This window comes from Acinetobacter sp. YH01009 (genome assembly GCF_013420765.1).
Taxonomy (GTDB): domain Bacteria; phylum Pseudomonadota; class Gammaproteobacteria; order Pseudomonadales; family Moraxellaceae; genus Acinetobacter; species Acinetobacter amyesii.
In genome coordinates, this window is the sequence record NZ_VOYE01000002.1 from 403,700 (window position 1) to 461,370 (window position 57,671).

Annotated in this window: 50 protein-coding genes, 2 tRNA genes and 2 pseudogenes (2 of these 54 running past the window's edge); 25 read left to right on the top strand and 29 right to left on the bottom strand. The window is 42.1% G+C overall.

What is annotated here, in order from left to right:
• Positions 1-54, top strand: partial view of a helix-turn-helix domain-containing protein gene (locus FTT76_RS04710; protein WP_180050672.1) — the final stretch only. 306 nt of this gene lie to the left of the window's left edge; only the last 54 of its 360 coding nucleotides appear in the window; its start codon lies off the left edge, out of view; it ends in the stop codon at positions 52-54.
• A gap of 347 nt (positions 55-401) precedes the next feature.
• On the opposite strand, the gene FTT76_RS04715 is transcribed toward FTT76_RS04710, so the two are convergent.
• The 3 genes from FTT76_RS04715 to FTT76_RS04725 are packed head-to-tail and all read right to left on the bottom strand — an operon-like array spanning position 402 to position 2,438.
• Complete coding sequence (locus tag FTT76_RS04715) at positions 402-794, bottom strand: hypothetical protein (protein WP_168378990.1); 393 nt, start codon at positions 792-794, stop codon at positions 402-404.
• A 39-nt stretch (positions 795-833) separates the two neighbouring features.
• Positions 834-1,460: a DUF1294 domain-containing protein gene (locus FTT76_RS04720; protein WP_180022370.1), complete on the bottom strand. Its 627-nt coding sequence runs from the start codon at positions 1,458-1,460 to the stop codon at positions 834-836.
• A gap of 27 nt (positions 1,461-1,487) precedes the next feature.
• Positions 1,488-2,438, bottom strand: a complete 951-nt coding sequence (locus FTT76_RS04725; RefSeq protein WP_180050669.1) for a homoserine kinase — start codon at positions 2,436-2,438, stop codon at positions 1,488-1,490.
• Positions 2,439-2,548: 110 nt separating this feature from the next.
• Between FTT76_RS04725 and hisF the strand changes: the two genes are divergently transcribed.
• Complete coding sequence (gene hisF / locus FTT76_RS04730) at positions 2,549-3,310, top strand: imidazole glycerol phosphate synthase subunit HisF (RefSeq protein ID WP_306674445.1); 762 nt, start codon at positions 2,549-2,551, stop codon at positions 3,308-3,310.
• 374 nt (positions 3,311-3,684) lie between these two features.
• Here hisF and FTT76_RS04735 read toward each other — a convergent pair whose 3' ends face one another.
• A complete protein-coding gene (locus FTT76_RS04735) occupies positions 3,685-4,305 on the bottom strand; it encodes a hypothetical protein (protein ID WP_180050665.1) in 621 nt (206 codons plus the stop codon).
• Between the two features lie 111 nt (positions 4,306-4,416).
• Here FTT76_RS04735 and FTT76_RS04740 point away from each other — a divergent pair, with 111 nt between their 5' ends.
• Together FTT76_RS04740 and aqpZ are read left to right on the top strand one after the other, a co-directional pair.
• Positions 4,417-5,427, top strand: a complete 1,011-nt coding sequence (locus tag FTT76_RS04740; RefSeq protein WP_180050661.1) for an AraC family transcriptional regulator — start codon at positions 4,417-4,419, stop codon at positions 5,425-5,427.
• A gap of 73 nt (positions 5,428-5,500) precedes the next feature.
• A pseudogene (gene aqpZ, locus FTT76_RS04745) lies at positions 5,501-6,188 on the top strand (aquaporin Z).
• A gap of 99 nt (positions 6,189-6,287) precedes the next feature.
• Here aqpZ and FTT76_RS04750 read toward each other — a convergent pair.
• Both FTT76_RS04750 and FTT76_RS04755 read right to left on the bottom strand, forming a co-directional pair.
• Positions 6,288-6,536, bottom strand: coding sequence for a hypothetical protein (locus tag FTT76_RS04750; RefSeq protein ID WP_180002780.1), 249 nt, complete (start codon positions 6,534-6,536; stop codon positions 6,288-6,290).
• 117 nt (positions 6,537-6,653) lie between these two features.
• The gene (locus FTT76_RS04755) at positions 6,654-7,742 is read right to left on the bottom strand and encodes a DNA/RNA non-specific endonuclease (protein ID WP_180063005.1); all 1,089 of its coding nucleotides are present in this window, start codon (positions 7,740-7,742) and stop codon (positions 6,654-6,656) included.
• A gap of 263 nt (positions 7,743-8,005) precedes the next feature.
• Here FTT76_RS04755 and FTT76_RS04760 point away from each other — a divergent pair, with 263 nt between their 5' ends.
• The gene (locus FTT76_RS04760; RefSeq protein ID WP_180190101.1) at positions 8,006-8,722 is read left to right on the top strand and encodes a hypothetical protein; all 717 of its coding nucleotides are present in this window, start codon (positions 8,006-8,008) and stop codon (positions 8,720-8,722) included.
• Between the two features lie 202 nt (positions 8,723-8,924).
• On the opposite strand, the gene FTT76_RS04765 is transcribed toward FTT76_RS04760, so the two are convergent.
• Entirely contained in the window at positions 8,925-10,805 is a 1,881-nt protein-coding gene (locus FTT76_RS04765) for a potassium transporter Kup (RefSeq protein WP_180108833.1), read from the bottom strand.
• Positions 10,806-10,927: 122 nt separating this feature from the next.
• Here FTT76_RS04765 and FTT76_RS04770 point away from each other — a divergent pair.
• The 3 genes from FTT76_RS04770 to FTT76_RS04780 all read left to right on the top strand — a co-directional run bounded on the left by FTT76_RS04770 (position 10,928) and on the right by FTT76_RS04780 (position 11,940).
• Positions 10,928-11,018: transfer RNA gene (locus FTT76_RS04770), tRNA-Ser, on the top strand.
• Positions 11,019-11,446: 428 nt separating this feature from the next.
• Positions 11,447-11,674 carry a hypothetical protein gene (locus FTT76_RS04775; protein WP_078190515.1) on the top strand — a complete coding sequence of 76 codons (228 nt, stop codon included), beginning with the start codon at positions 11,447-11,449 and terminating at the stop codon, positions 11,672-11,674.
• Positions 11,675-11,864: 190 nt separating this feature from the next.
• Positions 11,865-11,940 (top strand) — tRNA-Thr (locus FTT76_RS04780).
• Positions 11,941-11,991: 51 nt separating this feature from the next.
• On the opposite strand, the gene FTT76_RS04785 is transcribed toward FTT76_RS04780, so the two are convergent.
• The 3 genes from FTT76_RS04785 to FTT76_RS04795 all read right to left on the bottom strand — a co-directional run bounded on the left by FTT76_RS04785 (position 11,992) and on the right by FTT76_RS04795 (position 15,428).
• Entirely contained in the window at positions 11,992-12,819 is an 828-nt protein-coding gene (locus tag FTT76_RS04785; RefSeq protein WP_180190102.1) for a cyclopropane-fatty-acyl-phospholipid synthase family protein, read from the bottom strand.
• Between the two features lies 1 nt (position 12,820).
• Entirely contained in the window at positions 12,821-14,119 is a 1,299-nt protein-coding gene (locus tag FTT76_RS04790; protein ID WP_180002759.1) for an FAD-dependent oxidoreductase, read from the bottom strand.
• Positions 14,120-14,549: 430 nt separating this feature from the next.
• Entirely contained in the window at positions 14,550-15,428 is an 879-nt protein-coding gene (locus tag FTT76_RS04795) for a pirin family protein (RefSeq protein ID WP_180190103.1), read from the bottom strand.
• Positions 15,429-15,750: 322 nt separating this feature from the next.
• Between FTT76_RS04795 and ycaC the strand changes: the two genes are divergently transcribed.
• Both ycaC and FTT76_RS04805 read left to right on the top strand, forming a co-directional pair.
• Positions 15,751-16,383, top strand: coding sequence for an isochorismate family cysteine hydrolase YcaC (gene ycaC / locus FTT76_RS04800; RefSeq protein ID WP_180025950.1), 633 nt, complete (start codon positions 15,751-15,753; stop codon positions 16,381-16,383).
• A gap of 106 nt (positions 16,384-16,489) precedes the next feature.
• Positions 16,490-17,413 carry a LysR substrate-binding domain-containing protein gene (locus tag FTT76_RS04805; protein WP_180025914.1) on the top strand — a complete coding sequence of 308 codons (924 nt, stop codon included), beginning with the start codon at positions 16,490-16,492 and terminating at the stop codon, positions 17,411-17,413.
• 67 nt (positions 17,414-17,480) lie between these two features.
• On the opposite strand, the gene ahpC is transcribed toward FTT76_RS04805, so the two are convergent.
• Entirely contained in the window at positions 17,481-18,044 is a 564-nt protein-coding gene (ahpC, locus tag FTT76_RS04810) for an alkyl hydroperoxide reductase subunit C (protein ID WP_180025913.1), read from the bottom strand.
• Between the two features lie 162 nt (positions 18,045-18,206).
• Complete coding sequence (locus FTT76_RS04815) at positions 18,207-18,845, bottom strand: TetR/AcrR family transcriptional regulator (protein WP_180190104.1); 639 nt, start codon at positions 18,843-18,845, stop codon at positions 18,207-18,209.
• 133 nt (positions 18,846-18,978) lie between these two features.
• On the opposite strand from FTT76_RS04815, the gene FTT76_RS04820 reads away from it, so the two are divergent.
• Positions 18,979-19,443: a hotdog fold domain-containing protein gene (locus tag FTT76_RS04820; protein WP_180054205.1), complete on the top strand. Its 465-nt coding sequence runs from the start codon at positions 18,979-18,981 to the stop codon at positions 19,441-19,443.
• Positions 19,444-19,566: 123 nt separating this feature from the next.
• Here the strand turns inward: FTT76_RS04820 and ssb are convergent, their stop codons facing one another.
• The 3 genes from ssb to FTT76_RS04835 all read right to left on the bottom strand — a co-directional run bounded on the left by ssb (position 19,567) and on the right by FTT76_RS04835 (position 22,811).
• Positions 19,567-20,154: a single-stranded DNA-binding protein gene (ssb, locus tag FTT76_RS04825; protein WP_078193176.1), complete on the bottom strand. Its 588-nt coding sequence runs from the start codon at positions 20,152-20,154 to the stop codon at positions 19,567-19,569.
• 51 nt (positions 20,155-20,205) lie between these two features.
• Positions 20,206-21,570, bottom strand: a complete 1,365-nt coding sequence (locus tag FTT76_RS04830) for an MFS transporter (RefSeq protein WP_180190105.1) — start codon at positions 21,568-21,570, stop codon at positions 20,206-20,208.
• A 155-nt stretch (positions 21,571-21,725) separates the two neighbouring features.
• Entirely contained in the window at positions 21,726-22,811 is a 1,086-nt protein-coding gene (locus FTT76_RS04835) for a DUF475 domain-containing protein (protein WP_180010617.1), read from the bottom strand.
• 207 nt (positions 22,812-23,018) lie between these two features.
• Here FTT76_RS04835 and tenA point away from each other — a divergent pair, with 207 nt between their 5' ends.
• Entirely contained in the window at positions 23,019-23,684 is a 666-nt protein-coding gene (gene tenA / locus FTT76_RS04840; protein WP_180190106.1) for a thiaminase II, read from the top strand.
• A gap of 111 nt (positions 23,685-23,795) precedes the next feature.
• Here the strand turns inward: tenA and FTT76_RS04845 are convergent, their stop codons facing one another.
• The 3 genes from FTT76_RS04845 to FTT76_RS04855 all read right to left on the bottom strand — a co-directional run bounded on the left by FTT76_RS04845 (position 23,796) and on the right by FTT76_RS04855 (position 25,463).
• Entirely contained in the window at positions 23,796-24,518 is a 723-nt protein-coding gene (locus tag FTT76_RS04845; RefSeq protein ID WP_180190107.1) for a hypothetical protein, read from the bottom strand.
• A gap of 188 nt (positions 24,519-24,706) precedes the next feature.
• Positions 24,707-25,045: a GlpM family protein gene (locus FTT76_RS04850; protein ID WP_180008824.1), complete on the bottom strand. Its 339-nt coding sequence runs from the start codon at positions 25,043-25,045 to the stop codon at positions 24,707-24,709.
• A 64-nt stretch (positions 25,046-25,109) separates the two neighbouring features.
• Complete coding sequence (locus FTT76_RS04855) at positions 25,110-25,463, bottom strand: DUF1304 domain-containing protein (RefSeq protein ID WP_180063075.1); 354 nt, start codon at positions 25,461-25,463, stop codon at positions 25,110-25,112.
• Between the two features lie 253 nt (positions 25,464-25,716).
• On the opposite strand from FTT76_RS04855, the gene uvrA reads away from it, so the two are divergent.
• Positions 25,717-28,548 (top strand): excinuclease ABC subunit UvrA, encoded by a 2,832-nt coding sequence (uvrA, locus tag FTT76_RS04860; protein WP_180190108.1) that lies wholly within the window; start codon positions 25,717-25,719, stop codon positions 28,546-28,548.
• Between the two features lie 1,536 nt (positions 28,549-30,084).
• Here uvrA and blaOXA read toward each other — a convergent pair.
• Positions 30,085-30,936, bottom strand: a complete 852-nt coding sequence (blaOXA, locus tag FTT76_RS04865; protein WP_373686529.1) for a class D beta-lactamase — start codon at positions 30,934-30,936, stop codon at positions 30,085-30,087.
• A gap of 202 nt (positions 30,937-31,138) precedes the next feature.
• On the opposite strand from blaOXA, the gene FTT76_RS04870 reads away from it, so the two are divergent.
• On the top strand, positions 31,139-31,948 hold the full coding sequence (locus FTT76_RS04870; protein ID WP_180190109.1) for a toxin-antitoxin system YwqK family antitoxin: 810 nt from the start codon (positions 31,139-31,141) through the stop codon (positions 31,946-31,948).
• Between the two features lie 41 nt (positions 31,949-31,989).
• Here FTT76_RS04870 and FTT76_RS04875 read toward each other — a convergent pair whose 3' ends face one another.
• The gene (locus FTT76_RS04875) at positions 31,990-33,696 is read right to left on the bottom strand and encodes a GGDEF domain-containing protein (protein ID WP_180190110.1); all 1,707 of its coding nucleotides are present in this window, start codon (positions 33,694-33,696) and stop codon (positions 31,990-31,992) included.
• 368 nt (positions 33,697-34,064) lie between these two features.
• Between FTT76_RS04875 and FTT76_RS04880 the strand changes: the two genes are divergently transcribed.
• Positions 34,065-34,265, top strand: coding sequence for a hypothetical protein (locus FTT76_RS04880; protein ID WP_180190111.1), 201 nt, complete (start codon positions 34,065-34,067; stop codon positions 34,263-34,265).
• A 528-nt stretch (positions 34,266-34,793) separates the two neighbouring features.
• Positions 34,794-35,696, top strand: a complete 903-nt coding sequence (omp33-36, locus tag FTT76_RS04885; protein ID WP_180190112.1) for a porin Omp33-36 — start codon at positions 34,794-34,796, stop codon at positions 35,694-35,696.
• 58 nt (positions 35,697-35,754) lie between these two features.
• Here omp33-36 and FTT76_RS04890 read toward each other — a convergent pair whose 3' ends face one another.
• A complete protein-coding gene (locus FTT76_RS04890) occupies positions 35,755-36,450 on the bottom strand; it encodes an ion channel (protein ID WP_180008803.1) in 696 nt (231 codons plus the stop codon).
• A gap of 251 nt (positions 36,451-36,701) precedes the next feature.
• Here FTT76_RS04890 and FTT76_RS04895 point away from each other — a divergent pair, with 251 nt between their 5' ends.
• Positions 36,702-37,076, top strand: coding sequence for a hypothetical protein (locus FTT76_RS04895; protein WP_180008801.1), 375 nt, complete (start codon positions 36,702-36,704; stop codon positions 37,074-37,076).
• 88 nt (positions 37,077-37,164) lie between these two features.
• Here the strand turns inward: FTT76_RS04895 and FTT76_RS04900 are convergent, their stop codons facing one another.
• Together FTT76_RS04900 and FTT76_RS04905 are read right to left on the bottom strand one after the other, a co-directional pair.
• Entirely contained in the window at positions 37,165-38,880 is a 1,716-nt protein-coding gene (locus FTT76_RS04900; RefSeq protein ID WP_180108842.1) for a cation acetate symporter, read from the bottom strand.
• Position 38,881: 1 nt separating this feature from the next.
• Positions 38,882-39,214 carry a DUF485 domain-containing protein gene (locus FTT76_RS04905; RefSeq protein WP_078190540.1) on the bottom strand — a complete coding sequence of 111 codons (333 nt, stop codon included), beginning with the start codon at positions 39,212-39,214 and terminating at the stop codon, positions 38,882-38,884.
• Positions 39,215-39,395: 181 nt separating this feature from the next.
• On the opposite strand from FTT76_RS04905, the gene FTT76_RS04910 reads away from it, so the two are divergent.
• On the top strand, positions 39,396-42,884 hold the full coding sequence (locus FTT76_RS04910) for a PAS domain-containing hybrid sensor histidine kinase/response regulator (protein ID WP_180190113.1): 3,489 nt from the start codon (positions 39,396-39,398) through the stop codon (positions 42,882-42,884).
• 429 nt (positions 42,885-43,313) lie between these two features.
• On the top strand, positions 43,314-44,081 hold the full coding sequence (locus FTT76_RS04915; protein WP_180190114.1) for a hypothetical protein: 768 nt from the start codon (positions 43,314-43,316) through the stop codon (positions 44,079-44,081).
• A gap of 169 nt (positions 44,082-44,250) precedes the next feature.
• Here FTT76_RS04915 and FTT76_RS04920 read toward each other — a convergent pair whose 3' ends face one another.
• Complete coding sequence (locus FTT76_RS04920; RefSeq protein WP_078190543.1) at positions 44,251-44,901, bottom strand: response regulator transcription factor; 651 nt, start codon at positions 44,899-44,901, stop codon at positions 44,251-44,253.
• 374 nt (positions 44,902-45,275) lie between these two features.
• On the opposite strand from FTT76_RS04920, the gene msuE reads away from it, so the two are divergent.
• The 4 genes and pseudogenes from msuE to FTT76_RS04940 all read left to right on the top strand — a co-directional run bounded on the left by msuE (position 45,276) and on the right by FTT76_RS04940 (position 49,807).
• Entirely contained in the window at positions 45,276-46,007 is a 732-nt protein-coding gene (gene msuE, locus FTT76_RS04925) for an FMN reductase (RefSeq protein WP_078190544.1), read from the top strand.
• A gap of 39 nt (positions 46,008-46,046) precedes the next feature.
• A pseudogene (gene sfnG, locus FTT76_RS04930) lies at positions 46,047-47,153 on the top strand (dimethylsulfone monooxygenase SfnG).
• Positions 47,154-47,648: 495 nt separating this feature from the next.
• The gene (locus FTT76_RS04935) at positions 47,649-49,067 is read left to right on the top strand and encodes a deoxyribodipyrimidine photo-lyase (protein WP_180190115.1); all 1,419 of its coding nucleotides are present in this window, start codon (positions 47,649-47,651) and stop codon (positions 49,065-49,067) included.
• A gap of 125 nt (positions 49,068-49,192) precedes the next feature.
• Positions 49,193-49,807 carry a riboflavin synthase subunit alpha gene (locus FTT76_RS04940; RefSeq protein WP_180190116.1) on the top strand — a complete coding sequence of 205 codons (615 nt, stop codon included), beginning with the start codon at positions 49,193-49,195 and terminating at the stop codon, positions 49,805-49,807.
• Positions 49,808-49,878: 71 nt separating this feature from the next.
• Here FTT76_RS04940 and FTT76_RS04945 read toward each other — a convergent pair whose 3' ends face one another.
• Entirely contained in the window at positions 49,879-51,057 is a 1,179-nt protein-coding gene (locus FTT76_RS04945) for an acyl-CoA dehydrogenase family protein (protein WP_180190117.1), read from the bottom strand.
• A 304-nt stretch (positions 51,058-51,361) separates the two neighbouring features.
• Positions 51,362-53,305, bottom strand: coding sequence for an acetate--CoA ligase (gene acs / locus FTT76_RS04950; RefSeq protein ID WP_078190549.1), 1,944 nt, complete (start codon positions 53,303-53,305; stop codon positions 51,362-51,364).
• A 284-nt stretch (positions 53,306-53,589) separates the two neighbouring features.
• Here acs and FTT76_RS04955 point away from each other — a divergent pair, with 284 nt between their 5' ends.
• Together FTT76_RS04955 and FTT76_RS04960 are read left to right on the top strand one after the other, a co-directional pair.
• Positions 53,590-54,168, top strand: a complete 579-nt coding sequence (locus FTT76_RS04955) for a DUF805 domain-containing protein (protein ID WP_180022760.1) — start codon at positions 53,590-53,592, stop codon at positions 54,166-54,168.
• 123 nt (positions 54,169-54,291) lie between these two features.
• Complete coding sequence (locus FTT76_RS04960) at positions 54,292-55,263, top strand: mechanosensitive ion channel family protein (protein ID WP_078190551.1); 972 nt, start codon at positions 54,292-54,294, stop codon at positions 55,261-55,263.
• Here the strand turns inward: FTT76_RS04960 and FTT76_RS04965 are convergent.
• From FTT76_RS04965 to FTT76_RS04975, 3 genes are all read right to left on the bottom strand, one after another.
• Positions 55,249-55,959, bottom strand: coding sequence for a 16S rRNA (uracil(1498)-N(3))-methyltransferase (locus tag FTT76_RS04965; protein ID WP_180092747.1), 711 nt, complete (start codon positions 55,957-55,959; stop codon positions 55,249-55,251). The genes FTT76_RS04960 and FTT76_RS04965 overlap by 15 nt on opposite strands.
• A 325-nt stretch (positions 55,960-56,284) precedes the next feature.
• On the bottom strand, positions 56,285-57,565 hold the full coding sequence (locus tag FTT76_RS04970) for a 3-deoxy-D-manno-octulosonic acid transferase (RefSeq protein WP_180190118.1): 1,281 nt from the start codon (positions 57,563-57,565) through the stop codon (positions 56,285-56,287).
• An 87-nt stretch (positions 57,566-57,652) separates the two neighbouring features.
• On the bottom strand, positions 57,653-57,671 hold the end of the coding sequence (locus FTT76_RS04975; protein WP_180190119.1) for an alkene reductase. 1,070 nt of this gene lie beyond the right edge of the window; only the last 19 of its 1,089 coding nucleotides appear in the window; its start codon lies off the right edge, out of view; its stop codon occupies positions 57,653-57,655.

Sequence of the window (57,671 nt, forward strand, 5' to 3'; positions counted from 1 at the left end):
CGCGCAATACACGTTTTAGGTATGCGCCGTCGCCGTGGTCGATTCTATAGCTAATACCTAAACTGGTGTAATTTTAAATAAAAATCCAGAAAATAATTTAAATAAACAACTATACATTAATGTAAATTTATTTTAGTAAAAACGTAAATTTATATTATTAAGAATGTAAAATAATAAAAATAAATATGTAAATTAATAAAATTAAATAAGCAAAGTTATTTTATTAAAAATGTAAGTTATAATTCTTAAAAATGTATAGTCAATTTTGCTTAAATAACCAAAGTTAAGCACTTTTATGTGCAATTGCTTTATAAAAGAGCATTTTTTGATGCCGCCTATCGAATGGTCAAACGAAAAAAATAAAAGCGACCCATGGGTCGCTTGTCATTATGCTGCTGTATTTACTCATACATCGGTCTGTTGTCATTGACACGAATTAAACCTTTAATCGCGCGGTACACAATCCATAACCAAGACAGTCCGATCACCGTGACGCAGAAGGTACTTGCTCCCAGTGCCACCCCTGCAAAGGCATTAGCATTATTGCCAGTAAAGAACAGAAAAATAAAAGGCACGAAAGCAATGATGTTCCAAATGAGATACCACCAAAACGTACGAATCTGCCAAGTAAAATGGCTTTCAAAAATCGTGCCTCGGACATCACTGCGTTTGACGTAATTGATAATCAGCGCGAGGACCGCAAGCAAGCCGGCAGAAAAAATCGCCACAATATAAAGAATATACAAAATAATCGTGAGCAGGCGGTTTGGATCTTTATCAATGGAATAATTCATTTCGCTCTCCGTCATGATGATTTTTCGGATCATTCCACCCTAGATATGCAGGATATTAAATGGTGAAATTAGCCATAAAATCAGTAATATGTTAAAGGCTATGGTACAGAAATATATTTTTCGAAACGGTTGTTTTTGTGTTTTATGCCGCAAACGTTGCTGCGCTAGCCATGCCGCCGGCCACCCACCTAAAAAAGACAAAAGATGCAGTGTATTTTCTGGCACGCGTCGGTTCCCCATTTGCGCAGCTTCTTTATCTTGCGCATAGAACCAATAGGTCAGGACATTGATAATACTCACAAAAAGCAGCACCATGCCACTGAGTAAACCCGCCACAGACAAACCCGCCAAGGCGAGGATATAAATGATGCACAAGATTTGCATCGGCTCTGCCTGACGCGGCATCTGCACCACATTTTTTTTATTGGGGCGTTGTGTAGCTTTGGTTTGTGAGGCTTTTAAATAATGCACTTGCTGTGCACGAAAGCGTCCGCGTTCGTCTAAGATCACAGCATAATCCAACGCGCAGCCCACGATTGGTCGTGGGCCGGGACGGGAAAAATCTTTAATGTGCAAAAATACGCGATCTTTGGTGCTATCGTTCGGTTGAATGAAGCCGTAGCCCTTGTCATCAAACCATTCTACTAAGCGTCCTTGATCACGCATGCTTTTCCCTCTCGTTGTTTTTAAAATTTATGCTGTGACGAATTTTAATCGTTCAATCAGCATATTACGCATTTCAGCAGGGTTTTTCTGCAAAATATCATCCCCTGTACGGCCTTCTGCAGCATTTTTCTGTGCCACCTGTAAACGCATCATCCAGAAGCGACCCGCCGCCATTGCCAAATATAACTCTAGACATGATTTTTCATCTGCGGTTAATGGGCGCACGCTTTCATATGCATGTAAAAAGGCAATGGCTTTGTCTTCATTCAAATGCACATCCGGATATTCAGTACAGAAGTCATTTAAAGTAATAGCAATATCAAACAAGAGTTCGTCTTTATTTAACTCATAAAAGTCTAAAATGCCGTTAAGTTGATCGCCTTCAAATAGAGTATTGTCACGGAACAAATCAGAATGAATAAAACCGCTAGGACGGTCTGGATACATCGCCGTTAAGATGTCATATAAACCCAACAAATTGTTAAGCAACGTGGTATCTGCTTCATTTAATGTTGGACGTATATTACGTGAAACTTGTAACCAATAAGCATGATCACGATATTCTGCACGTTCCAAAGGGAAGTCTTGTAAAGCCACATGCATTTTCGCTTGAGCCACAGCTATCGCCTCTGCTTGCGCTAAGCTCGCAGGCACGGGATGTTGACCTTGCATGCGTGGCGCAATCTGTGCAGGTTTATCTTTTAAGCTATGAATCGCTTTACCCGAATGATTCAGCGGTACAGGCACAGCTAGACCAGCCTGCCCCAAATGTTCAAGTACAGGGACCAGCTCCCCTGCACCTTGCTCGTCCATCTCTTCAAAAACGGTTAATACATACTGCGTACCATTTTCGCAAACAATAAAATAGTTGGTATTTTGAATACCGCCTTGAATCGGAATCAGGTCAATCACCTCCAGTCCATAAGGTGCTGCAAAATCCTGAACTTCCTTTAAAGTCAAAGTGGTATAAACCGACATAGAAAACCTGCGAAAAAACTTACATATTTTTGATAGAATAACCGCTCCGACTACTAAGGTGTAGCATCTAAGTCGCGAAGTTTCATAATCGGCTGTTATTTTTGGAAAAAATTATGCTTGCTAAACGTATTATTCCTTGCCTCGACGTGGACAACGGTCGTGTAGTGAAAGGTGTTCAATTTCTTGATATTCGTGATGCAGGCGATCCAGTTGAAGTTGCACGCCGTTATAACGAACAAGGTGCGGACGAAATTACCTTCTTAGACATCACCGCAACCTCAAATGGTCGTGATACTACTTACCGTACAGTAGAGCGTATGGCTGAGTCTGTATTTGTGCCATTAACAGTCGGTGGTGGCGTGCGTAAAGTAGAAGATATCCGCCTGTTATTAAATGCGGGTGCGGACAAAGTTTCGATTAACTCTGCGGCTATTTATAATCCTGAATTTGTACAAGAAGCCTCTCAGCGTTTTGGCGCACAGTGTATTGTGGTTGCTATTGATGCGAAAAAAACCGGCGATAATAAATGGGAAATTTTCACCCACGGTGGTCGTAAAGAAACCGGTATCGATGCCATCGAATGGGCGGTAAAAATGGCGGACTTCGGTGCAGGTGAATTACTCATCACCTCAATGGACGCAGATGGTACCAAAGCGGGTTATGACCTTGAACTGATGCGTAACATCAATGACCGTGTCACCATTCCAACCATTGCTTCTGGTGGTGTCGGTAATCTCCAACATTTGGCCGATGGTATTTTAAAAGGTGGCGCAGATGCTGTGCTTGCTGCCTCTATTTTCCACTTTGGTCAACACACCATTCCTGAAGCGAAAAAATATCTTGCAGAACAAGGCATTGAAATGCGCCTTTAATTGATTCGTTTTCAATGAAAATTTAAAAGAGCGATGATTCGCTCTTTTTTTTGCTTTGGTGTTTTTGATGCAACAACATGGAGTTACAGCAGAGCATCGCCCATGCAATTGATTTACTATAGACATAAAAAAAGGAGCCTTGTCGGCTCCTATAAACCAAGAAAAACTACAGCACTTGGTCTGATACTTAAAACAAATGAAAAAATATACATAGCAACTTCATCAATCAACTCGTCGTGTACAAGCCTTTTGATGATTTAAATATAGGGCATTTACACTGTATTTGATTGACAGTAGATTCATAATTTATTGACAAATTGCGACAGCTCAAATGGGTAGCAAAGCTTGTTGTCAAAACGCACAGTGCATTCATATTAGACCGTTTCAAGAAGTGCAACTGGCTTTTCGCGCTCAGCCACCCACTTTGCAGGAAATACCCGATTGACCCAATGCGACAATGGCTTGGCAATCGCTGTCGGCAGTAGCACACCCAATGGGTTTTGTTCCTGTAATTTCGCCGAGGAGATCACCCGAGTCCCTAAAATATAATCAAACCACGGTTTGGTCACACACCAATTGGCATCCTGATTTGAATTCATATGGTGGTCATAGTGCCATGGAATCTTTTTCATCGCCCACTCTGGCTCAAGATGTGCGCGACGATGGATATAATAATAATTCCCTGCGCAATACAGCACAGATAAACTCATTCCTTTGGAAATAGGATAAAACAGCGGGACAAATATGGCTGAAACTGCCACCAGTGACAATATTTCATTTTTAGTGCGCCAGTTCTGTACACCTTCAACATAGCCATGATCATGAAAATCTGTTTTTCGAACTTCACGATGATGTTCCCAATGTGATTTCATGCTTTTCGGTACTGGACTAAAACGTGGCTTGCCTGACCGATGTGTCCCATGCAAAACATATTTATGTGCGAACCATTCAAAGGCATTGGCGACGACCAACCCTGCAATAAAACCTTTTAACATGACCAATATCTCCTTTTCTTAGCTCCACTATAGGTAATGAAAAAAGCTAGATATTGACCGTTTTTTTTAATATTATTGACAAAACACGACAAAATTTAGAATTAAAAAAATATGCAACAACTCAAGGACTATACAGGATCGGTCTATGGAGGACTGGGCCATTTGCTCTATGCTTATCACCAAGCCCAAGGCATTGCTATTCCTGAAAAATTGAATAAAGTTCAAAACTTAGAGCGTTTTGATTATGCCATTTGGCGTGATTTATTGATGGATTTAGATCAAAAGATCCAAAAGCCGGCGCTGGGTTTAGAAATTGCAGAACATGTGCAACCTAAACATATTGGCATTATTGCGTATATTGCTCTGTCCTGTGAAAACTTGGGCGAAGCGCTGCTCTGCTACCATGATTTTCATCGCTTAATCTTCGATGGCAGCCCATTGCTGATTGATATTCAAAATGATTTTTTCTCGATCGGTTGGAATGATTTACCCATGAATATGGCCAATCAATTGACCGATGAAATTGCGATTGCCTTAATGCTGCAGTTTCTAAAATTATTCATGCGTTTTGAAGATATCAATTTACACGAAGTGCATTTTCATAATCCTGCACCGAAAAATGTCGCACAATATGAACAATATTTTCGCTGTAAAGTTCGATTTTCCCAAGAAAAGTCAAAGGTTATTGTTCCCATTCAAGAACTGTCTCGCCCCTTTTCCCAAGGCGATCAGACCTTACAAAAACTGTTAATGCAGCAGGCACAGTCTTTATTGGAAAAGCTGCCGAATACCACGCAAATCGACCAACGCTTACAGCAAGCCATCTTAATGGGTTTGCAAAAAAATCAGTTCCAAATTGAACATGTCGCTACGCAACTGAATCTGTCCGTCCGACAATTACAACGCCATTTACAACAACAAGGCAGCACCTATCAGCAACGTATGCAGGAGGTCCGCTGCATGATGGCAGAAGAATTTTTAAGAGACCCGCATTTAAGTTTGCAGGAAATTGCTCTACTGCTGGGTTATTCAGAACAGAGTGCGTTTCAACGCGCTTTTAAACAATGGCGAAACTTGACCCCACAGCAATGGCGCTTATCGCAAATTGAAGCAGTAAGTTAAAAATGTGACACAGTTATCATTTTATATATTGTGATTTTCAGCAAAATCCATTAAATCTATGCATATTCGATAAATGAATAAATATTTAGCAGAACTGATCGGTACATTTTGGCTGGTCTTTGGTGGTTGTGGTAGTGCGGTCTTGGCTGCGGCCTTTCCTGAACTTGGCATTGGCTTCGCTGGCGTGGCACTGGCCTTCGGTTTAACCGTATTAACGGCTGCTTATGCGCTGGGTCATATCTCAGGGGGGACATTTTAACCCTGCCGTGAGTATCGGCTTGTGGGCCGATGGTCGTTTTGAAGCGAAAGAACTAGCACCCTATATTATTTCTCAATTGCTGGGTGCAACCCTCGCCGCATTTATTCTATTCATCATTGTACAAGGTCAGGCCGGATTTACCGGTGTCGGCGGTTTTGCCACCAATGGCTATGGTGAGTTATCTCCGGGCAAATACTCTATGCTCTCAGCGTTAGTTATTGAAATTGTGCTGACGGCTGGCTTTCTGATTGTGATCATGGGAGCAACAGATAAACGTGCACCTGCCGGATTTGCCCCAATTGCAATCGGTCTTGCGCTTACATTGATCCATCTCATCAGCATTCCCGTCACCAATACTTCGGTCAACCCAGCGCGTAGTATGGGTGTGGCATTCTTTGCTGAAACTGCTGCGCTTTCACAAGTTTGGCTATTTTGGGTAGCCCCTATCATTGGCGCGGTGATTGGTGCTGTCATCTATAAACTGATGGCAAAAGACGCATAAATAGAAGAAGACACCATAAAAAAAGCTCACAATCTGTGAGCTTTTTTTTCATTCATCCCGAATTGAGCATTGCTTCCTTCGACGGCCGATGACACAGCATTAAAGAAATGGATTTTCCACTTCGTTTTCTTCACCGCCCTGCGCTATTTTTTCAGCTAAGTTGGTTTCTGCCTCAAGTGTGGTCACCACATCATTGAAAAATGCCTGTAAAGCTTTCGCTGCAGCTAAACCTGCTTGGTCTTTCGTCACCTGTAAGTTGCCATAAATATTAATTCGATCTTGGCCATTTTCTAGTGTTAAGTCATGAATTGCATGCGACGCAGTGTCATTTTCAAATGCTTTGAACATGATGGATATCCTTCTTTTTTGTTGTAGTGATGCAGCAATAGAAATACGTGAAAAAGATTTCAACTGCAAGCAATGATCCTCTTCATCACTCGCCGTTCAGCGCTATTATCTACTCAATTATTTCAAAATCTGTAGCAGATATTGCAGAATTTCTTCAATCAATTGTTTGACCAAGGCATCTTGATTGTTGTCATTTCCACTGCTTGCCGTAGTTGTCTCACCCACAGAACCACCACTCGATTTAAAGTCTTTTTGCAAACTTAAAATCTTGTCTTCTGCGACATCTGCAGCACACTGGCTTTCAGCATCCCAATGCAAATAAGCAATGTCTTGATTTGCTTTGACTTGGGTGGCTTTGAGTGGCAAACGGTAGGTATTGCGCTTTTGGTCTTCGGTTAATTCTGGAAAAAAATTAATTCCAGTCAGTTCTTCTAGCGCACAAATACTCATCACTTTGACTGTCGGTGCGGTATCACGCAAGGTATTGTCTGCATAGTACACGCCTGCAACGCCTTTTTTCGGCAAATAGATCGCCTTATAAGTGGCGGTCGGCACAATGACCCCTTGCCCAATGGTTTTTAATTTTTTCGCACTGTAAACCGGCCCCGTCACCACATAGACATCTTGCTTTTGTTTGGTCACTATCGCCCGTGTGGCTTCTTCTAACTCGCGCCACACTTGCTGATTATTTTTTGGAGCTTGCGGCACCATATTGGCCAAAGAAAAACTATCTAACTGCGCAGCTTTATTGGGCATATCGGCATTTGGCGCCATGTGTCCACGGTCATAGCCTGAAGATTTATAGTCTGACAGCAAAGCCCGATATTCAGACGGCACGCGAGTCTCTTCATGAAAGTTATCTTCACGCGGAATTTTTTGACTCAGGCGTGCGGGGGTTAATGCTTCTGCAACCCAAAGCGGTGTCTTGGATATCCCTGAATACATGACATTAAAGCCATTAAAACACAGTGGAAAACTGTTTTTATGTAGGCTTTCACGGACCAAATAAGGTGGCACTTCACGATAAAATTGGTCCAAACAGGCGCTATTTGAAGTGCTGCTCATAGAAACAAGTTGTTGAATTTTTTCTTGCCCGAAAGCAATAGCAAAGCTTCCTGTTGCCACCAGACCCAACAGCACTTTTATGCCATTTTGCCCAAATAACTGTGAAAGTGGATTTGCTGAATTGCGTTTCTTTTTGACCATGACTTACAACAATGACTTCTAAAAGGACTATTTTTCCGCAGCTTAGCAAGGGTGCATATTTTAGTACACTTTTCTTTTTTAATTTGCTTAACAATCACACAAATATTGTTTAACAAAGCAGCAGTTGATGTAACTTTATGTCGCAGTTGTGCAGTTCTTTATAGGAGGTCATGAAGCAGTTGCGTATGTTTCATTGAATTCGCCTCAAGAATTATGACAAGGTAAAAATACGAAAAATTGCGATAAAAATATACGGAGTGACTATGCATTCTAAAATTTTAGGTTTAGGTTTAATTTCAGGTTTAATGAGCGCAGCAGCATTTGCAGAGCCGCCGATTCAACCCGGTGACACTTTAGAAAGCTTGTCTAAAGTCAAAATTGTGACCACTGTGAATGGTCAACCCGGTTCTATTCAGGACTTGGTATCAAGTGGTCAAGTTCAATTGCTTGAAGCACCTGCCGGACAAGTCAATGCCGCTGCAACAGAACAGCCCTTAAACCCTGAACAGGCTCAGGCAAACCAAATCGATCCGAATGCCCCTGCAGTCCCTGCAAATGCTGAACAAGCGGCGACTGAAGCGGAAAATGCACTCGCAAATGAACAGCAAAGTGTAGCAGCTGTACCTACAGAGCAGTCTGTGCCAACTGAACAAACGGCAGTGGCCAATCCACCCGAAGCCACGGTAACTGAAGCACCTGTGGAAACAGCACAGCAAGCACCTGAAGCCGTAGCAACGGATGCCAATGCTGCACCCGTCATTGCCTCTTCTGCAGAAGCGCCAGTCAATGCCGATAGCGCATCGGCTGCATTGCCTGCAGCACCTCAAGCACAGCAGGATGCTTTTATGGCAGCAACTGAAACTCAAAGTGCAAATCCTGCAGATGCATCAATTCAAGCCAACCCAGAAGCACCTGTTGCTGACGAAGCCATCCAAGCTGCGCCTGAAGCCTCTGCAGATGTAGACGCGACAATCAACTAATCAGCGTATTTTCAAGGATGAAATAGCGCAACATCTTCATTCTGTTGCTTTGCTCGCATACTCCTCCCAGGAAAAAGCAACAGAATGATCTCTATGTCTTTGGACTAAATAAGTTCAATTATCACAGATAAAAAAAGCCAGAAGTGATCTGGCTTTTTCGTGTCTAACTTTTAAATCTATGCCTAAAAGTTCAATCTAGGTCTTAAATTTCAATCTGACTTCCCAACTCAACCACACGGTTGGTTGGAATTTGATAAAAGTCGCTGACTGGACTGGTATTTCGCTGCATAGAGATAAACAGCTTTTCTCGCCATGGCGCCATGCCTTCACCCAAGGTATGAATAATGCGGTCTCGGGAAATAAAGAAACTGATTTGCATTAAATCAAATTCAAAGCCCAATTCACGATACGCATGCTCCAAAGCGGCAGGAATATTCGGCTGGTCTTTAAACCCATAAAACATCGTGATTCGAAAGAATCGATCATCTAGTTTCTCCGTGATCACCCGCTCATTTTCAGGTACAAACGGCACATCTCGGGTATTGACCGTGACCATAATATTGCGTTCATGCAAGACTTTGTTGTGCTTAATATTATGCAACATGGCATGTGGCACGATCTCAGGCGTTCCGGTTAAGAATACGGCATCGCCTGGCACAAACTTGGTTTCACTACCCATGCTGACACTGCGAATAAACAGGTCAATAGGCAAGGCATCTTTACCGAGTCGATTGAGCACCAATGCCCGACCATCTTTCCACGTCATTAAAATCGTAAACAATACCGCACCAATCAGGATTGGAACCCAACCGCCCGCTGCAATTTTTAATGATGTCGATGCAACAAAGATCAAATCAATCAATAAAAATGGTACTGCAAATATTGCCACTTTCCAAACGGGCCAACGCCATAAACCATAAGCCAAAACTGAGATCAAAATCGTACCGCAAAGCATCGTCATGGTCACAGCTACGCCATACGCACTGGCCAAATTCGCACTGTTTTCAAACAGCAAGATCAAGATCAGCACTGAGATAAACAGTGCCCAGTTAATAAATGGCAAATAAATCTGACCACGTTCAACTTCGGAGGTATGTTTCACTGTCAAACGAGGCAAATAGCGCAATTGAATCGCCTGATTGACCATAGAGAACACCCCTGTGATCACTGCTTGAGAGGCAATCACCGCTGCCGCTGTCGCCAAAGCAATCATTGGATACAGTGCCCATTCAGGAATCAACATATAGAATGGATTGGCTAGAGCTTCTGGATTCCGCAGTAGCAAGGCTCCTTGGCCCGCATAGTTCAACAGCAAGCACGGCATCACCACAATAAACCATGCCAAGCGGATTGGGAGTCGGCCAAAATGCCCCATATCGGCATAGATTGCCTCACCACCCGTCATCGTCAAGATGACCGCACCCATGGTCAAAAACGCAACATAGGGTTGCTGTACCACAAAATTGAAAGCCCAATGCGGACTGATCATGGTCAACACAAATGGTGTTTGCGAAATACTCCATAGTCCAAAACCACCAATGGATAAAAACCACATGAGCGTCAAGGGACCAAAGAATTTACCCATCGTGCCTGTGCCATGGCGTTGCACTAAAAATAGCCCCGCCAAAATACCAATCGATAAGGGTTGCAGCCATTGGTTAAACATCGGCGTCGCAATACTTAAACCTTCAATCGCTGATAACACGGAGATTGCGGGGGTAATGATCCCATCACCAAAGAACAAAGATGCCCCAATAAAACCAAGGGCGATCAGGTAGATTTTTTTGTTTTCGGCAATTCGTGTAGTTCGCAGATTCAAGGCCAACAGCGACATAATACCGCCCTCGCCATTGTTATCTGCGCGCATGATGATGCTGACGTATTTAAAACTAATCGTCAGCATGATGCACCAGAAAATCAGGGACAGAATACCCAGCACAGACGCTTCGCTAATCGCCAAGTGTGCTGTGAGGAAACATTGGCGCAGCGCATATAACGGGCTCGTCCCAATGTCTCCGAATACTACGCCCAAAGCTGCCAAGGTGATGGCAGGCAATGCGGCTTTTTGTGCAGTACTTTGCATATAATTGTCTTCAATTTAGACAGGATTTTTGCGAATCATAGCACCGCTCAAGATGTTTTTGTCTAATTCAATTGTTTCTCTTGGCAGAATATATTTTTTTCGCTATTATCCACCGCGCAAAAGGTGAAGTGTCCGAGTGGCTGAAGGAGCACGCCTGGAAAGTGTGTAAACGTTTATAGCGTTTCGAGGGTTCGAATCCCTCTTTCACCGCCAGAATAAACTGCAATGCCAAGCAGAATGAAGGTCTAAATTGATAAAATTTAGGCCTTTTTTAATTTTATTGTTCTCAATATTAAATATCCCCCTAATTGATCTTCTATTTGTTTAGCTCAATAACTTCACAGTATTTAAGTCCTGATTGACGGATTTCAATCACACGTTTTTTTCCTAATGCACGACTTATGGATTTTTTATTGGCAGCAATAAGTACACGTATATTTACAAATACAAATTTTATATTCTAAAGACAATTACTTAAGCCTATGCTAAAAATAAATCATCCTCTCAATATAGGTACTATTCAAAAAATTATTCATTAATTTAAACATCATAGAACTGAAACGCGATTGCGGTACTTTTAACTTGATCAACGAAAAACTTAAAAAACACATTTCATATATCACTGCTATTCGGGAGAGAACATGAATAACAGCCAGAATTATGTTAAGCAGATCAAGAACGCCAAACGTGGTGGCTATACCCCAACCCTTGCCAAAGACATCAATAAACATAAAATTCAAAAAGCACAGCGTCTGATTGACGAATGGCGAAAGCTCGCCAATGAACTCCGCCCCCAAATGCAACTGGAGATGGCATATACACTTGAAGAATGCGCACAGGATCTAGACCAAATTTTAAGAATGAAATAGCACTCAACGCTCACCCATCCTATTTTTTCGCCCACATCTTGTGGGCGAAACATTACCTATTTTTATTTCTCTGGTTTTTAGAGCCAAACATCGGTTGAATGCTGAATAAATCAAACGTATAAATTACATTCGATTTGCTGTTTTTTTAACTTGCACCACTTCAAAAAATCTGTAGAATGCATTCCACAACGCCGGCATAGCTCAGTTGGTAGAGCAACTGACTTGTAATCAGTAGGTCCACAGTTCGAATCCGTGTGCCGGCACCATTTCTTAGCCTCGCTTTTTAGTGAGGCTTTGATGTTTTTAGAGCCACTCTTTTATGGCTTCCTCGCGCTAATCTGCACATAACGAATCAGCCCATCTCGATACAACTTCTCGCACAATTTTGCCGTCATCTTGATTTTGAATTGATCCACATGACTCAGGCTCATCTGACTTTTTTGTTCTTGAATATAATCGGCAAAACCCTGAAATACGAATTCGCTGATATCTTCAATCTGGATATACTCGAAACCTGCCTGTTGTACTTGGTATTGTAAATTTTGCTTTGAATTTAAATTTTTCAAATTCACATCTGCTGCTTTCAACAGACTTTGATATTTCAGTCGCTGTAATGAATTTAAATTCAAAAACGCATCGGACAACATTAAATAGTGAAAAGCAAAGCGCCCTTTTGAATTCAAAACATCAACGACTGATAAAAGCAATAAATTCAAATCACTATGATACGCAGCATCAATACACAGTACGGCATCCATAGCGTTTTGTGGATAAATATTTTTTAAATTCAAAAATGAATCTTGCTGGATTTTAATCTTTGAATTTAAATTTTTTTGGATTTTTTCCACACATGCGGTTTGCAATTCGACTGCGGATAAGTTTTGAATTTGAAAATGTTCCATCCAAAAAACCAAGCTCGCACCCTGCCCACAACCGAGGTCTAAAACACGATCTGTAGATTTTAATTGAATGGATTCGGCAAGATGGAAAGCGAGTTTTTGACAGGCCGCAGGATAGGATGATTTTGCATCATCCCAATAGCCCAAATTGCTCCAAGCAAGTTCCGCATCATCTCCGAGTAGTCGACTGTTAATCGCATATTTATGGCTAGGGATGTGCTGACGAATTGCTTGAAGCCATTTCATGTTAGTAACCGAGTTGAGGGGCTACCTCCACTTTAGGTTTTAAACCCACAAACGGCAATGGTGCACCAAAAATTTCTGCAATATGCATAGCAGACGTTACCGCAGACTCTAAAATCGGCAGACCGTCACAAGACCATGAGCCACAGAAGAAGACTTTACGCTCAGGGGATAAATGTCGTTGCTGTAACTCTTTATTCAGCGCCACGGTATGTGAATCCACCACTGCGCGTGTCAAACTAACCGAAGAGATCACTTTTTTAGGATCGATCGGTGTCACTGGCTGCCAGGTTTGGAACACTGGGGTTTTACCCACCAAGCTCGGCTCGATTGAGTTAAGCCACACGGTAAATTGCTGACGAGTAAATTTACGATCCATCATATAACTTAGTACAGACCAATCTTTGCGCTTCGGCGGCATCACCGTTTGATCAGTGTGGATCACCAACTGACCTTGCTCAAATTTAAATTTCTTTAAGAGCTCAATATCGTCAGCAAACTGAGTAGAATCTAAAAATTCTTCCGTTTTGGTGGTTGGTGTCGCAACAACCACGCGATCGAATAGATGATGTGCACCGGCCTCAGTTTCCACCAAGACTTTATCGTCTTGCTCGAGCACTTTGGTAATTGCCGTACCACTTTGAATATTTAAACCTTCAATCAGTTTATCAACCAACGCAGGTGTACCACCTTGGATACGCAGCAAGGCATCGCCATTGGTCAATTGACGCAAGAAAATCAACAGCGGTTTAGCAGGCCATTCGCCAATCGTTTTCGGGTTACAGGTGCAAATGGTATACAACACTGGCATGACCGCACCATGCCAAAATACTTCTTCAATTTCATTTTTATTAATGAACTCGGCAAGCGTGATGTCCTGATTTTTTGATTTAAAAAATCGAGTGATCGCGGCTTTGAGTTGCAACATTCCTTTGACTAAACGCCAGCCATATTGTTGTAAGCCTTTACGGTTATTAATAATTGGGAAATTACCAATACGGCTACGACTGGTGGTCAACCACGTTTCTGTACGATCTTCAAATAGCCAACTGCATGCCATATAGGTACGGACGGGGAAGGTTTTAATCCCTAAATGGGTCGCCAAACTTAAGGTATTTTTCCAGAGGTGTGGATTCATCACACGCAAAGGGGCATCGATCAAGCCGCCTTCAAACTCAGTGCTGTGGCTATCCATACCACGACCAGGCAGAGCTTCGAAAATTGTAATGTTATGCCCTGCGTCTTTAAGAATTCTTGCGGTAGCCAGCCCAGCCATGCCACTACCGATGACTGCAATTTCCAATTTTCTTTTCCATCTATAAAACACAGTTTAAAAGTATGACTGATCAGAAGTTAAAAATAGCTATTAAAAAATACCAGATTCGCACTTTTTGTATGGATTTCAGTACAGCCGTTTTTAAGTTAAATTTACAAATATTTACAGTCAAAAAGCACACAATTTAAGCTTTGTTTTTTAAACATATTTTTCTTTAAAATTTTAATTACCCTATAAAACCAAACAATTAAATTAACCATTTTTATAACTTTCGGTTTACTTTAAAGCCAAGTCTCGCTAAGATGCGCCACATAAGAAAGTGATAAATTCATCACAATTTATAAAAAGTAAAATGATATTTAAATCATGACAACTATAAATACTACAGCGCTCAATAAAAAAGCCTCTGACTGTTCAGAGGCTTTTTTTTCGGCTATTTCAACGGCATGAATTTCACTTAAGCCTCATGCGCTAGCGCAATTTCACCAAATTTTCCGTTATTGAAATCATCAAAGGCTTGAATAATTTCAGCTTTGCTATTCATCACAAATGGGCCATAACCTTGAATCGGCTCATTTAGTGGCTCACCGCTAAGTAACAGAAATTGTGTGTCCTGCAACGCTTGTAGCTGAATGGCGATATCATCTTTGGCAAACATGACCATTGAACTGTCTTGAACTTTATGGCTTTCATTCACCACAACCTCACCCTTCAAGACCACCAAAATGGTGTTATGTCCTTCAGGTACATGTAAGGTGATTTCATATTGAGCTTTTAACTCACCATCCCAGACATTCACTGGACTAAAGGTTTGTGCAGGCCCAAGGTGACCACCCATTTCACCAGCAATCACCCGAATATGCCCTGCACCTTCATCCATGTCTATGCGAGGAATATCTTGGCGTGTGATCGCTTGATAACGAGGCTGGGTCATTTTGTCTTTTGCCGGTAAATTCACCCACAATTGAACCATTTCAAAAAGACCACCTGCTTGAGCAAATTCAGGCGAATGAAATTCTTCATGCACCAGACCCGACCCTGCGGTCATCCATTGCACATCGCCTGTTTGAATTGTGCCGCCACCACCACTTGAGTCCTTATGAGTCACTTCACCGCTGTAGGCGATAGTCACCGTTTCAAAACCACGATGTGGATGTGAACCTACACCATGCCGTGCAGTGGTGGGATCGAACTGATAAGGTGCCGCATAATCCAAAAGCAAAAATGGGCTAATCGCCTGACCTAGACGATCATAGGAAAATAAGCTTTTGACTGGAAAACCATCGCCCACCCAGTGCATTTGCTGATTACGATAAACACCAATTACTTTTTTCATTTCTTAGCTCCTATATTCATACGATAGGATGAACATAGCGCTTATTTTAAGCTTTGAAATACTTACTGACCATCTTCCAGATAGCATTCTATATCTCAAAATTAGAACAATACTCAGACATAAAATCTGCACCTCACTCAAAACCAAGCATTAATTTCGAAATTCTAAGGTTTAAGACATATACAACGATGAATTATCCCAATTTTATGATTGAGCTTCTCATTTAAACCCATTTCATTGTCTCATTTTTACAACTATTCTAAATCTAGTTAACACGCAGATTTCATCTGATCCTGCGTACTTGCAAACAGGAAAGAGGACAATAAAATGGGGCAAACCTTACGTTCGTTTAGACAAAGATAATGCCGCGGTACTTTTAGTTGACCATCAAACAGGTCTACTTTCATTGGTTCGCGACATTGATCCAGATAAATTTAAAAATAATGTGCTCGCACTGGCTGCAGCCGCAAAATATTTTAATCTTCCAACGATTCTCACCACCAGTTTTGAACAAGGTCCAAACGGTCCATTGGTTCCAGAACTCAAAGAGATGTTCCCTGACGCACCTTATATTGCACGCCCAGGTCAAATTAATGCTTGGGACAATGAAGACTTTGTGAAAGCCGTCAAAGCAACAGGCAAAAAGCAATTGATTATTGCCGGTGTAGTGACTGAGGTTTGTGTTGCATTTCCAACCTTGTCTGCTTTAGAAGAAGACTTTGACGTCTTTGTGGTGACCGATGCTTCAGGTACATTCAACCATTTAACCCGTGACTCAGCTTGGCAACGTATGACGCAAGCGGGTGCGCAGCTTATGACGTGGTTTGGTACCGCGTGTGAATTACACCGCGACTGGCGTAATGATATTGAAGGTTTAGGTGCGCTTTTCGGCAACCATATACCGGACTACCGCAACCTAATCAACAGCTATACGCAAAATACTGAAAAGAAATAATCCTTCAGTAGTAAAAAGCGGCTTCGAGCCGCTTTTTTTATACCTGATGTATAAATTGACGTATGATGATTTGAATTGAAATAATTTTCACTGCATAAGGTGATCCATGCATTCATTTGATGATTATTACTACTTTTACTTGGTGGTGAAACATGGCGGTTTTAGCGCTGCAAGTGAAGCATCGAATATTACAAAATCAAAATTAAGCCGACGCATTTTAGATCTTGAAGCCAAATATAATGTCACCCTTATTCAGCGTTCTACCCGACACTTTAAGGTCACGACATTAGGCCAAGAATTGTATGAAGAATGCATAAAAGTGATCGAACAAGTTGAATGTGCGCATCAGGTGCTCCTGAAGCAAAAAAGTGAACTTGAAGGCTTGGTTAAAATTAGTTGTCCACCGGTCATGATGGAACATCAAATTCGCCCCTTGTTAAATCAATTTTTAAAAGATCATCCCAAAGTTCAGGTCGAACTTGAGCTGTCTAGCCGCCGTGTAGATGTCTTGCATGACGACATTGATTTAGCGATTCGTACCAATTTTAGTAAAAATGAAGACTCGAGCATTATTGTACGTGACGTGATTAAAACCGTGCATTGCTTAGTGATTAGTCCTGAACTTTTACAAGGACGCGAGTTAAAGCATATTTTCGAATTGACAGAATTTCCGAGTATCGTTTTGGGTACACAGAAAAACCGCTATCAATGGCATTTGCATCATACGGGACAGCAAGAGCAGATTGAAATTGCCTTACAACCTCGGATTAAAAGCAATGACTTAGCCGGTGCTTATTATGCGGTACTCGATGGTTTAGGCATCGCAGACTTACCGTATTTAACGGTACAAGCAGATATTGAGGCAGGTCGTTTAATTCACCTCTTCCCCGAATGGTGCTCAAATGTCGGTACGGTACAATTGGTATATGCTTCGCGAAAAGGTCAGCGCCTAGTCATGGAAAGATTAATTGACTATTTAGTCGCTGGAATTCGTGACTATGCTCCGGAGCTTGATGGCTATTTAGTTTAATGTTCTAGACCACAAAAAAGCCAGAACTGAGTTCTGGCTTTTTTAAATCTACGGTTGGATCACTAAATTAGATTTTACCCACTAGGTCGATCGATGGTGCAAGCGTCGCTTCACCTTCTTTCCATTTTGCAGGACATACTTCACCTGGGTGTGCATGTACATATTGAGCAGCTTTTACTTTACGCATCAATTCAGAAGCATTACGGCCGATACCACCTGCGTTGATTTCAACGATTTGGATTTTACCTTCAGGGTCAATTACGAAAGTACCACGGTCAGCAAGACCATCCGCTTCAATTAAAACATCAAAGTTTTTCGCAAGTGTCCAAGTTGGATCGCCAACCATTGGGTATTCGATTTTCTTAATTTCTTCAGAAGAATCGTGCCAAGCTTTATGCGTGAAGTGTGTATCAGTAGATACTGAATAAATTTCTACGCCCATTTTTTTGAATTCAGCATAGTGATCAGCAAGATCGCCTAATTCTGTTGGACATACAAAAGTAAAGTCAGCAGGATAGAAGAACACCACAGACCATTTACCGTAGAAGTCTTTTTCTGAAACTTCAATAAATTGACCGTCTTGGTAAGCGGTAGCGTTAAATGGTTTTACTTCAGTATTAATTAAACTCATTTGATATTCCTCTAACTCATTTCAGGGATTGCTTATCTGTTGAAGCTAGAATACGAAATATCAAACCATAGGTAAAACCGAACTTTTTTATAAAAACTATCGGATTTTTAGATTTATTATTTAAATCAATCTTTGCCTTTCCATCGAGCAAACCAATCAAGTTCAATGAGAGAAAGGCTTTATATCCATACAGAGGGTCTGCCAAGCAGACTGTGTAAACTGTTGTTTATAGAGTGATGGTGGCGTTTTGACTTTATGCGACAACCATGCCCGACAATAATTTTCCGTTGCCCCCAAGACCAATGACATCATTAATTCTTTGGGTAAATGCTCAATCAAATGCCAATCGGGTTGTGCGGTCAACCAATCCAGCAGTGCGGTATTGCGTTGTAGATTATGTTGTTTTAACTCGGCTTGTAGCGTTTCCTTACGCATACTAAACCCTGCCGCATACAAGAATCCTGCAAAATCTGGATACGCTTCGACCCAGTCGATATACGAGCACAAAATGGCTTGAATGCCTTCCTGCAGCGATTGGGCCTGCGTCAAGGCATCTGCCCTTTTCGCAAATTGATCTTGCAACGCCGCAAAATACAATGCCGCCACTAAACCATCTTTATTTTTAAAATGATGGTAAATCGCGCCAACACTGGTCTCTGCGCGGTCTCGCACATGTTCAATCGTCGTCGTTTCAATCCCTTGCTCTAAAAAACATGCAAGGGCTTCTCCTAAGATCTGCCGTTTAAGTTCCGCTCGGCGACCACTGTAAATTCGTTGCAATAATGCTTGATTTGACGACATCGATACCTTCCCTTTGCTCGGGTCATTTTAAAACAATGTTGGCTTTTTTTAATAGCTGTGACGTCATTTACGCCATTAACAGAATATTATTCTGCATTAGAATTATATTCTGAATAATGACGGATAATTAAGCATGAGCCAAGCATTAAAATTATGGAAGACCTTCCAAAACAAACCCGCAGGGAAATGGACTTTTTCTAAATTGCTGTGTTTGAAAGCACCGTATTTCAGCAGTATTTCGCCTGTTTTTGATGAATTAAAGCCCCAATACTGTGAACTGCATATTAAAAAACAGCGCAGTGTGTTGAATCATATTGGCACTGTCCACGCGATTGCCATGTGTAATATGGCCGAATTGGCTGGCGGTACCATGACGGATGTAACCGTTCCGAGCAGCCATCGTTGGATTCCCAAAGGCATGACTGTGGAATATTTGAAAAAAGCCGATACAGATTTAACGGCCATTGCCACGCCTGTCGATGCTAATTTTACGTGGAATGCAGGGAGTGATTACTTGGTGAATGTCGTGGTGAACAACACACGTAATGAAGCAGTTTTTAAAGCCGTGATTACCATGTGGGTTTCTGCAAAAAAATAAGTCATCGACTCAATTGCAAAATGAAACTGATCTTTCAAGATGAGACCTGCGAAAAAAAACCCTCAAGATTGAGGGCTTTTTTTGATGATGATCTACCGTTTTAAACGCTGTGTTTAAGGTTCATTAGAACGGTAAGTCATCATCTAAATCTGCTGCTGCAGGAGCCGGTGTCGGTGCAGGCTGTTGTTTTGGCGCAAAACCACCTGGGTTGTTATTGCCATAGCTATTGCCTTGAGCCGGTTGGTTATTGCCATAACCGCCTTGGTTTGAGCTATTACCGTAGCCACCTTGGTTTTGGTTATTGTTATAACCACCTTGTTGATTATTAAAACGAGGCTGACCAAAATCACCGCCTTGACCTTGTTCGCCTTGTTGGCGATTATTGTCAAGCATTTGCATTTGTTCACCACGAATTTCAGTCGTGTAACGCTCTTGACCGCCTTGATCTGTCCACTGACGAGTACGTAATGAACCTTCAATATAAACTTTAGAACCTTTGCGCAAATATTGCTGTGCAATTTCACCTAAGCGGTTATGTAACACAATACGGTGCCATTCTGTTTGCTCTTTACGTTCACCTGTATTTTTATCTGTCCATGAATCACTCGTTGCAATTGAAAACTGAGTGAGAGAACCACCATTTGGGAAAGTTTTTGTTTCAGGGTCACGACCCAAAGTACCAACTAAAATGACCTTATTTACACCACGCATCAGACGTATTCTTCCTATTTGTTTCTATTATTTACTTTATAAGAGTTATGCTTAAATGGCTACCTCTTTCCCTAACAAGTGCGTTAAATGTTGTCGCGCAGATTCATCCATCTGCTGCTTATCCACTTTTACATAAGCCACTTGCTGGTCAGACATCACCACAACTTCTTCAATACCACGAATTGCTAAAAGCTGAGAAGTCCATTCATCCGTTTCTTTATCTTCAGGCAAACTGAAAACCATAGACGATAAATAACGCGGCTGAGCCAACCCAAAACTAATGATCAACCATAAAATGGCTAGCCCTGTCAGGATGCCCCATCCCATTGCCGTATCATTTAGCAACAGAAGTTGCCCACCAATCATACCACCAAAAAATGCCCCCAGAAACTGACTGCTGGCGTTCACCCCCATGGCAGTCGCTTTGGATTGAATTGGAGCTGCTTTCGACAACCATGACGGTAATAATGCCTCCATCACATTAAATGCGATAAAGAATAAACCTAAGCCTGTCAGCAAAATATATTTTGATTCGAAACCAAAAATTAAGATGCCCAATCCTAAAATAATGCCACCAATGGCGGTCAAGAAAATGCCGCGCATTTTGCGATATTTTTCCGCCAAAATAATACTTGGAAATGCAAAAAACAGGCTCACGACCAAAAGCGGCAAATACACCAGACCATGTGAATGTAATGGAATATTAGCAAAGTCAATCAACTGAGACGGCACATAGATAAACATCGCTGTGAGCAGTAAATGCAATGAAAAGACTGAAACATGTAAACGATTTAGATCAGGCATTTTCAGTACTTGCTTTAACTGCGTCAGATAACCTTGTTGAAAATTTTTATGATGACGCGTTACTTTCGGTACCAATAGCAACATCGCAATCGCGGCAAGTCCCATGATGGTGGTCACCCAAAATAAACCCGAGATGCCGACTAAACCTGTGAGCCAAGGCCCAAGGCTGAACGCGACCACAAAGGACAAACCGATACTCATCCCCATCATGGCCATGGCTTTGGTACGCTGTTCTTCACGTGTAACATCGGCTAACAAAGCCATCACCACCGCAGATACAGCACCACCACCAGCAATCGCACGCCCGATAATTACGCTATAGATACTATCGGACATTGCAGCAATTGCACCACCTAAAGCAAACAACAGCAGCCCAATTACCACCAACGGTTTACGACTATAACGGTCTGCAATTAGACTAAACGGGATCTGTAAAATCGCTTGAGTTAAACCATAAACACCCACCGCTAAACCAATAAGTGCTGGTGTTGCCCCTGCATATTGCTGACCTGCCACAGAGAAAACAGGAATAATCATGAACAGCCCCAGCATACGTAAGGCGAAAATACTACTCAAAGCAAAAGTTGAGCGTCGTTCAAGAGCATTCATCATAGCTGGTTAAAAATTCATTAATCTTGGAATGGGATTATAGGACATTCAGCTTAAAGCGAAGCAGGATTTTTATTGATTTTAAATATCCTGATGATTGGACAAATAAAAAGCGCAGCTGACGCTGCGCTTTTTGGGAGATTTTAGGCAAATTTAAATTAGCCTAGACTTTCTTGACGCTTTTTATATTGAATTGAGGCAATCACAGCCCAAACAATAAATGCCACACCAATTAGACCTGTTACCACTTCAGGGACATGCAGACCTGTGCCACTCGCCAACATAATGAAGGCCAAAGCACCAATCGCATAATGCGCACCATGTTCAAGGAAGATATAAGCATCTAAGGTGCCTTTATCCACCAAGTATATGGTCATCGAACGCACGAACATAGCACCAATAGCAAGACCGAGCATAATGATTACCACATCAGAGGTAATCGCAAATGCACCAATCACACCATCAAAACTGAATGAGGCATCGAGTACTTCAAGGTAAAGGAAACCACCAAAACCGGCTTTGATCACGCCCGTCGGTACGCCATTTGCGTCATGTCCAACCGCATTACCGTTTTCATCAACTTCAGGTTCACCACCCAATAAATGACTCAGTACTTGGACACCGATATACACCACGATCCCCCAGATACCCGCCATCACTACCGCTAGACGAGAGACTTCGGCCACGTTTGCTGCCATTACCAATAACGCAATTAGGGCAATAAACACGGACATCGCAGGAACGTTTGCAAGATTGGCCAAACGGCGCTCTAGCCAACGGAACCAATGGGTATCTTTCCCTTCATCTAAGAAGAAGTTCAGGAACACCAACAATAAGAAAGCACCACCAAAGGCCGCAATTTCTGCATGATGTGCCATCAATTTTGCAGAGTATTCAATTGGATTATTCAATGCCAATTGCACCACTTCCATTGCCCCCATGTCAGCCGTTACAGCAACAATGACGATTGGGAAAATCAAACGCATACCGAATACAGCAATCACGATCCCGACGGTTAAGAAAATCATTTTCCAAAAATGATCCCAACCACGGAGTACCGATGCATTCACTACAGCGTTATCAAATGACAATGATACTTCCATCACCGCTAAAATGGCAGTAATGGTCAGTGCTGTCAGCATGGCTTGCACACCTGCATTTGGGCCATGATTCAGACCCCAATATGCAGAAATGGCAAGACACACGATCGTAAAGACGATTGAGAAACCAAAATGTTTCATCATGAGAGATCGACCTATTCATTCAATAAGATTTCAAAATGAGGGAATACCCAGTTTGAAGCTAAGTTTATGGCGCAATTATGCCGCTTTTCAGGATTGAAACCAAAAATTATTCGTTACATTTTGAATAAACACTCTAAGATGGAGGCTCTCAATTACATCGCATCATGGTGTAGACCCGTCTTTCATTTTTAACGACAGGAATGTTCAATGCGTTTTTCTGAAGAAGTTTGGCAACGTAATACCGCGTTATATCAGCAGATTCTCCATCTACCGTTTAATCAGGAATTGGCTCAGGGCAGTTTAAGCCGCGACGCCTTTTGCCACTATGTCATTCAGGATGCCCATTATTTATTGGCCTATGGTCGTGCGCTTGCGGTGTGTGCAGCCAAGGCGTTTGATGCCGACGATGTGATTCAGTTTTCTGAAGCCGCAAAAATTGCCATCGTGGTGGAACGCAGTCTGCACAATGACTTTATGCAAGGTTTCAACATCAGCAAAGAACAGTTTGAAAATACCCCATTAACCCTTGCCTGCCATCATTACACTTCGTTTCTAACAGCGACAGCATGGTCAGAAAGTTACCCTGTGGTCCTTGCCTCACTCCTGCCTTGCTTTTGGATCTATGCTGAAGTCGGCAAAGCCATTGTCAGCCAATCTGTGCCAAATAACCCTTACCAAGCATGGATCGATACCTACTCAGGTGAAGACTTCAACAGCGCTGTACAAAACGTGATTCAAACTATTGATCGAGTGGCAGCCCGCTGTGATGCAGATACACGTGAAAAAATGCATGCGGCTTACACGAACGGCGCAAAATTAGAATGGATGTTCTGGGACAGCGCGTATCAACAGCGGACTTGGCCCATTGAATAAACCTGTGATTTAAGCTGTATAAAAATTTAAGGATCTAAAATTGCTTTTAGATCCTTTTTTAATACGGTTGGATTCGTTTTTTAAAATGATCCTGCACGATCATTTCAGGCATTAGCGTTTAAAACGATACCATCCGAGAAAAATCCCCATCGCGATAATCACCAAAAAAATCGCAAAACGTGCTTCACGCAATTCACTGCGCGCTGCTTTGCGTTCCTGCATTTCTTCTGAATGAAATTGTGATTTGATCATCGGATCAAGTTGAGCAATGGCCAATAAATCTTTGGGCTTTTCACCTTTGCCTAAAATGAAATACAGCCCTTTCACCTGCATTTCATTCAGTTTACCCAGTTCAATATTCAGTTGGGTGGCTTGTGCATTATAGTCAGGCACCCAATCTTCTACGCGGGCATATACATGGGCACGACTAATATCAAAGATTGATGCATCCTGCACTTTCTTGCCCGTTTGATCTTCCAGTTGTTCACTCAAATCTGAGAATTGGGACAGTACATAGTCTTTTCTCTGTGCCAACTGTACACCATCAAAAGCATACTCTTGTATTTTTTGTGCAGGATTATTTTTCAACAATAAACCTTGCGGAACGACTTTAAAGTCCAGAACAGTATTGTCAGGGACTTGGTTGGTTTGCAGTACCATATAGACCACAGACCATAGCTGTTCATTTTGCCCGACCGCAGGCACGCTCACGCTATAACGCTGCTCTGCTGCCGGGTCAATAAACTGTTCAAACGCGAGGATTTGACTGTCTTCAGCCCACAGGATTTGGCTTGAAAACATGAGGCAGATGATCACCCAAAATTGTTTTAACATTATTTGCTCTTATCATGATTATTTGCTGTTCTGGCAGAATTATAATTATTTATTCAAATACTTACATTCCAAACCACACATTTAATGATTGGAAATTCATCCTAATTTTAGGCAAATCTATTGTTTTATAAATTATCTGCACACATAAAAAGTTGATCTGAATCAGCACCTATATAGGCTTTCGATGCTTACTGAAAACTCTGCCATGCATAAATCAAAACAGCTGCTGCAAGCACCCAACTCAAAGTTGCTACACTCAAACATGCCGTTAAGCTCATACGTGTTGCGAGCAGATACACCAACAATAAATAAATGAAATACGGGATAAGAGACCAGAGCCCAAACAACGCTGTTTTTTGTAATGCGGATGCACCCTGATCATTTGCCACAATGACATGGGCAATCAACGCAAAAGTCGGAAATAACGGGACCAAACCGGCGATATAAAATGCCTTACTTTTAGATAGTAAGGCAATTAATACCACAACAAATGCACCCATTAAGCTTTTGAGAAATAAGGAAAGCATGCCTAACCGTTTCCACAAATTAATTCATCACGCCACGTAGTCTACGCTTCAAAACATGATTTGCTTAGACAAAATTCACCACTATTAAAGCAATTAAGGCTGGCAGCGCCTGAATATAGATAATTTTTTTACTCGCAGTGATGCCGCCATAGATCCCTGCAACCAACACACAGCCCAAAAAGAAATTCGCCAGTGCAACAGCATAGCTTTCAGGTGCAAACAGTGACCAAATAAGCCCTGCTGCTAAAAAGCCATTATAGAGTCCCTGATTTTGTGCCAGCACCTTAGTCAGTTTTGCTTTTTCTGCACTATTGCCAAAAGCTTTCATGCCTAAAGGTTTATCCCAGAGAAACATTTCCAAAATTAAAAAATAAATATGCAAGAATGCAATCAGGGCGATGAAAATTTTTCCAACAATCATGTGATTTTCCTTTTTGTTTTAACTCGCTTAGGATAGATTGCCTAAACTGCCAAATGATGATCCATCCCTAACAGCTCAAACTGGATGAATGCAATTTTTCTATTAATTACCCTAGATAAAGTTTACAGCTTTGACAATAGGTTAATTTAGCCGTCATAGGCTGACGTTTAATTTCATTTAAATAAAGCTTGAACATTTTTCATGCGCTATCATATATAGGTTTTTCGATGAATCTTTTAGGACCCCTTGCATGAGCCAAAGCCATATCCGTATTCGAGGCGCACGTACCCATAACTTAAAAAATGTGTCACTCGATATTCCACGCGACAAGTTTGTGGTCATTACGGGTCTTTCTGGTTCAGGGAAGTCCTCTTTGGCTTTTGATACCTTGTATGCTGAAGGTCAACGTCGCTATGTCGAGTCCTTATCTGCCTATGCGCGCCAATTCCTTTCGCAAATGGAAAAGCCCGAAGTCGACTCGATTGAAGGCTTGAGTCCCGCGATTGCCATTGAACAAAAATCAACTAGCCATAACCCACGCTCGACGGTGGGGACAATCACCGAAATTTACGATTATTTACGTCTGCTCTATGCCCGTGTCGGCACGCCATACTGTCCTGAACATGATCTACCGATGGTGGCTCAGACTGTGTCTGAAATGGTCGATACCGTAAAAGGTCTAGAAGAAGGTACGGCACTTATGTTGCTTGCCCCTGTGGTCCGCGACCGTAAGGGTGAATACACCAACTTGTTCGAACAATTACAAGGTCAGGGTTTCGTCCGTGCCCGTGTCGATGGTGAAGTCATTGATATCGACACACCACCTGAATTAGACAAAAAGAAAAAGCACACCATTGAAGTAGTGGTCGACCGTTTTAAGGTACGTGATGATCTTGGTAACCGGATTGCAGAAAGTTTTGAAACCGCTTTACGCATGGGCGGCGACATTGCCATTTTGTCGTGGATGAAAGGCGAACAAGAAGACCGCGTATTTTCAGCCAAACACTCCTGCCCTGAATGTGAACGTGCCGTAGGTGAACTGGAACCGCGTCTATTTTCCTTCAACAATCCATTCGGTGCCTGCCCTGTTTGTGATGGTTTAGGCACCCGCAGCCATTTTAGTGCTGACAAATTGATTCCCAATAATGAAGTTTCGATTAGCCAAGGGGCAATCCGTGGTTGGGACCGTCAACGTCCGTATTACTATAGCATGATCCAAAAAGTGGCAGATCATTTTGGTTATTCTTTAGACACACCGTGGAATGAACTCGATGCCGACACCAAAAAGAAATTCCTTTATGGTACAGGCAAGGAAAAAGTTGACCTCAGCTATATTGATGAGCGTGGTCGTTCGCACAAGCGCGTGCAAGCCTTTGAAGGGATTTTGCCGCACCTAGAACGTCGCTACCGTGAAACCGAATCCAACTATGTACGTGAAGATTTAGCACAATATTTGTCAAATGCCGCTTGTGATGCCTGTGATGGTTCTCGTCTGAATGAAATCTCACGTAATGTGAAAATTTTAGATAAGACCATCGCACAAATTACCAAGATGTCGATTGGCGATGCTGAAAGCTATTATCAAGACCTCAACTTAAGCGGTGCCAAAGGCGAAATTGCCGACAAGATTTTCAAAGAAATCCGTGAGCGTTTACACTTCCTGGTCTCTGTGGGGTTGAACTATTTAAGTTTATCGCGCTCGGCAGAAACACTGTCGGGTGGTGAAGCACAGCGTATTCGTTTGGCTTCACAAATTGGCGCGGGCCTCATGGGCGTGATGTATGTCCTCGATGAACCGTCAATTGGTCTACATCAGCGTGATAATGACCGCTTGCTTGAAACCTTAGTTCGCCTACGTGACCTTGGTAATACGGTGCTCGTCGTTGAGCATGATGAAGATGCCATTCGAGCGGCTGACCATATTATTGATATTGGCCCGGGTGCAGGTGTACATGGTGGTCATGTAATTGCCGAAGGAACTTATGATGAAATTTTGGCAAATCCAGATTCATTAACCGGTCAATATCTATCAGGAAAACTCAGTATTGATGTGCCGAAAACACGAACACAACCGCCAAAACCTGAAGAACAAATCAAATTGATGGGCGCTGCGGGTCATAACCTAAAAAATGTCGACCTGACCATTCCTTTAGGGGTAATGACCTGTGTAACGGGTGTGTCGGGTTCAGGTAAATCAACATTGATTAACCGTACTTTGTTACCGCTTGCAGCGACTCAATTGAATGGTGCAACCACATTAACGGCTGAGAAATTTGATTCGATTGATGGCTTACAGTTCCTCGATAAAGTCGTTGATATTGACCAAAGCCCAATCGGTCGTACACCACGTTCAAACCCTGCAACTTACACAGGTTTGTTTACCCCAATTCGTGAACTGTTTGCGCAAACACCTGAAGCTAAGGCTCGTGGTTATGCCGCAGGTCGTTTCTCATTTAATGTGAAAGGTGGTCGCTGTGAAGCCTGCGAAGGCGACGGTATGATTAAGGTCGCAATGCACTTCTTACCTGATATGTATGTGCCTTGTGATGCCTGCCACGGCAAGCGCTATAACCGTGAAACGTTAGAAGTTGGTTATAAAGGTCGTAATATTTCAGATGTCTTAGAAATGACGGTTGAAGATGCGATGCATTTCTTCGACGCTATTCCTGTGATTCACCGTCGTTTGGAAACCTTGAACCAAGTAGGCTTGGGCTATATCCGTTTGGGTCAGTCTGCAACCACACTTTCAGGTGGTGAAGCGCAGCGTGTGAAATTGGCACGTGAGTTGGCAAAACGCGATACAGGCAAAACCTTGTACGTGCTTGATGAACCGACGACAGGTCTGCACTTCCATGATATTGCCAAGTTACTCGACATCCTGCATGAGCTACGTAATAAGGGCAATACCATCGTGGTGATTGAGCATAACTTGGATGTGATTAAAACTGCCGATTGGATTGTGGACTTAGGCCCTGAAGGTGGTGCGGGTGGTGGTATGATTATTGCCGAAGGTACACCTGAAGTTGTTGCGAAGAATAAAGTGTCACATACAGCGAAGTTCTTAAAGCCGATGTTGAAATAAGATTCTCTTTCCTTTAAGTGCATGATAAAACGGTGATTCATTCACCGTTTTTTATTTATATGACTTTATTAGAGATAATTGATACAGCCGTAAAAATTGGTTTAGGAGCACTGCTAACTGGCGTAATTACCTACTTAAATCAAAAGGCGAATATTTCAGCATCAGTAGCAAAAGATAACCTTCTATATAATCGTAATTTATTGACCAATATTTCCAAAGATCTCGAGGAAATAAATCATCTCGTTTTTAAAAATTTGGGCAATTTTTGAATTTGAAACAAAACAATCTCAACCAGCTCTTAATGAGATTTCAGACAGACTTAAACCTCTAAGACACGCACTTTTTAATGACTTTAATTTACTTAGCAAAAATGAAGGTTTACTTCTTTTACATGGATATATTGAACAACAAGAAAAGCTAAGAATTTATGGCGAATTACTCAGAAAATTTAACGCTTATACACTTTGTAAAAATGGATCTATCAATGTTGAAACAACTGCTCAATATAGATTTGAAATTTTAGAAGCTAGAAAATCACTTTATACGAGCTTAAACAAAGCCATTTCTAAATAAATTCTTGTTCTTCACAACATTCAATCACATGAAGGCGACATGGATGTCGCCTGTTTGACTAGGGCAACACGGATGTGCCCTCAGTCAAACAAAAGCATTTTGCCTACTTTTGTGCTTTCAAAAGTGGGAATCTCCTACGCAATGGAAACTCAACCCCAATGCAAAGTAAGGACGTTTAGAAAACATATTTTTTGAAAATAACCTGAACTAAATTCATCCACAAAATTTGCGCCATCCTTTTATACATTCAACTCGAACCGTTCGGACATACCTTCAGTCACACAAAAGATTTTTGCTTACTTTTGTGCTTTCAAAAGTAAGAATCTCCTACGTAATGGAAACTCAAACCTAATGCAAAGTAAGGACGTTTAGAAAATATATTTTTTGAAAATAACCTGAACTAAATTCATCCACAAAATTTGCGCCATCCTTTTATACATTCAACTGGAACTGTTCGGACGTACTTTCAGCCAAACAAAAGCATTTTGCTTACTTTTGTTCTTTTAAAGGTAGGAATCTCCTACGCAATGGAAACTCAAACCCAATGCAAAGCGAGGACGTTTAGAAAACATATTTTTTGAAAATAACCCGAACTAAATTCATCCACAAAATTTGCGCCATCCTTTTATACATTCAACTGGAACTGTTCGGACGTACTTTCAGCCAAACAAAAGCATTTTGCCTACTTTTGTGCTTTCAAAAGTAGGAATCTCCTACACAATGGAAACTCAAACCCAATGCTAAGCGAGGACGTTTAGAAAAGCATATTTTTTTGAAAATAACCTGAACTAAATCCATCTACAAAATTCGTGCCATCATTTTAAACATTCAACTGGAATCGTTCGGACGTACCTTCAACCAAACAAAAGTATTTTGCCTACTTTTGTACTTTCAAAAATATGAATCTCCTGCGCAGTGGAAACTCAAACCCAATGCAAAGCGAGGACATACAAATTCAAAAAATTAACGTAAATAATGAAACACACCCAACTTATCCAACACATCCAAAGTTAACTGCTTACGCTCTGCCACATCATCCCCTGCTGCCATCAGCAAATTCAAACTAAACGCCGTGATCTTGCCATGACCATCATCCACCCAACCGGTATACCAACCGACTTGAGGTTCCACATCCATACCCCAACCACTCTTGGCATATAACTTCGCATCCCCACGGCTTTCAATATAAAGCATGTCTTTGACTTGCTTTTGTACCGCGACATCAAACGGTAATTTCTCTGTCGCAAGCTGATACGCAAATTTGACTTCTTGTTCAGGCGTAATCTTTAACGGCCCAACCAACCAAAAATTATCCACCTGTTTGCCAATATTGCCATTGCCAAAACCGACCCGCTGGACTTCTTGTTGCATTAGCGCCAAGCCTATTCGCCTTGCCAGTTCCTGATATACAGGAACCGCAGACGCTTGCATGGCTTCGCCCAAAGTCAGGTCTTTTTCCCATGACGGGAAAGCACGTTTTTCACCTTTCCATTTAAAAACTTCAGTGGTTGTCACCTTCTGATGCTGCAAACCAATTAAAGCATTTAACATTTTAAAGGTAGATGCAGGAATGTATGCTGTCTGGGCGCGCTGTAAGTCATTGCCATAATGGCTCATGCGCTGACCATCAAATGTGACAATTACCGCCTGTGTCTGTGCTTGATTAAATAAAGACGGAATTTCACTCATCCGTGAATTTTCTAAATTGGCTTGAGTGGTTTGTTTTAAGTGTTGAGATGAATCCAACATGCCTTCATTTGCTGTACATGCTGACAAACTCAGGACAGTCATCAACGATAGATATATTTTTTTCATTGCACTATTTTTATGGCGTTTAAAGTCCACAGTATAAGATGAAGTTCAAACCTGAATTGTGTACTTTTCAACAGTCTTGTATCTGTTCCAAACTTAGCTTAACCACTATTTATTTTTAAACAAAACATCCTTATGATGACGCCTATCGTGGACTCAACAACGAATAATTTTTAACTTTTTAAAATATAAAAGCATACTAACAATGAATAAATTTATCTTAAGTTTCAGCCTCTTATTATGTCCGATATATAGCTTTGCCGATGGCTATCTAAACGAATACATGGTGCTGTTTGTCTCACAAGAAGACCCCGATCTTAGCCCATGGAAAGATAAGCTGCAGTGTAAAGCCCTCAGCACCCCGACACCACACAATGGGATCTTTGAAAATCAATATGTCTATGCCAATGGCAATGCCCTGACCACCATCTTTCTGAGTAATAGCAAAATTAAAAACGGTGAATGTGAACATCTCATTCACTTTCCAGATGGTATTCAAGGCTCAGGCGTATTTGAAAGTTTCTTCCCCAACGGCAAACCCCGTAGCCGCATTGCTTATAAAAATGGGGAGTACGAGGGCAAACTTGAGTTTTGGTTTGCCAATGGGATAAAAGAGCAAGAAAGTAGCATCATCAATGGCGAGTCGCAGGGGGATTACAAAATTTGGCATCCGAATGGCCAACTGGCTTTTTCTCAAAATTATAAAAATGGTCTCGAAAATGGCCTGCGCCAACGCTGGTATAGCGATGGTAAACCATGGACTTATGCCAATTTTCAAAATAATAAACTGATTGGTGAGCTGAAAATGTGGTTTGAAAACGGCAAACTAGAACGCCAAGGTTATTATCGTAATGGCGTTCGTCATAACAGTTATAAAATTTGGTATGACAATGGGCAACCTGAAGCGGTGCTTCAGTACAATTTAGGCAAAATTACCCAAGCCCAGTGTTGGAATGTAGATGGTAGTCAAATGAACCAACAAGCCTGCAATAAATTATATAAAGATGAAGATTAATTCATTTGTCTGGCTAACTTTATGAATCTGCCAAGCTGCGTTTAGACTGAAACACGATCACGCCCCGCAGCTTTGGCTTTAAACAATGCTTGGTCTGCTCGCTCTAATAAATCGATCCAGCTTTCGGCGCCAACAGCAACACCAATACTCACCGTCACAATGAGATCGGCTTCGTCCTCTGCCAAATTAAAATTCACATGCTGAATATCGTGCCGTATAGTTTCGGCAATGTATTGGGCTTTGAGCATATCAATCCCCTCGATCAGGACTAAAAACTCATCTCCTCCATATCGCACCACCAAGTCGGATGAACGAATATGTTTTCGTAATTGATTGGCAACATGTTGAATCACCAAATCGCCGACAATATGCCCATAGCGGTCATTCACCTGTTTAAAGTGATCAATATCAATCACGATCAGTGCTGTATGTAAAAAGCCTGAATTTTGGCTGTAGCGAAATTTAATATATTCATCTAAGGCAAAACGATTGGCGACATTGGTGAGTGAGTCAGTATTGGCAATATGTTTAAGCTGAAATTCAAAGGCATCACGCTGTTCCAACATGTTTTCAATATGCTGAATGGCATCAAATAAACTGAGATAACCTACTTTGGCAGGTTCAATCACGCCTTGATCCATTTGTCGGTGCCGAGCCAGTTTAAATAACTGATTACGAGCACGAATTAAAGGTTCAAACACCCATTTCTTGGCATAGAACATCGTTAATAATGCAGTCAGTAATGACACGAGCGAGACAAAAAGCGTGAAAATCAATTTATTTCGCGCTTCACGTTGTTCATCCGCAGCTACTTTGAGACTGTAATCTAAAATATAACTTTGCAATTCCACCACTGTGACAAATTTATTGACCATTGCATCAGTGAGCTGGGTGCCATCCATGTGATAACGCTGATGTTGAAGACTTTTTTGAGTCAAACCATCAATAATTGGCAAACCTTTATCTAAAAATTCCGTCCTTACCGCATGATGTAACTGTTTAAACTCGGGAGTTTTGTCATGTTCAGACTGCACGACATTGATCAATTCCCATAGATAGCGTATTTGACGCTGGGTTTGTAAACTCCGCGCTAAATTTTGCTCTGGAATTTCCTGTTGAAATGATACCGCAGCCATAATATTTGATGCGACTCTTCCCGCCTGATCACGTAATTCTGCCAGTAATAAAATCAGCGTGTAATAATTCGATACACGAGTATCTTTACCATGAGAATGATTGACCAATTTCTGCATGGCAATATAGCTTTGATCCCAAGCTTGGAACATCGCCAAAATGGCATGATCCAATTTTTTAGCTTCACGTTGTTGTGTCGGCAGCGCAATATATTGATCGACCGTTTTGCGACCCTGCAACAAATATGGATATAAATTGAACTCTAACTGCTGGGCGATCGGTGCAAAGCCCGTTTCTTTTAAAACTTTCAGTGTATCTTGATATTGCCGATCAACGCCTTGACGATATTCAGCCAACTCAATAATTTTTTGCTCGCGCTGTTCACCTTGACTCGACATTGCACTGTTAGCTGGCGCACGTTCACGAGAAATTTGGTTGGTTAAATCTGCCACCATTTTCAGCATCTGAATTTCTTTCAGCGCTTCGGCACTTTTGAGGTAGTTTTGATTGCTGCTCACAATCAATGGAACACTGATAAATACGATAGACAAGACGATTACTAGCATCGCAAGTTGCAAGCGTTTACTAATATGCTCTGTTCGTAATGTTTCCATCTATTTTATGCCCCACACTTGTTGCATACCCCAACCCACTTATCAACTAAACGCGGGAATATTTAAATTAATGATCAATAATTTATTAATTTGTAAAATGAACATTTATAGCTCTAAATTCTATATAAATGTGTTTAATCTGTCACATTTTTATCACTTTAGAACGATATAATTTTCTAAAAAATAGCAGCATATTTCTAAACGAAATATTTTTATTAACTTGTTTAAATAAATATTTACAATTGCAATAAATTGGTGCAAAATGCACCGTATTAGGGCACACTAGATTTCTTCCTCAGCAGAATATTTTAGTTTCCCGAAAATTTTGGCTAAAAAATCCTGATTTTCCTTGAAAATCAGGATTTTTTTTGTCTGTGCCTACTGAAATCGATGATAAACCCAATAATTTATGCACCATAAAAGGGCATTTATTTTTATTCCATCTCCGTTTTATCTATAATCTTTGCGGTAAAGTTCCATTTTTAGACAAAAAAAAGCCCAACCTTGGGGAAAGCTGGGCGAATAAAAAAACAAATGATGGAGAATCAGGGTCAAAGTCACACTTTTAAACCGTGTGACGACTCGATTGGCAAATTATGAATCAAATAAAACCTGATGTAAAGCCAAGTATTTCACTAGGATATTAAAAATATCACAAAGACACATATTTAAGTGACATATCCCTCAAACTTAAAACAAAAATGTCTATTTAATATACAAATAAGTGGTTTTAGCCCAACAATTCGGCAGTCAAAGCCGCAATTTATCGCTTCAAATGCGTGAAAAGCGTTAGAATTTACCCACTACAATAAATGTTATTTTGAATTAAAATAACAATAATAATTGTTATTTCAGATTGAAAAGTTGTGTATTTTTTCAAGTGTATTTTTTTAATTAAGAATTTAATCAAACTTACTTAATTGTTCTCAATGATTTTTTTTCAGTGACTTATTAGTTAGAGTAAAAACTGAATTTCTTATTATGAAATAAAGATCTGAGTCAGAGACTGAATAATAACCTTTAGGATCATTGACTTAATATATTGTTACAATACAATGCTCAATGTTTAATCCATTTGTAACAACTGGTAGAAAATCATGAAAAAACTCGGTTTAGCCACTGCTTTATTATTAGCCATGACCGGTGCTCAAGCTTACCAATTTGAAGTTCAAGGCCAAGCAGAATACATCGACACAACTGCAAATGACAAAGATTTCATTGGTGGTGTTCAAGGTACTTACTACTTCAAAAATGTTGACTCTACAAAAGGTCCTTTAGCAGAAGCTGCATTCTTAAACCAAGCTTCTAACGTAGCTGTTGCTTACAACTACGGCGAAGTTGGTTCACAAGGTGTTGACGTAATTGCTCATAACTTTGGTGCTAAAGCTGAAGCTTATGTTCCAACTAAAGTTGTTCCTGTATATGCAAGCGCGTCTTACAGCCACACTATTTTAGATTCTAAAAACCAAGCATCTAAAGTATTAGAAGACAACGGCGACCGTTATGCATTAGAAGTTGGTGCGCTTCCAACTCAAAACTTCTTAGTTGCTGTTGGTTACACTAGCGTTGCTGACCAAGCTGCTGTTGACGCGTTCAACGTTATGGGTAACGGTGTTGCTAAAGCTGTTGCTGAAGCTACAACTATTGGCCAAGACCAAGACGCAATCACTGCACGTGCTAAATATGTTGGCGCAATCGACGACACTAACATGGCAATTGGTTTCGAATCAGGCATCATCTACGGTGATGACACTGCTTACCAATTCAAAACTGATCTTTTCGTAACTCCTAAATTAAGCGTTGGTGCTTCTTACGCTGAATCTAGCTTTGCTGGTACTCCAGACTCAGCTTGGGGCGCGAACGTAAACTACTTCATCACTCCTGCTGTTGCAGTTGGTGCTAGCTATGTAAATGCTAACTATGAAGCAGCTAAAGCGACTGAAACAAGCTTTATCGGCGACACTCAAACTGTTGGCGTAAACGCTAAATTCCGTTTCTAATTCATATTAGATACTGAATACCAAAAAGGACGCATTTGCGTCCTTTTTTTTCCTGCCATTATTTGTCTTTGGGCTCATGGCGTTCCGGTAAATGGGCAATATATTGCAATGCAATTAAGCGTGAAACGATGAGAGCCAAATACATCACCCCACAGAACATTTGAAGCATAGCCAAGACCCGTGCAGGCGCACTCACAGGCATGAGATCCGACAAGCCCGTGGCAGACTGCAAACTAAAACTTAAAAATAATAAATCTAACCACGACTGCATGCCCGGCTCTGCAGGATTTACAAAACTATCCGGATAAATCAGCTGACAAATACTATAGAGAAAAGCAAAACCCCATGCGATGAGGGTAAATACTGCCCCTGCTGCAAAAAGTTCATCTTTGGTTAAATAGCGATCGGCAAACATATAGCGTAATAAGCCATAGGCTGCACTAAAATACGCACAGGCTTCAAAACCATGCGCAATAATTTGAATATTCGGATGATTTACACCGAGCATAATCAAAGTAGAAAACAATACGGCGCAGCCAACAAAACTCAGTCCTAGAATCGTAAACATTGGAGTTTGGCGAATCACTTTGGCAATGATCAATAGTACCGACACCCCAAGTACCCAAATTAGCGCACGAAAAGACAGACTTTCTCGGGTAATCGCGGTTAAAACCAAGATCAGAAACTGCACCAGTAACAGCCATGCTGAGGGTAAAAGTCTAAAGCTTTTCCAAAAATCTACAAAACCTTGCATTATTTTCAATCTCTATATTTTTTTCATGCGCTGAAATGATTGATCTGAAGCATCATCAACTGATTGATTTTAAATTAGCACGAAGTGAGTTTTTTTTATTGCAAAAATTTGTTGATCTTAATCTGAAAAAGCATCCATATGAGCACTGTTCTAGCTGGGTTTCTTATTACCAAAGAGGTTCAAAAAACCTACTGTAAGTTTCAGTTTTCAGGCACATATTCAAAGGAATCTCCTACGTGGTAGATTTCATTATGAAAAAACATCTCGTATTTGCACCCCTCTGTCTGCTCATGCTCTCTGCCTGTACACAAAACAGTCCGCTCCTCAAAGGCCATGAAAATTATGTGGGGACTTGGCAAAACAACCACAGTGAATTAGTGATCAAATCGTCGGGCGAAGTGACGTATTACCATCAAGAACATACTGAAAAAAGTATTGCCAACCAAACCTTCAGTGGTGCTGAACAGTCGCGAATAAAAGCCCATTTGAGCAGTTTTGGTGATCAGAGCTTTAGCATCGGTCAGGATAATTTCTCTCAACAATTCACCATTCAGCGCTCGCCTTATCAAGATGATCAAGGCCATTGGAAAATGTCGATCAATGGAGAAAATTATACACGCAAATAGGACAGAGATTTGTCTACAAACCTCTGCGTCATATCATTCACTAAATATAAAAAAAGCCCCTTATTAGGGGCTTTTTAGGCGATTCAGATTAGTGATCTGAAGCACCAGAGATACCAATACCAGTTTGTGAACGTACATACTGTGCATCGAATGCTTTACGCTCAGCTTGTGCTTGTGCTGAATTATCAGTCACAGAGAACAACCAGCAGCAGATGAATGCTAATGGCATTGCAAAGATTGCAGGACCATTGAACGGGTTAATTGGTGTTTCAGAAATACCAAATGTATCTACCCAAACTGCTTTAGATAAGATAATTAGGGTCACTGCTGTAAGCAGACCTACTAAACCGCCAATCACTGCGCCGCGAGTGGTCAAGCCTCTCCAGAACATAGACAATACAAGTACTGGAAAGTTTGCACATGCTGCTACAGAGAACGCCAAGCCAACCATGAATGCAACGTTTTGTTTCTCGAACAAGATACCTAAAATCATCGCGAAGATCGCAAGACCTAAAGTCGCGATTTTAGACATACGAAGTTCAGATTCTGGCGTTGTTTGACCTTTCTTGAATACGTTTGCATACAAGTCATGTGAAATAGCTGAAGCACCAGACAATGTTAGACCTGCAACAACTGCAAGAATCGTTGCGAATGCCACCGCTGAAATGAAGCCCATGAACAAATCACCGCCTAATGCATCAGATAAATGCACCGCAGCCATGTTGTTACCACCAACAAGCTCTAGCTTGCCAGTTACCGCCATTTTTGCAACATCAAGGAATTGTGGGTTGTTTGAAACGTAAAGGATCGCACCAAAACCAATGATGAAAGTCAGTAGGTAGAAGTAACCAATGAAACCTGTTGCTACAACCACTGATTTACGCGCTTCTTTGGCATCTTTAACCGTGAAGAAACGCATTAAGATGTGTGGTAAACCTGCTGTACCGAACATTAATGCCAGACCTAGAGAGATCGCATCAATTGGGTTTGCAGCCAATTTACCAGGCCCCATAATATTGCCCGCTTCTGCCAAAGTCACTTCGTGAACTTTAGAGAAAACTTGAATAGATTGTGAGAACATTTCAGAGAAGCTGAAGCCCACGCCCTTCATGACCATGAATGCCATGAACGTTGCGCCAGAAAGTAGCATCACTGCTTTAATGATCTGTACCCAAGTCGTTGCCAACATACCGCCGAAGATTACATACGCCATCATCAGCAAGCCAACAATCACAACCGCAATGTTGTAGTTTAGACCGAATAACAATTTGATTAACTGGCCTGCACCCACCATCTGTGCGATTAGGTAGAACGCTACAACCACCAGCGAGCTCATTGCTGCCAATGTACGTACTGGTTTTTCAGCCAAACGGAACGATACAACGTCAGATAAGTTGAATTTACCTAAGTTACGCAGACGCTCTGCTACTAAGAACAATACAATTGGCCAACCCACCATAAAGCCCAATGAATACAGCAAGCCATCAAAGCCTGAACTGAATACCATTGCGGAAATACCGAGGAACGATGCTGCTGACATATAGTCACCGGCAATCGCTAGACCATTTTGGAAACCTGAAATACCACCACCAGCAGTATAGAAATCTGCAGTGTTGGTAGTTTGTTTTGCAGCCCATTTAGTAATTAGCAGCGTAAAACCTACAAAGATGGCAAACATGATAATTGCGTGCCAGTTGGTCGCTTGCTGCTGTGCTTCACCTAAATCTGGTCCTGCCATTGCCATGCTTGACATGAGCAGAGCGGGAGCCGCCAGTGCTGTTGCTTTCAATGAATTCCATTTCATCTTAGTGAAGTCCTTTTTCTTGAGTAATTGCTTCTACTTCACGCATTGCTTCTTCGTTTAATGCATCTAATTTATTATTTGCAATGTACGAATACACACCACAGAGCAGGAATGACAATACAATAATGCTCAAACCTAATGGCATACCAATCGTGGTTACACCACCACTCACGGATTGCATCAAGAACTCTTTGTTATAGCCCACAAGTAGCATGAAGCCGACATAGACCACCAACATGATGATCGTCAAAGTCCAGCTCAACTTACTTTTACGGCTAACCATTTCCTTAAATTTTGGATTCTGTAGAATTTGTTCTACCTGTCTCTCATCCATAATGTTCTCCTTACGCCGAACCTTGGCGCGCAATTTTCTAATTCGAATTATTTCGAAGCTAAACTTACCAATGTTCCTTATCTCTTGTAATTTAGACTTTGGTCGTTAAATTTTGAGCAATAACCTCCCTAAGCCTATGGATGCGTTATCATTAAGCGAGAATTAATATGCTGCAGGCTCTATGAATAGTTGGCTTATCGTCGGGGTATTGGCCCTTTACATCGCATTACTCTTTGTATGTGCATTCTTTGGTGAAAAGCATGCCAGTAGGCTCAGTACTCGCGGCAGAATGCTTCTCTTTAGTCTAACTTTAGGGGTTTACTGTTCATCTTGGACGTTTTATGGCGCAACAGGTGCCGCGGTTCGTGAGGGCATTATTTTCCTGCCGATCTATCTAGGACCGCTGCTATTTGTTGCGCTCGGCTATGATATTTGGCGACGTTTAGGCCGTGTCCGTCAGCATCATGCCATTTCATCGATTGCCGACTTTGTAGCAGCACGATATGGTAAAAGTGGCCCCTTAGCGTCATTAGTCACGATCCTTGCCGTGATTGCCATTATTCCCTATTTAGCCTTGCAACTACGTGCAATTGCCCTAAGTGCAACGGTCATTTTAGAACCGACCGCTGGTCTGACCGGCACCACCAATAGTGTGCTGTTTTTGACTGGTGTATTGGCGATTTTGGCGATGATGTTTGGGACACGACAGATTGCCAATACTGAACAGCACGGCGGCTTAATGTTGGCTGTGGCATTTGAGTCTTTCGTCAAGCTGTTTGCACTACTTGCAGTCGCATTTTTCTTTGTTTTTGAATCACCTGAAAACATGGCTCAAATCAGCCATGACATCAACACCACCTTTAAAGATGTTCAGCTCAAAGGTGTGCCAGAAAGCTTTTGGATTCAAACTTTATTGGCTGCATTAGCGATTATTTGTCTACCACGTCAGTTCCATGTCGCGGTGGTTGAACTGCGAGATGAAAAGCATATCCGTGGTGCTCGTCGTTGGTTTGCCATTTATCTGATTTTAACTATTATCGCGATCATCCCGATTGCCAGTTGGGCGCTGCATGCAGCACCTGCCTACTTGGCAATCCCCGATGTTGCTGTGCTCTCACTGCCTTTGAGTTATAACCAAGACTGGTTGACCTTACTTGCATTTCTCGGTGGTTTTTCAGCTTCGACAGGTATGCTGTTGGTGTCGTCAGTGGCCTTGTCGATTATGCTCAGTAATGACTTGATCATGCCTGCACTGTGGCGTACACGCTTATTGTCACGTCATGACAAACGCCTACCACTCGTACTGAAATTCACACGTCGTGTATGTATTTTAGCGGTCATGTTATTGGGCTTCTTGTTCTTCCATTTCTTCAATGACATTGACCAATTATCGGTATTTGGCCTATTGGCCTTCAGTGCTGTGGCACAGTTTGCACCGGCGTTAATTGGTGGTTTATATTGGCGCGGCGGAAGTAAGCAAGGCGTATATGCAGGTCTGTTGGTCGGCTTTGGCATGTGGGCTTATACCCTGTTATTACCAACCGTATTGCGTAGCCTGCCTGAACAATTTAAAACATTTACCGAAAATCTTTTAAGTCAGGGTCCGCTAGGCTTGAGTTGGTTACGTCCTGAAGCACTGTTAGGGTTTGAATCTTTCGATCCACTTACCCATGGCGTAGTTTGGGCACTCGGTTTAAATATCACCCTCTATATTTGGATTTCCCGCGTCTTCCGTCCAAGTGTTGCCGAGCAAATTCAGGCCGAAAGTTTCTTTTATTATGAAACCAAGCCCCTCCCGGCTCAAAGTACATCAAACGACATCAGCTATATTCACCATGATGTGGCACGCTTAAAAGTAGGTGATCTGATTACTTTGGCAAAACGCATTACCGGTGAAGGTCCAACTATGCGCGCCTTCAACCAGTTCTGCGCACAAAACAATGTCGTTTTGAATGAAAATAGCAGCGCCAACGGCATGTGGTGGCGTTTTACCGAACAGTATCTTGCCGGCACCATCGGTGCGGCATCTGCCCGTACCCTACTCACCACAGCCATGGTCAATAATGGTTTAGCACTCGGTCAGGTCGCAAATATTCTTGACCAAGCCTCACAGTGGCAGCGCTTTAACCAAAACCTGATCATGACCATGATCGACCATATGACTCAAGGTGTGTCCGTGGTTGATGAAAATATGTGTTTGGTGGCATGGAATAATCAATACCTCAAACTGTTTGATTATCCAAAAGACATTGTCTATGTCGGTTGCCCAATTTCAGACTTGATTCGTTATAACGCTGAACGCGGCGAATGTGGTCCTGGTTCAGTCGAAGAACATGTGCGTAAACGTATGCATTGGATGCAAGTCGGCAGCGCACACGAATTTGAACGAATTCGTAAAGATGGTCGTGTAATTCAGATGCGCGGGAACCCAATCGAAGGCGGCGGTTTCGTGACGACCTTTGCCGATATTACTGCATTCCGTGAAAATGAAGCCTTGCTTGAAGGCCGTGTGCAAGACCGTACCCAACAGTTGGCAGATGCCCTGTCTGAACAACAATTGGCACGTGAGCAAGCCGATAAAGCCAATATGTCGAAAAGCCGCTTTATCGCTGCCGCAAGCCATGACTTATTGCAACCGATGCATGCTGCGCGTCTGTTTAGTACCGCCCTCGAGCAAAGCGTACAAAATGACGATGATCGTAAAACGCTTCAGCAACTAGATCGTGCGCTGCATGGTGCGGAAAGTATGCTCTCTGCCCTATTGGACATTGCACGACTCGAAGGTGGAACCATTCAACCAAAACGTCAGCCTTATCCGCTGCATGACTTACTCAGTGATCTTGAACTTCAATTTAAATCGATTGCGGCACAGCGTAATATCAAACTGACCGTACACGATGCTCAGTTCTGGATTGACACCGACCCACAGTGGATTCGTCGTATTATTCAAAACTTCGTCAGCAATGCCCTACGCTATACGGCACGTGGTCGTGTGGTTGTCGGTGTGCTACGTTCAGCACGTCCAGGACATATTCGTATTGGCGTTTGGGATACAGGTCCTGGGATCGCGGAAGAACAACGCATTAAGTTGTTCCAAGAGTTCGAACGCTGTGGACATACCTCTCCATGGGGCGAACAAGGTCTGGGCTTAGGTTTAGCCATCGTGCAACGCATGACCAGCCTACTCGACTATCCGGTGCATGTGTTCTCAGAACTTGGTCATGGTTCGTGCTTTATGATTGAAGTGCCTGTGGTCGCTGCGCCAAAAGTGGTCGCTGCACCGACCCAAGCGGTTCCGTTGAAAACCAAAGCCTATAAGATTCTGTGCTTAGACAATGATGAAACGATTTTGGAAGGGATGTCGACCTTACTGACCAAATGGGGCTATCAAGTCTTTAAAGCCACTGAACCTGAACAGGCCATGGAGTTGATTCAACAAGAAAATATTCAAGTTTGGTTGGTTGACCAACATTTGAATAACAACAAGATCGGTCTCGACTTTATTTTAGATAACCGTCAGAAAAATGTCCCTGTGGCGCTGATTACCGCAGATTCTGATCCTGAATTACCGCAACGTCTAAAAGAGTTAAACATCGTCTTACTGAAAAAACCGTTGAAACCGGCTTCACTCCGTTCATGGTTATCTGGTTTGAAGATTTCAAATCAGTAGCGCTGTTACATGACATCGCTCTGTGAAAAATAGCCCATTTCATTCACATGAAATGGGCTTTTATTTACCTTGTTCTTACTTAAACTTACCTAACTGGCAAAAAAATTTGTCTCAGCGGCAAGATCATTCAAAATAGCCCCGACATTTCGTCTATTTATTAGCCATAAATATCAAATTTAGATTGCCTATGGCAAAAGATATCGAATGCATGAGTGAACACTTGTACACTTAGTTACAATTAAAAATATATTTGATTTAAATAAGATTTTTACAACCAAAATTAAAAACTAAAACTTTAGTCGTATATTTAGCTGCCGCCGTTCGTTTTAAAAATATTCATAAGAAGTTGATCAGTTTCAAGCCAATTCAAGAAGCGTCATAACTCAACACTTGAGAAGCTGATCTCCCCCGCATATTAGGAGTGATCTTGTGAATATTTCAGAAACAATGCCGCATGGTTTTGATCAAAATCTACAGTTTCATCGTCAGTATGGTGCCAATGCCATTTTGCCAGAGATCGACTGGCGTCAATTATTTAAGTTCAGCAAATTAAGTGATGTGCAAGTCGAAGCGTTGGAAACACTCTATCGCAGTGCCGTTCCTCTTGCGTTACAGGTATTTGACGAACTGAATTTTGATGTCTTTGCACCAAATGCTTACAAACCCCAAGGTCTTGGCTTATTCGATCGACTGGCAGAGCAAGAAGACCTACTGCTGCAAAATTTAGAAGCAGAATCCAATAGCTTAGGTTTGGACACCCGTCATCAGATTTGGAGCATGCTACTGCGTGGTGGTGCGGTCTTGGTATTTAAAGCGTGGCTTGGTAAAGTCAAAACCGACAAAAACCAGCTGGATAAAACACAGTTTGATGAATTATCCGATTTACTGTTTATTAAAACAGCGCCATTTGAATTGGCACAACGTTTAAATGTCGATGCCAACTCCAAGCAAGACCATATCTTTCTGATGTATGACAATGATGTCTATCTGGACCGTTTTAACAGTTTAGAAACTGCAGCCCTATTTGTGGATTTGGGCGTTTATGACGCTGCCTTTTTGAGTTTACGTGATGACCGTGTCGCGGATTATCTCAAAGCGCGCGGCTATGTGACCGATGAACAAATTGATGAATTGCAATGTGCGCTCAACCCTTTGTACTGTACCGATCTGACGCCTAAGCAAGACTATATTGCTTAAGTTGAAGTGGTTTGTTTAAGTCATTGTTAAGTTGCATTGCTCTATTGCTTTTAAACCGCATGTAAAGACCTAACAGCATTTACACCGAAATGATCCAGCGCTAGCATTAGTACTTAAATAGCATAAAAAAAGACCTCACGATGGAGGTCTTTTTTTATGGAAAAAATCCTTAGATTTTCTTTTCTTCAATATTCAATGCATTAATTGCCAATACAGCTTGAGTTCGGTTTTGTACGCCCAACTTACGGAAAATCGCCGTCACATGTGCTTTGATGGTTGCTTCAGACACATCCAACTCATAGGCAATTTGTTTATTCAACAAACCTTCCGCCACCATCATTAACACGCGGAATTGTTGCGGTGTTAAAGACTGAATACGTTCTGCCAATGCCGTTTCATCTGCAGCACGTGGATCAAAGTTCATATTGGCTGGTAAATTTGGTGGCAACCAAATCTCGCCTTCTAAGACTTGACGAATCGCTTCACCAATGTGACTTGGATGCGCAGATTTTGGAATATAACCCATCGCGCCATGTGCAATCGCACGTTGGATAATCGACGCTTCTTCATGCGCAGAGACCACAATGATTGGAATCGATGGATATTGTGCGCGAATATGCACCAAGGCAGAAAAGCCTGAAGCACCCGGCAAGTTTAAATCCAATAACACAAGATCAGGCTCAGGGCCATTTTCAAGACGTTCATAGCATTCATTGACTGCTGCAGTCTCATGAATTTGCGCCTGAGGCAAACTATAACGAACCGCCTGAATTAAAGCATGACGAAACAGCGGGTGATCATCAACGATTAAAATATTCATAAGCAACGTGAGAGATCTTGTGCACAATGACCCTATTCTAACCACACATGCTATGTGAAGGATATGCAAGAACTTATTTTTTTGCATTTAAAATGTAGATTTTCACCTAAAATGCGTCTTTTTTCGCATTTTCTATAAATCTTTAAATCTAATCATATTTTCATATAAATTTTATCAACACAGTAAAAATGCGTATATCTAAGCATTATATGTTGAAATATCAACAGTTTAAAATTTGAAATTTCACAAATCTTCTGGTTTTTCCAACATATCTAAAAATCAGATAACTTTTCTGATTTTCGTTATTTTACAGTGATCCACCCATCGGGATTAATAAAAGGCATTCCGAGAAACCACACTTTTAGGTTTAAAAAATGTCTCAAGTTAATCTACAAAAACCCCTGAATATTGTTGCTGTGTCAGGTGGTCTAAACAATCCATCTAAAACTGAAGCTTTGGTACAAGCCATTGTTGATGAGCTCGGTGATGCGACTCCAATCAATGTGCATTTTATTAAGTTTAGTGAAATTGGCAATTTATTAGGTGGCGCGATTTACCGTAACCAATTGCCACAACGTGTACAAGATGACCTTGCTGCCGTTGAAGCTGCTGATGCACTGATTGTTGGAACGCCAGTTTACCGTGCTTCATTTACAGGTCTATTTAAACACTTCTTTGACTTTGTCGAACAAACTGCATTGGTCGATGTACCTGTCTTGCTTGCAGCTTCGGGTGGTTCTGAACGCCATGCTTTAGTGCTTGAACATCAACTGCGTCCATTGTTCAGTTTCTTCCAAGCGCAAACATTGCCGATTGGGGTCTATGCAACAGATCGTGATTTCACCCCTGAATACACCATTCATAGTGAATTACTCCGTGACCGCATTACTTTAGCTGTAGCACGTGCGCTGCCGATTTTGGAATGGGCTCCAGCCAAAGGTCAGCGTGCTGAAGTGGTGAAAGCCAAGTCTCAACAAGCCAACCAAAACTTGGGCATTAATAAGCAAATCGAGCAAGAAGAAGTCCTTCCTTCTGCAGCCGTTCCAAGTTTGGATGCTGCTGAAGCTCGACTGCATAGTAAAAAGCCAAAAACGCAAGTGGCCTAAACACCACAGCATAACAATTCGATCCCGAGGGTTTGCAAAATGTCAGTACAAGAAAAAAACATTACATTTGCGTATTGGGTACCAAACGTCAGTGGTGGTTTGGTGGTCAGTAATATTGAACAGCGTACCGATTGGAGCTATGACTATAACGTGCGTTTGGCACAAGCTGCAGAAAAAAGTGGCTTTGATTATGCGCTGACTCAAATTCGTTTTACCGCAGGCTATAACGCGGAAAATCAACATGAATCGGTTAGTTTCAGTCATGGTATTTTGGCCAAAACCGAAAAGCTCAAAGTCATTGCAGCGATTTTACCCGGCCCTTGGAAACCAGCTCTGGCTGCGAAACAATTGGCGACCATCGATCATCTTACCAATGGCCGTATTGCGATTAATGTCGTGAGTGGTTGGTTCCGTGGAGAGTTTGATGCGATTGGTGAAGAATGGCCCGAGCATGATCAACGCTATGCGCGCTCTGAAGAATTCATTCGTAGCCTAAAAGGCGTATGGACGCAGGATAACTTTAGTTTTGATGGTAAATACTATCAATTTAAAGACTACACCCTATCTCCAAAACCTGTGCAAAAACCGCATATTGAAATCTTCCAAGGCGGCAGTTCACGTGCAGCACGTGACATGGCATCCCGTGTTTCCGATTGATACTTCACCAACGGCAATACCCCTGCTGAGTTGAAAAAGCAGATCGACGATATTCGTGAAAAAGCCAAAGCCAACAACCATCAGGTCAAAATCGGGGTGAATGCCTTCATCATTGCCCGAGATACGGAGGAAGAAGCCCAAGCGGTGCTTCAAGCTATTATCGACAATGCCAATACCGAAGCGGTCAATGCTTTTGGCGATGCAACTCGTGAAGCAGGTGCATCCACCAAAGAAGGCGAAGGAAACTGGGCAAAATCTACTTTTGAAGATTTGGTTCAATATAACGACGGCTTTAAAACCAATCTGATTGGCACGCCACAACAAATTGCAGAACGCATTGTGGAACTCAAAAGTGTAGGCGTCGATTTGGTTCTCTCAGGTTTTCTCCACTTCATTGAAGAAGTGGAATACTTTGGCGAAAAAGTGTTGCCACTGGTTCGTGAACTGGAAGCTCAACAGCAGCAAGTTGTGCAGGCTAAATCAGCATAATTGTTGATGCAGTCACAGCTCATAAAATCAGCATAATAATCACAACCGGCTCACTTCACTTTCCTCCCCTAAGGCTCGGCTTAGGGGATTTTTTATCGCCAGTCCAATTTAAAGACATGCTCTGTTTCTACAAAACGAGCGGAATTGTAAACAAAGAAAAAGCCCGACATCCTGTCGGGCTTTTTCTATATGGATACTTAAGCATGACTCCTGTCTTGCTTCACAGTCCTGATGGTGAACACTTTGTTATTGTTTTATGTTCCGGAACGTCCTGTTCCTGTATGAGTTCATCTTAGGTAAAATTTAAAAGTACGCCTAGCGTCAAAAACTTCGTTACTTGTACGCTTAAGCTGACAAAATTGTGCGCAATCGGTTAACTTAAACCATAGATATTATATGGTTTTTTATAAAAATCGATATTTTTTAAATGGTTTTATCACCAATAGACACCCCGTAATTCCTATGATATTTCCAACAAAACACGAGGCAATAAGCATGCAACTGGTTTGGTTTCGACAAGATTTAAGACGACATGACCATAGCGCACTGTGGCAGGCGACACAGTCTGGTCCAACTGTTGCCTTTATTGCGCTTTCTCCTGAACAATGGGCAAGGCATGATGATGCCCCCATCAAAATCCATCGCTATCTTGCCCAGTTGGAACTTTTGCGACAGCAATTGGCTGAACTAAATATTCCACTGATTATTCAGCATATTCCGGATTGGTCAGACATCGCCACTGAGCTTTTAAGCCTATGCACTCAACTCAATGTACACACGGTTCATGCACATATTGAACACGGTGTGAATGAACTCAAACGAGACCGCGAAGTACAACAGTTATTAGAACAGCAGCAGATCTCTGTCGAGTTGTACCATGACCGCACCCTGTTTCCTGTTGGCAGTATTCGCAATCAATCTGGACATCCTTATCAGGTTTTCGGTGCATTTAAGAAAAATTGCTACGAGAAATTGAGTAGCAGTCTGCCTACTTGTTATCCCGCTATTGAAGCCCAAGCGGCTCTCGCCTCGCATCCGCTGTGGCAAAATCAATTTGATTTACGTCCTTTTTATCCCACATCGCTGTTAGCTGCTCAAATCGAGCTTTGGCCGATTGGGGAAAATCATGCACAGCAGTGCTTAGATGAATTTATAGAACAACATCTGAGTCGTTATGCTGATGATCGGGACTATCCAGCGCTCAATGCTACCAGTCGAATTGGCATGTATCTCAACTTGGGCATCTTGTCTATTCGCCAATGTCTGCAAGCCCTGTTTCGTGAACAAGGTGGCTATTTCCAGATCGACCACAGAGGGCAACAAACGTGGCTCGATGAGCTACTTTGGCGTGAATTTTACCAACACATTTTATTTGACTACCCGCAGGTATCTCAGCACCAGCCGTTTCAAACCAAAACCTTAAAAATAAAATGGCGCCATGCACCACAAGACTTGGCTGCATGGCAGCAAGGTCAGACAGGCATTCCGATCGTCGATGCAGGGATGCGTCAACTACTGGCTACGGGTTGGATGCATAATCGGGTGCGGATGATTTGTGCCATGTTCCTCAGTAAGAATCTACTGATCGATTGGCGGTTGGGGGAGCAATGGTTTATGCAGCACCTTGTCGATGGTGACTTAGCAGCCAATAATGGCGGTTGGCAATGGTGCGCCTCGACGGGTACAGATGCTGTACCTTATTTTCGGATTTTTAACCCGATCAGCCAATCTCAGAAATTTGATCCGAACGGGGATTATTTACGTCAATGGCTACCTGAACTGGCAGATTTGGATGCAAAGCAAATTCACCAACCCTTTGCCAAAAATCCTCAACTAGAATTGAACTACCCTCAACCGATCGTCGATTTAAAGCAGTCTCGCTTAGCTGCAATTGAAACTTTCCGAGCATTGTAGGCCATTGCCAAGATCGAACTGCTAGGGATCAAAACGCTGTACTGAAATGGTCACTCTAAGGCATAGCCGATCGGTCGTTTTGTCCCTACAATACAGAAAACGCAAATCATTTTAGAGACGCTCACATGTATACAGGCATCGTGCAAGGTTTAGAAAAAGTCTTAGACATTCGTCAAGGCAATGGCTTCACAACCTTGGTGATTTCAAATCATCAGAATTTTTTTCATGATGTCTTTATCGGGGCAAGTGTGGCGATTAATGGCGTGTGTTTAACGGCCACACATATTGATTTGGCAGCCAACCAAGTACATTTTGATGTCTCAGATTTGACCAATCAACTCACCACGCTAAAAGCTCTCAAGGCCGGTGATGAGGTCAATGTCGAACGCTCAGCCAAAGTTGGCGCAGAAAATGGTGGTCACAATCTTTATGGTCATATCGAAGGCACAGCCACGATCAAAAACTTAGAACATCGTGGGGAAACCTTTCATCTCGATATTCACATTCCGGCAGGCAATATTAAATATTTCTTTCTCAAAGGTTTTATTGGACTCAATGGTTGCAGTTTGACTGTGAACCGTGTTGATCGTGCCAATAGTGAAATTTCAATCGATCTTATTCCTGAAACACTGCGCCTCACTACATGGAAAAATGTCCAAGTCGGTGATGCCGTGAATTATGAAATTGATCAAACAACGCGAACCTTAGTCGATACCTTAGAAAATATTCATCAGCGTTAAATCGACTGACAGCACATTGCAAAAAAGCCTCCCTTTCGGAGGCTTTTTATTGGCTCATGTGCAATATATGTTTAAGAATAAAAACTTGGATCTGGCACTTTCGCTGTGAGCACCCATTCACCGACCTCCTGATATTTATAATCAATCGGATCGTGTAAGGTTTGGGTACGCACATTGCGCCAGAAGCGATCTAAATTTAGTTTGGCCGTCGTGGCACGTGCGCCCATCACTTGGAAAATATTTTGCGTAATGTATAGCGAGCTATTGGTGGCTGCGATTTTGGCTGTTGCAATCGCAATAGAGACTTCTCCACGTTGTTCCGCCGTCAAAGCTTCACCAATCTCCCAAGCCCATTGCAAACGCTGAACCGCTTTATCTGCCAATAAACGTACACTTTCTAATTGCACATAAAACTCAGCAAAATGCTTTTGAATAAATGGGTCATTCACTGCATTTTCAGCCAATGATTTTGACCACGCCTTTTGGTTTTGAACCGTCTGTTTTGCTGTTTCAAAAGCCCCTTCTGCCACCCCTAAAAACAAATGCACAAAGATCAACTGTGCAATCAATGGACGCAAGCTGGAATACGGCGTACTCAAAGGCCCCGGGTTCAGTAGTAATTCATCTTTGGAAATTTTTACCTGTTCAAAATGACTGCTTCCACTGTCGGTTTGACGTTGTCCCATATTGTCCCAATCGCCGAGAAAACTGACACCTTCACGTGCTGTAGGAATCACCCCGATCAATAATTTTCCATCGTCATTGAACCCGGAACACAGCAAAATATCTGAATCCATGGAACCCGAACAGAAGCTTTTATCGCCATGAAACACATATTCATGTTCAGACAATTGCGTTGCTGTAGTACGACGGTCCAAAGGGTTTAAGGTATTACCCCAAAATAAATGCTCACGTGCAGTCTGTTCAAACCACGGGCCATATTGCTCTGGCTGCGCGAACAACTGTACCGTTGCAATCAATAAATGATGGAAACCATAAACATGCGCCAATGAGCTATCCACTTGGGCAATGGTTTGAATGGTTTTAAAAATCGTCTGCCAATCTGCACCCTGTCCACCGTATTGCTGTCCAATGGACAGTGCAAGCAAACCACTTTGACGAATCAAATCACGTTCAGCTTTGGGATTCCCCCCCTGCTTATCACGCTGAGCAGCCGTTGTGGCAAATTCTGCCGCCAGTTTTTGGGCAATATCGATCGGTTCTTGAGTCAATGGAGTTGAAGCGTTCATATGTCTATCTGATTATTCTGTTACCGTTTTAGCTTAACAAAGCGCAGGCATTCAGCTTATCTCAATGCCTGCAGTCTATATCTGTAAAATCTATATCTTATGAAATCTAAGTCACCAACATTCAGGCGACTCATGGCTTGGTCTTTGTTATCCATCGTATGTACGATGGATAAAATGCATCATGAACGTCACCTCATCCTAATCAACATTTCTAGGGGAAAGGACGTTAAATATTGCCTTAATAACCCATCGCATGAGCGATAGTGAACTTTCATCAGAACGCTATCACTCACGCTCAAGTTGCTTATGCCTTCGGATAAACCGTCGCAATCAAATGTTCAACCACTTGAGGCTCTGCCAAGGTCGAAGTGTCGCCTAAAGAGTCCAGCTCATTGGCCGCAATTTTTCTTAAAATACGGCGCATGATTTTACCAGAACGGGTTTTTGGTAAGGCTGGCGCCCAATGCAGTGCATCTGGCGTTGCCACTGGTCCAAGGACTTTTCGTACCCAAGCCACCAGTTCCTGACGTAACTCATCCGTCTCAGCTGTACCTGCTTGTAGGGTGACAAAGGCGCAAATCCCCTGTCCTTTAATATCATGCGGCATACCCACCACCGCAGACTCTGCCACAGCATCATGCGCAACCAACGCACTTTCAATTTCAGCCGTTCCTAATCGATGCCCTGAAACGTTCAAGACGTCATCCACACGGCCCGTAATCCAATAGTAGCCAGACTCATCACGACGTGCGCCATCACCTGTAAAATACGTCCCCGGATAAGTGGAGAAATAGGCTTCAATAAAGCGCTCAGGATCACCCCAAATGGTTCGCATTTGTCCCGGCCAAGAATCCTTAATCACCAAATTGCCTTCTACGGCGCCTTCAAGCTCATTGCCTTCAGCATCCACTATCGCAGGTTGTACACCAAAGAATGGACGCGTCGCTGAACCCGGTTTTAAATCAGTTGCTCCCGGCAATGGCGTAATCATGAAACCACCCGTTTCTGTTTGCCACCATGTATCCACCACTGGACAGCGGCTTTCACCTACCACGGTGTAGTACCAATTCCATGCCTCTGGGTTAATGGGTTCACCCACCGAACCTAATAAACGCAGACTACTGCGGTCACTTTCTCGGACAAAGGCATCCCCTTCTCGCATCATGGCGCGGATTGCAGTCGGTGCCGTATATAAAATAGTGACGTTGTGTTTATCAACAATATGTCCGGTCCGAGCCCAACTTGGATATTGCGGCACCCCTTCAAACATCACGGTCGTAGTACCATTCGACAATGGGCCATACAATACATATGAATGCCCAGTGATCCATCCGACATCTGCGGTACACCAAAATACATCATCTTGTTTTAAGTCAAAAACTTCACGGAAAGTACAATTCACATAGGTTAAATAGCCTCCCGTGGTATGCAATACACCTTTCGGTTTTCCAGTTGAACCTGATGTATATAAAATAAACAGCGGGTCTTCGGCATTCATGGGTTCAGGTGGACAAATATCATTAACCGACATGATTTCCATGTGATACCACAAATCACGATCCGCTTTCATTTCGATCGGGTTACCTGTACGGTGCACCACAATGACATTTTGAACCGAAGATGTGCCTTCGATGTCGAGTGCAAGGTCGACATTTTCTTTGAGTGGGATGGGCTTACCACCACGCATCCCACAATCCGCAGTAATCACGACTTTCGCCTGACTATCATCAATACGACTTGCCAATGAGTCTGGTGAGAAACCGCCAAAAACTACGCAGTGTACAGCACCAATTCGGGTACAGGCCAACATCGCAATTGCCGCTTCTGGCACCATTGGCATATACAACACCACACGGTCGCCTTTGCCCACACCATGTTTTTTCAACACATTGGCAAAACGGCAAGTTTCATCATGCAGTTCTTCAAAAGAAATGATTTTATGCCGTGAAGGATGATCACCTTCCCAAATAATGGCCGGTTTATGTGGATGTTCTTTTAAATGTCGATCGAGGCAGTTGGCACTGACATTCAGTTCACCGTCAGCAAACCACTCGATCTTGAAATCATCTTGCTTAAAATTGGTATTTTTAACTTGGGTAAACGGTTTGATCCAATCGATCTTTTGCGCTTGCTCCGCCCAAAACTCATCTGGTTGTTCAATTGATTTTTGATAACGCTCAAAGTACTCCGACTCATTGATGCGCGCGGTTTTTTTAAAACTTTCAGGTACTGGATAGATCTCTTTCATATTGTATTTTCCTTGATCTGATTCATCTCATCACGAGATGCCATGCCACATTTCTACTTTTATAATTTCTGTATCACAGCAGTATGACGATTAATTTTTAATCGCAGCAATCATGCTTTGGTCGTATTATTCTTTCCCATTTAAAGCATATTTTTGAGCAAAATTTCAACAAAAACATGTTTCAATTCAGTATCTGATCAGTTCATTTGAAACTATAATGCAAAGGTAATTTTACTCAGCATTCCGCTTTTTTATTCTTCCATACACGTTGAGTTGACCCAAGCATGAATACCAATGACTCTTCTTTCTTTTCCCGTCAGACGACCACTACATCGGATAATCCCCTGAAACCTGATGGACGTTTTGGTCGACTGAGCATGATTGGTTGGTACGGCTTTCTCAATATCATCAGCTTTTTTGCCTTGATCGCTTTAAGCCTTGCCGTTGGGATTTTCAATATCAATACTATGGCGTTAAATGAGCAATTTGTTGGCATATTTACTGGGGTATCTGGCCTCGCCTATTTGGCGATTATTATTCTCTACATTTATTTTTATTGTGTCTTTGTCGTGCGTCGGCTGCATGACCTCAATAAAGCCGGTTGGTTGCTACTATTATTATTTATCCCCGTGATCAATTTGTTCTTTATCCTGTATTTATTATTGGCCTCAGGCACACCGACCGTAAATCAATACGGCGCGCCACGCCCTGCTGCGGTTTGGGAAAAAATTCTGGCATGGTTGATGATTTTAATCAGTGTCTTGTCGCTCTTGGCTACAGGTAGCATCACGTCTTATATGATGGGTAGCGGAGAAATTGAATCGCCAACAGAAATCATTCAACAAGGTACTGAATATTTCTAAGCCACTAACCAAATTTGAGCCTGTCTGAATTTTGATACATCTGTTCGCAAGCCTGTAAATGAGGGTTATTTTCGCCACTAATTTCAGGCAAAATAGCGAAAAATCTGAACATTTGGAAAACTCGTGGCTGAAAAAGAAAATGCCTTGAGTGATGTCACTCAAGGCACGACTCAACTTTTGCAAGAGGCAACTGAAAAAACCGCACAAACCGTGCTGGAACATACCTCTAAATATAATGACGCATACTCAACGATCGATAAATTTGTCGATGGATTTTGGGAACGCCTGCCTTATATTTGTATCGCATTAATTGTTTTTACGATCTTCTATCTACTGTCAAAACTCTTTAGATTCTTTGTTCGTAAAGCGCTCACTGACCGTTCTTATTCAAAACAAAATCTAGTTTTGGTCCTGAACCGTGTCGGTAGCTCAGCCATTATGTTCTTCGGTTTCCTGATTGCAATGGTCATTGCGATCCCTGGTTTCACACCGGGTCAGCTCATGAGTGCCTTGGGGATTGGTTCGGTTGCAATCGGTTTCGCGTTTAAAGATATTTTCCAGAACTTACTGTCGGGTATTTTGATTCTCCTCGGTGAACCGTTCAAAATCGGTGACGACATTATTGTGTCAGGAATGGAAGGTACAGTTGAAGATATTCAAATTCGTGCAACCTTCCTACGCTCTCCCGATGGTCGTCGTATCGTGATTCCAAACGCGACGGTTTACACCAGTGCGGTAACGGTGAATACCGCTTATCAACGTCGTCGTTGTGAATTTGTGGTGGGTATTGGTTATGAAGATGACATTCAAAAAGCTAAAAACATTGTTTTGGCCATTTTAGACAAAGACCCGACCATTTTGAGCCAACCTGCGTTTACCGTAAACGTGAATGCTTTGGCTGATTTCTCGGTCAATCTGAATGTCCGTTGGTGGGTAGATACCACAGAAACCACCACTGCGAACTCGATCAGTGAAGTGCAAGAACACGTTATCCAAGCATTCAATCAAAATGGTATTTCAATTCCGTACCCTGTACAGGAAGTGAAAGTTTACCGTGGTGATCAAGCTGAGGCAGAAGCTTCAACAGCTAAATAATCGCCCTAAAACGTACGGAATCACAGTTTCTGTACGGATAATTCGGTTGCCTAAGCTGACTGCTTGGCAGCCGTTTTTTATGAGTAAATCTACCTCATAAGGGATATATCCACCTTCAGGTCCAATGATGATCGTACATCCATGTTGAATTCCTGTAGGCATCACATCTTCGACATAAGGATGCGCCACATAAGCGGGATAGTCTGACGAGATCATGCTCGGTAGAACATCCTCCACAAAGGGTTTAAAACGTTTATACAGTTCAATTTTGGGCGCAATAGTGTCACCAGCCTGCTCCAAACCTAAGGTCACATAGTGATCGAGCTGCTGTAAAAATGGGGTCTGCCAATAGCTTTTATCCACGCGATAACTGTGCAGCAAAATGATTTTTTCTACGCCTAAGGTGACGGCATCCATGATCAGACGGCGCAACACTTTCGGACGAGGCATTGCCACAATTAAAGTCACCGGATGCTTTGCTGGTACTTCTTCTTCTTGTAAGGGTTTAAGTTGAATGCCGTTATCCGTAATACTGACGATTTGGGTTAAATAACGCTTTCCTTCCCGAATCCCGACTTTGAGGGTATCGCCCACTTGTACATCGACATGGGTTTTTAAATGCTCAATTTGGCGTTTGGCACTGATATTCCACAGTTCAGATTCAGTTTGACGTGGGTCAAGCAGGACAATGTTCATAAAAATTCTCTTACCCAGTTCAATTGGATACGCGAAAACGTCATCCACAACGGTTCAAGGCAACACTCAATAGAATCACTCAAGTTTCAGCGATTATTTGTTAGACATAAAAATTCGACGCGTTTTGTCGGTGAGCTGCACTGCACCGCAAGATGGCTTCCTTGCGAAGCTTCGCATTCCATTTTGCCGAATGAGAAACAACGTTTCGTAAGAGTACCTCCAGCCTAAGGCTAACCCCTTTCTTCAAACCTTAGATGTAAGACTCCATCGAGCCTATTCATTCATCTATTTAAAACAACAACCAATTTAAATCATGGTTGAAAAATCAAAGGTATTGATCAATCACCTGAATATGCTTTTGCAGCGACCCGGTATTCTTTTGCATAATCAGCTGCGCTGCATCATTTAAAGCCTGCGCTTTCGCAGTATTTTGAATGATCTCAACCAATGCACTGGCCGCCTGCTCAAAATCCTGCACAACCACAACCGCATGAGCCGCTACAAATTCATCCACAATGGTTTGAAAATTAAAATAATGCTGACCTAATACTGTCGGGACATGCAGCGCGATAGGCTCCAAAATATTATGTCCACCGCCCGGTTCATTTAAAGAACCACCGACAAAACACGCCTGACTCAGTGCCAGCCAAAGCCATAATTCGCCCATACTATCCGCCAAATATACTTGTGTTTCAGGCTGAATCGTTTGCTTTAAACTGCGGCGCTGTGTGCGTAAATTCAGTTTCTGCGCTTCTACAAAAACGTCATCAAAGCGTTCAGGATGCCGTGGTACGACGATACATAACAGCTCAGGCTGTTGTTGCAAAATCGGCTGCAGCGCTGCGAGTAGTTTTTGTTCTTCTGGCGCATGCGTACTGGCAATGGTAATGATTTTGCGCTCTTGCAAAGCCCAATCTTGACGCAACTGCGCTGCTTGTTGCACAAAGCTATCGGGTGCATGAATATCAAACTTGATACTTCCCACGACCTGACTGGTATGGGGGTTTGCACCCAACTCAATAAATCGCGCTAAAGTTGCCTGATCTTGCGCCAATAATTGTTTCAAACTCTTTAGCATCGGCTGCGTCAAACTCGGGACTTTGCCATAACCTTTCGCCGATTTTTCAGATAATCTGGCATTAATTAATAAACACGGAACGTTGGCCTGATCGGCTTCAATCATCAAATTTGGCCAGAGTTCAGTTTCAACTAGAGCCAACATTTTTGGTTGATATTTTTCGATAAAACGACGGACTAATTTTTTTTGATCTGCTGGCAGATACACGGCCTGAAATAGCGATTCATACGGTGCTTTTAAAAATAATTGTTTCGCACGCGCTTGTCCGGTTTTGGTGGTATTGGTGACTAAGACCGGATGACCTGCTTTGAGATAATGTTCAATCAGCGGCTGTGCAGCGTTGGTTTCTCCTACGGAAACCACATGAAACCAAATTGCATTGCGGTTTTTAACCGGCTGAAATGGCCCAAAGCGCTCAAGACACTCTTGCTGATATAGTTGGAGATCTTCAGCACGTTTTTTGATTCGCCATTGATATAGCGGCTTAATCAGCGCCAAAGCTGCGTTATACCAAAAAGGAGTAGTCAAATTATTACGCTCAAAAACGGTTTGAATCGGCAGAATATATCAGAGCATTATCCACATGTTAATGGATAATGCGTATTCAAGTGTCGATTAATAGGTTGAACGACCT

Excerpts from the sequence above, each read along its gene's own strand:
- FTT76_RS04750 (WP_180002780.1), bottom strand. The coding sequence starts at position 6,536 with ATGTTCAAAGCATTTGAAAATGACACTGCGTCGCATGCAATTCATGAC.
- FTT76_RS04775 (WP_078190515.1), top strand. The coding sequence starts at position 11,447 with ATGAATAACAGCCAGAATTATGTTAAGCAGATCAAGAACGCCAAACGT.
- FTT76_RS04965 (WP_180092747.1), bottom strand. The coding sequence starts at position 55,959 with ATGAACATTGTCCTGCTTGACCCACGTCAAACTGAATCTGAACTGTGG.
- FTT76_RS04920 (WP_078190543.1), bottom strand. The coding sequence starts at position 44,901 with ATGAATATTTTAATCGTTGATGATCACCCGCTGTTTCGTCATGCTTTA.
- FTT76_RS04875 (WP_180190110.1), bottom strand. The coding sequence starts at position 33,696 with ATGGAAACATTACGAACAGAGCATATTAGTAAACGCTTGCAACTTGCG.
- tenA (WP_180190106.1), top strand. The coding sequence starts at position 23,019 with ATGCGTTTTTCTGAAGAAGTTTGGCAACGTAATACCGCGTTATATCAG.
- FTT76_RS04805 (WP_180025914.1), top strand. The coding sequence starts at position 16,490 with ATGCATTCATTTGATGATTATTACTACTTTTACTTGGTGGTGAAACAT.
- FTT76_RS04740 (WP_180050661.1), top strand. The coding sequence starts at position 4,417 with ATGCAACAACTCAAGGACTATACAGGATCGGTCTATGGAGGACTGGGC.
- FTT76_RS04900 (WP_180108842.1), bottom strand. The coding sequence starts at position 38,880 with ATGAAATGGAATTCATTGAAAGCAACAGCACTGGCGGCTCCCGCTCTG.
- FTT76_RS04850 (WP_180008824.1), bottom strand. The coding sequence starts at position 25,045 with ATGCTTTCCTTATTTCTCAAAAGCTTAATGGGTGCATTTGTTGTGGTA.
- FTT76_RS04870 (WP_180190109.1), top strand. The coding sequence starts at position 31,139 with ATGAATAAATTTATCTTAAGTTTCAGCCTCTTATTATGTCCGATATAT.
- FTT76_RS04765 (WP_180108833.1), bottom strand. The coding sequence starts at position 10,805 with ATGCAAAGTACTGCACAAAAAGCCGCATTGCCTGCCATCACCTTGGCA.
- FTT76_RS04945 (WP_180190117.1), bottom strand. The coding sequence starts at position 51,057 with ATGAACGCTTCAACTCCATTGACTCAAGAACCGATCGATATTGCCCAA.
- FTT76_RS04755 (WP_180063005.1), bottom strand. The coding sequence starts at position 7,742 with ATGGTCAAAAAGAAACGCAATTCAGCAAATCCACTTTCACAGTTATTT.
- FTT76_RS04910 (WP_180190113.1), top strand. The coding sequence starts at position 39,396 with ATGAATAGTTGGCTTATCGTCGGGGTATTGGCCCTTTACATCGCATTA.
- FTT76_RS04955 (WP_180022760.1), top strand. The coding sequence starts at position 53,590 with ATGAATACCAATGACTCTTCTTTCTTTTCCCGTCAGACGACCACTACA.
- FTT76_RS04890 (WP_180008803.1), bottom strand. The coding sequence starts at position 36,450 with ATGCAAGGTTTTGTAGATTTTTGGAAAAGCTTTAGACTTTTACCCTCA.
- FTT76_RS04720 (WP_180022370.1), bottom strand. The coding sequence starts at position 1,460 with ATGCGTGATCAAGGACGCTTAGTAGAATGGTTTGATGACAAGGGCTAC.
- uvrA (WP_180190108.1), top strand. The coding sequence starts at position 25,717 with ATGAGCCAAAGCCATATCCGTATTCGAGGCGCACGTACCCATAACTTA.
- FTT76_RS04905 (WP_078190540.1), bottom strand. The coding sequence starts at position 39,214 with ATGGATGAGAGACAGGTAGAACAAATTCTACAGAATCCAAAATTTAAG.
- FTT76_RS04935 (WP_180190115.1), top strand. The coding sequence starts at position 47,649 with ATGCAACTGGTTTGGTTTCGACAAGATTTAAGACGACATGACCATAGC.
- FTT76_RS04795 (WP_180190103.1), bottom strand. The coding sequence starts at position 15,428 with ATGAAAAAAGTAATTGGTGTTTATCGTAATCAGCAAATGCACTGGGTG.
- omp33-36 (WP_180190112.1), top strand. The coding sequence starts at position 34,794 with ATGAAAAAACTCGGTTTAGCCACTGCTTTATTATTAGCCATGACCGGT.
- msuE (WP_078190544.1), top strand. The coding sequence starts at position 45,276 with ATGTCTCAAGTTAATCTACAAAAACCCCTGAATATTGTTGCTGTGTCA.
- FTT76_RS04845 (WP_180190107.1), bottom strand. The coding sequence starts at position 24,518 with ATGTTAAAACAATTTTGGGTGATCATCTGCCTCATGTTTTCAAGCCAA.
- FTT76_RS04815 (WP_180190104.1), bottom strand. The coding sequence starts at position 18,845 with ATGTCGTCAAATCAAGCATTATTGCAACGAATTTACAGTGGTCGCCGA.
- ssb (WP_078193176.1), bottom strand. The coding sequence starts at position 20,154 with ATGCGTGGTGTAAATAAGGTCATTTTAGTTGGTACTTTGGGTCGTGAC.
- FTT76_RS04835 (WP_180010617.1), bottom strand. The coding sequence starts at position 22,811 with ATGATGAAACATTTTGGTTTCTCAATCGTCTTTACGATCGTGTGTCTT.
- FTT76_RS04895 (WP_180008801.1), top strand. The coding sequence starts at position 36,702 with ATGAAAAAACATCTCGTATTTGCACCCCTCTGTCTGCTCATGCTCTCT.
- FTT76_RS04760 (WP_180190101.1), top strand. The coding sequence starts at position 8,006 with ATGCATTCTAAAATTTTAGGTTTAGGTTTAATTTCAGGTTTAATGAGC.
- blaOXA (WP_373686529.1), bottom strand. The coding sequence starts at position 30,936 with ATGAAAAAAATATATCTATCGTTGATGACTGTCCTGAGTTTGTCAGCA.
- FTT76_RS04735 (WP_180050665.1), bottom strand. The coding sequence starts at position 4,305 with ATGTTAAAAGGTTTTATTGCAGGGTTGGTCGTCGCCAATGCCTTTGAA.
- FTT76_RS04785 (WP_180190102.1), bottom strand. The coding sequence starts at position 12,819 with ATGAAATGGCTTCAAGCAATTCGTCAGCACATCCCTAGCCATAAATAT.
- FTT76_RS04725 (WP_180050669.1), bottom strand. The coding sequence starts at position 2,438 with ATGTCGGTTTATACCACTTTGACTTTAAAGGAAGTTCAGGATTTTGCA.
- FTT76_RS04715 (WP_168378990.1), bottom strand. The coding sequence starts at position 794 with ATGAATTATTCCATTGATAAAGATCCAAACCGCCTGCTCACGATTATT.
- FTT76_RS04820 (WP_180054205.1), top strand. The coding sequence starts at position 18,979 with ATGAGCCAAGCATTAAAATTATGGAAGACCTTCCAAAACAAACCCGCA.
- FTT76_RS04830 (WP_180190105.1), bottom strand. The coding sequence starts at position 21,570 with ATGATGAATGCTCTTGAACGACGCTCAACTTTTGCTTTGAGTAGTATT.
- FTT76_RS04940 (WP_180190116.1), top strand. The coding sequence starts at position 49,193 with ATGTATACAGGCATCGTGCAAGGTTTAGAAAAAGTCTTAGACATTCGT.
- ahpC (WP_180025913.1), bottom strand. The coding sequence starts at position 18,044 with ATGAGTTTAATTAATACTGAAGTAAAACCATTTAACGCTACCGCTTAC.
- acs (WP_078190549.1), bottom strand. The coding sequence starts at position 53,305 with ATGAAAGAGATCTATCCAGTACCTGAAAGTTTTAAAAAAACCGCGCGC.